The organism is Streptomyces sp. NBC_00178 (genome assembly GCF_036206005.1).
Classification (GTDB): domain Bacteria; phylum Actinomycetota; class Actinomycetes; order Streptomycetales; family Streptomycetaceae; genus Streptomyces.
Window position 1 is genome coordinate 3,905,189 of the sequence record NZ_CP108143.1, and the last position, 57,671, is coordinate 3,962,859.

45 protein-coding genes, 9 tRNA genes and 1 other RNA gene (2 of these 55 running past the window's edge) are annotated in these 57,671 nt (G+C 71.5%); 34 read left to right on the forward strand and 21 right to left on the reverse strand.

Going from position 1 to position 57,671, the window contains the following annotated elements:
• Positions 1-2,956: the 3' portion of a cobaltochelatase subunit CobN gene (gene cobN, locus OHT61_RS16920; protein ID WP_329043291.1), read on the forward strand. 644 nt of this gene lie to the left of the window's left edge; only the last 2,956 of its 3,600 coding nucleotides appear in the window; its start codon lies beyond the left edge, outside the window; it ends in the stop codon at positions 2,954-2,956.
• 85 nt (positions 2,957-3,041) lie between these two features.
• Entirely contained in the window at positions 3,042-3,791 is a 750-nt protein-coding gene (locus tag OHT61_RS16925) for an IclR family transcriptional regulator (protein WP_329039341.1), read from the forward strand.
• Between the two features lie 143 nt (positions 3,792-3,934).
• Here OHT61_RS16925 and OHT61_RS16930 read toward each other — a convergent pair whose 3' ends face one another.
• Positions 3,935-4,507, reverse strand: a complete 573-nt coding sequence (locus OHT61_RS16930; protein ID WP_329039343.1) for a TetR family transcriptional regulator — start codon at positions 4,505-4,507, stop codon at positions 3,935-3,937.
• 86 nt (positions 4,508-4,593) lie between these two features.
• Between OHT61_RS16930 and OHT61_RS16935 the strand changes: the two genes are divergently transcribed.
• On the forward strand, positions 4,594-5,511 hold the full coding sequence (locus tag OHT61_RS16935) for an SDR family oxidoreductase (RefSeq protein WP_329039344.1): 918 nt from the start codon (positions 4,594-4,596) through the stop codon (positions 5,509-5,511).
• Positions 5,512-5,675: 164 nt separating this feature from the next.
• Here the strand turns inward: OHT61_RS16935 and OHT61_RS16940 are convergent, their stop codons facing one another.
• On the reverse strand, positions 5,676-6,410 hold the full coding sequence (locus OHT61_RS16940) for an SDR family oxidoreductase (RefSeq protein ID WP_329039346.1): 735 nt from the start codon (positions 6,408-6,410) through the stop codon (positions 5,676-5,678).
• Positions 6,411-6,561: 151 nt separating this feature from the next.
• Between OHT61_RS16940 and OHT61_RS16945 the strand changes: the two genes are divergently transcribed.
• Entirely contained in the window at positions 6,562-7,038 is a 477-nt protein-coding gene (locus OHT61_RS16945) for an RrF2 family transcriptional regulator (protein ID WP_329043292.1), read from the forward strand.
• A gap of 203 nt (positions 7,039-7,241) precedes the next feature.
• On the opposite strand, the gene OHT61_RS16950 is transcribed toward OHT61_RS16945, so the two are convergent.
• Positions 7,242-8,042 carry an SGNH/GDSL hydrolase family protein gene (locus OHT61_RS16950; protein ID WP_329039348.1) on the reverse strand — a complete coding sequence of 267 codons (801 nt, stop codon included), beginning with the start codon at positions 8,040-8,042 and terminating at the stop codon, positions 7,242-7,244.
• Positions 8,029-8,598, reverse strand: a complete 570-nt coding sequence (locus tag OHT61_RS16955) for a PadR family transcriptional regulator (protein WP_329043294.1) — start codon at positions 8,596-8,598, stop codon at positions 8,029-8,031. Before OHT61_RS16955 ends, OHT61_RS16950 begins: the two co-directional genes overlap by 14 nt.
• 172 nt (positions 8,599-8,770) lie before the next feature.
• Here OHT61_RS16955 and OHT61_RS16960 point away from each other — a divergent pair, with 172 nt between their 5' ends.
• Together OHT61_RS16960 and OHT61_RS16965 are read left to right on the forward strand one after the other, a co-directional pair.
• Positions 8,771-9,403 carry a glyoxalase gene (locus OHT61_RS16960; protein WP_329039350.1) on the forward strand — a complete coding sequence of 211 codons (633 nt, stop codon included), beginning with the start codon at positions 8,771-8,773 and terminating at the stop codon, positions 9,401-9,403.
• 188 nt (positions 9,404-9,591) lie between these two features.
• Entirely contained in the window at positions 9,592-12,807 is a 3,216-nt protein-coding gene (locus OHT61_RS16965) for an FG-GAP-like repeat-containing protein (RefSeq protein WP_329039351.1), read from the forward strand.
• 390 nt (positions 12,808-13,197) lie between these two features.
• Here OHT61_RS16965 and OHT61_RS16970 read toward each other — a convergent pair whose 3' ends face one another.
• The 3 genes from OHT61_RS16970 to OHT61_RS16980 all read right to left on the reverse strand — a co-directional run bounded on the left by OHT61_RS16970 (position 13,198) and on the right by OHT61_RS16980 (position 14,445).
• The gene (locus OHT61_RS16970) at positions 13,198-13,620 is read right to left on the reverse strand and encodes a PIN domain nuclease (RefSeq protein WP_329039353.1); all 423 of its coding nucleotides are present in this window, start codon (positions 13,618-13,620) and stop codon (positions 13,198-13,200) included.
• Positions 13,617-13,832: a type II toxin-antitoxin system VapB family antitoxin gene (locus OHT61_RS16975; protein WP_329039355.1), complete on the reverse strand. Its 216-nt coding sequence runs from the start codon at positions 13,830-13,832 to the stop codon at positions 13,617-13,619. The genes OHT61_RS16970 and OHT61_RS16975 overlap by 4 nt, the downstream gene beginning before the upstream one ends.
• A gap of 525 nt (positions 13,833-14,357) precedes the next feature.
• Positions 14,358-14,445 (reverse strand) — tRNA-Ser (locus tag OHT61_RS16980).
• A gap of 133 nt (positions 14,446-14,578) precedes the next feature.
• Here OHT61_RS16980 and ffs point away from each other — a divergent pair.
• From ffs to OHT61_RS17010, 6 genes are all read left to right on the forward strand, one after another.
• An RNA gene (ffs, locus tag OHT61_RS16985) (signal recognition particle sRNA small type) lies at positions 14,579-14,673 on the forward strand.
• 81 nt (positions 14,674-14,754) lie between these two features.
• Entirely contained in the window at positions 14,755-17,055 is a 2,301-nt protein-coding gene (locus tag OHT61_RS16990; RefSeq protein WP_329039356.1) for a DNA polymerase III subunit gamma and tau, read from the forward strand.
• Between the two features lie 160 nt (positions 17,056-17,215).
• Complete coding sequence (gene purD / locus OHT61_RS16995; RefSeq protein ID WP_329039358.1) at positions 17,216-18,469, forward strand: phosphoribosylamine--glycine ligase; 1,254 nt, start codon at positions 17,216-17,218, stop codon at positions 18,467-18,469.
• Positions 18,470-18,783: 314 nt separating this feature from the next.
• On the forward strand, positions 18,784-20,517 hold the full coding sequence (locus OHT61_RS17000; RefSeq protein ID WP_329039360.1) for a hypothetical protein: 1,734 nt from the start codon (positions 18,784-18,786) through the stop codon (positions 20,515-20,517).
• A 184-nt stretch (positions 20,518-20,701) separates the two neighbouring features.
• A complete protein-coding gene (locus OHT61_RS17005) occupies positions 20,702-22,165 on the forward strand; it encodes a N,N-dimethylformamidase beta subunit family domain-containing protein (RefSeq protein WP_329039361.1) in 1,464 nt (487 codons plus the stop codon).
• A gap of 232 nt (positions 22,166-22,397) precedes the next feature.
• Positions 22,398-23,324 carry a phosphoribosylaminoimidazolesuccinocarboxamide synthase gene (locus OHT61_RS17010; RefSeq protein WP_329039362.1) on the forward strand — a complete coding sequence of 309 codons (927 nt, stop codon included), beginning with the start codon at positions 22,398-22,400 and terminating at the stop codon, positions 23,322-23,324.
• Between the two features lie 46 nt (positions 23,325-23,370).
• Here the strand turns inward: OHT61_RS17010 and OHT61_RS17015 are convergent.
• The 4 genes from OHT61_RS17015 to OHT61_RS17030 form a co-directional block, all read right to left on the reverse strand.
• Positions 23,371-23,446: transfer RNA gene (locus tag OHT61_RS17015), tRNA-Gly, on the reverse strand.
• A 742-nt stretch (positions 23,447-24,188) separates the two neighbouring features.
• A tRNA-Gly gene (locus tag OHT61_RS17020) sits at positions 24,189-24,261 on the reverse strand.
• Positions 24,262-24,340: 79 nt separating this feature from the next.
• Positions 24,341-24,412: transfer RNA gene (locus OHT61_RS17025), tRNA-Gly, on the reverse strand.
• Between the two features lie 152 nt (positions 24,413-24,564).
• Positions 24,565-24,900, reverse strand: coding sequence for a histone-like nucleoid-structuring protein Lsr2 (locus OHT61_RS17030; protein WP_329039364.1), 336 nt, complete (start codon positions 24,898-24,900; stop codon positions 24,565-24,567).
• A gap of 386 nt (positions 24,901-25,286) precedes the next feature.
• Between OHT61_RS17030 and purS the strand changes: the two genes are divergently transcribed.
• The 10 genes from purS to purM all read left to right on the forward strand — a co-directional run bounded on the left by purS (position 25,287) and on the right by purM (position 36,309).
• Entirely contained in the window at positions 25,287-25,538 is a 252-nt protein-coding gene (gene purS / locus OHT61_RS17035) for a phosphoribosylformylglycinamidine synthase subunit PurS (protein ID WP_327116445.1), read from the forward strand.
• Positions 25,535-26,215 (forward strand): phosphoribosylformylglycinamidine synthase subunit PurQ, encoded by a 681-nt coding sequence (gene purQ / locus OHT61_RS17040; RefSeq protein WP_327116443.1) that lies wholly within the window; start codon positions 25,535-25,537, stop codon positions 26,213-26,215. The genes purS and purQ overlap by 4 nt, the downstream gene beginning before the upstream one ends.
• Entirely contained in the window at positions 26,212-28,461 is a 2,250-nt protein-coding gene (gene purL, locus OHT61_RS17045; RefSeq protein WP_329039369.1) for a phosphoribosylformylglycinamidine synthase subunit PurL, read from the forward strand. The genes purQ and purL overlap by 4 nt, the downstream gene beginning before the upstream one ends.
• Before the next feature lie 108 nt (positions 28,462-28,569).
• Complete coding sequence (locus OHT61_RS17050; RefSeq protein WP_329039371.1) at positions 28,570-29,094, forward strand: ArsR/SmtB family transcription factor; 525 nt, start codon at positions 28,570-28,572, stop codon at positions 29,092-29,094.
• Positions 29,095-29,164: 70 nt separating this feature from the next.
• The gene (locus OHT61_RS17055) at positions 29,165-29,989 is read left to right on the forward strand and encodes a M23 family metallopeptidase (RefSeq protein WP_329039374.1); all 825 of its coding nucleotides are present in this window, start codon (positions 29,165-29,167) and stop codon (positions 29,987-29,989) included.
• 43 nt (positions 29,990-30,032) lie between these two features.
• Positions 30,033-31,295 (forward strand): hypothetical protein, encoded by a 1,263-nt coding sequence (locus OHT61_RS17060; protein ID WP_329039377.1) that lies wholly within the window; start codon positions 30,033-30,035, stop codon positions 31,293-31,295.
• A 109-nt stretch (positions 31,296-31,404) separates the two neighbouring features.
• Positions 31,405-32,205, forward strand: coding sequence for a maleylpyruvate isomerase family mycothiol-dependent enzyme (locus OHT61_RS17065; protein ID WP_329039379.1), 801 nt, complete (start codon positions 31,405-31,407; stop codon positions 32,203-32,205).
• A 31-nt stretch (positions 32,206-32,236) separates the two neighbouring features.
• On the forward strand, positions 32,237-33,088 hold the full coding sequence (locus tag OHT61_RS17070) for an META domain-containing protein (protein WP_329039381.1): 852 nt from the start codon (positions 32,237-32,239) through the stop codon (positions 33,086-33,088).
• 560 nt (positions 33,089-33,648) lie between these two features.
• Positions 33,649-35,175 carry an amidophosphoribosyltransferase gene (gene purF, locus OHT61_RS17075; protein WP_329039382.1) on the forward strand — a complete coding sequence of 509 codons (1,527 nt, stop codon included), beginning with the start codon at positions 33,649-33,651 and terminating at the stop codon, positions 35,173-35,175.
• A 60-nt stretch (positions 35,176-35,235) separates the two neighbouring features.
• Positions 35,236-36,309: a phosphoribosylformylglycinamidine cyclo-ligase gene (gene purM, locus OHT61_RS17080; protein ID WP_329039384.1), complete on the forward strand. Its 1,074-nt coding sequence runs from the start codon at positions 35,236-35,238 to the stop codon at positions 36,307-36,309.
• 152 nt (positions 36,310-36,461) lie between these two features.
• Here the strand turns inward: purM and OHT61_RS17085 are convergent, their stop codons facing one another.
• Positions 36,462-36,719 carry a DUF3073 domain-containing protein gene (locus OHT61_RS17085; protein ID WP_073750911.1) on the reverse strand — a complete coding sequence of 86 codons (258 nt, stop codon included), beginning with the start codon at positions 36,717-36,719 and terminating at the stop codon, positions 36,462-36,464.
• 346 nt (positions 36,720-37,065) lie between these two features.
• Entirely contained in the window at positions 37,066-38,157 is a 1,092-nt protein-coding gene (locus OHT61_RS17090; protein WP_329039387.1) for a Leu/Phe/Val dehydrogenase, read from the reverse strand.
• Between the two features lie 177 nt (positions 38,158-38,334).
• Here OHT61_RS17090 and OHT61_RS17095 point away from each other — a divergent pair, with 177 nt between their 5' ends.
• Together OHT61_RS17095 and bldC are read left to right on the forward strand one after the other, a co-directional pair.
• Positions 38,335-39,180, forward strand: a complete 846-nt coding sequence (locus OHT61_RS17095) for a hypothetical protein (protein WP_329039389.1) — start codon at positions 38,335-38,337, stop codon at positions 39,178-39,180.
• 661 nt (positions 39,181-39,841) lie between these two features.
• A complete protein-coding gene (bldC, locus tag OHT61_RS17100) occupies positions 39,842-40,048 on the forward strand; it encodes a developmental transcriptional regulator BldC (protein WP_003949541.1) in 207 nt (68 codons plus the stop codon).
• Between the two features lie 550 nt (positions 40,049-40,598).
• Here the strand turns inward: bldC and OHT61_RS17105 are convergent.
• From OHT61_RS17105 to hrpA, 3 genes are all read right to left on the reverse strand, one after another.
• Positions 40,599-40,946, reverse strand: a complete 348-nt coding sequence (locus OHT61_RS17105; RefSeq protein ID WP_329039391.1) for a DUF6274 family protein — start codon at positions 40,944-40,946, stop codon at positions 40,599-40,601.
• A 142-nt stretch (positions 40,947-41,088) separates the two neighbouring features.
• Positions 41,089-41,163, reverse strand: a tRNA-Asp gene (locus tag OHT61_RS17110).
• 116 nt (positions 41,164-41,279) lie between these two features.
• A complete protein-coding gene (gene hrpA / locus OHT61_RS17115) occupies positions 41,280-45,212 on the reverse strand; it encodes an ATP-dependent RNA helicase HrpA (protein WP_329039393.1) in 3,933 nt (1,310 codons plus the stop codon).
• A gap of 369 nt (positions 45,213-45,581) precedes the next feature.
• On the opposite strand from hrpA, the gene OHT61_RS17120 reads away from it, so the two are divergent.
• Complete coding sequence (locus tag OHT61_RS17120; RefSeq protein WP_329039395.1) at positions 45,582-46,355, forward strand: DsbA family protein; 774 nt, start codon at positions 45,582-45,584, stop codon at positions 46,353-46,355.
• On the forward strand, positions 46,352-47,179 hold the full coding sequence (locus OHT61_RS17125; protein WP_329039397.1) for a cytochrome c biogenesis CcdA family protein: 828 nt from the start codon (positions 46,352-46,354) through the stop codon (positions 47,177-47,179). The genes OHT61_RS17120 and OHT61_RS17125 overlap by 4 nt, the downstream gene beginning before the upstream one ends.
• Positions 47,180-47,227: 48 nt before the next feature.
• Here OHT61_RS17125 and OHT61_RS17130 read toward each other — a convergent pair.
• The 4 genes from OHT61_RS17130 to OHT61_RS17145 all read right to left on the reverse strand — a co-directional run bounded on the left by OHT61_RS17130 (position 47,228) and on the right by OHT61_RS17145 (position 49,126).
• Positions 47,228-47,304: transfer RNA gene (locus OHT61_RS17130), tRNA-Phe, on the reverse strand.
• A 22-nt stretch (positions 47,305-47,326) separates the two neighbouring features.
• Positions 47,327-47,401, reverse strand: a tRNA-Asp gene (locus OHT61_RS17135).
• 39 nt (positions 47,402-47,440) lie between these two features.
• Positions 47,441-47,513: transfer RNA gene (locus tag OHT61_RS17140), tRNA-Glu, on the reverse strand.
• Positions 47,514-47,593: 80 nt separating this feature from the next.
• Complete coding sequence (locus OHT61_RS17145; RefSeq protein ID WP_329039398.1) at positions 47,594-49,126, reverse strand: metallophosphoesterase family protein; 1,533 nt, start codon at positions 49,124-49,126, stop codon at positions 47,594-47,596.
• 124 nt (positions 49,127-49,250) lie between these two features.
• Between OHT61_RS17145 and OHT61_RS17150 the strand changes: the two genes are divergently transcribed.
• From OHT61_RS17150 to OHT61_RS17180, 7 genes are all read left to right on the forward strand, one after another.
• Entirely contained in the window at positions 49,251-49,604 is a 354-nt protein-coding gene (locus tag OHT61_RS17150) for a metallopeptidase family protein (RefSeq protein ID WP_327116409.1), read from the forward strand.
• 77 nt (positions 49,605-49,681) lie between these two features.
• A complete protein-coding gene (locus tag OHT61_RS17155) occupies positions 49,682-50,098 on the forward strand; it encodes a FluC/FEX family fluoride channel (protein ID WP_329043295.1) in 417 nt (138 codons plus the stop codon).
• On the forward strand, positions 50,095-50,478 hold the full coding sequence (locus OHT61_RS17160; RefSeq protein ID WP_329039399.1) for a fluoride efflux transporter FluC: 384 nt from the start codon (positions 50,095-50,097) through the stop codon (positions 50,476-50,478). The genes OHT61_RS17155 and OHT61_RS17160 overlap by 4 nt, the downstream gene beginning before the upstream one ends.
• Positions 50,479-50,586: 108 nt before the next feature.
• Complete coding sequence (locus OHT61_RS17165; protein ID WP_329039400.1) at positions 50,587-51,150, forward strand: hypothetical protein; 564 nt, start codon at positions 50,587-50,589, stop codon at positions 51,148-51,150.
• Positions 51,151-51,390: 240 nt separating this feature from the next.
• Positions 51,391-53,565: a DEAD/DEAH box helicase gene (locus tag OHT61_RS17170; RefSeq protein WP_329039402.1), complete on the forward strand. Its 2,175-nt coding sequence runs from the start codon at positions 51,391-51,393 to the stop codon at positions 53,563-53,565.
• A gap of 158 nt (positions 53,566-53,723) precedes the next feature.
• Positions 53,724-55,289, forward strand: a complete 1,566-nt coding sequence (locus tag OHT61_RS17175) for an amino acid permease (RefSeq protein WP_329039404.1) — start codon at positions 53,724-53,726, stop codon at positions 55,287-55,289.
• Between the two features lie 91 nt (positions 55,290-55,380).
• Positions 55,381-55,454, forward strand: a tRNA-Lys gene (locus tag OHT61_RS17180).
• Positions 55,455-55,596: 142 nt separating this feature from the next.
• Here the strand turns inward: OHT61_RS17180 and OHT61_RS17185 are convergent.
• Complete coding sequence (locus OHT61_RS17185; RefSeq protein WP_329039406.1) at positions 55,597-56,052, reverse strand: MarR family winged helix-turn-helix transcriptional regulator; 456 nt, start codon at positions 56,050-56,052, stop codon at positions 55,597-55,599.
• 165 nt (positions 56,053-56,217) lie between these two features.
• Between OHT61_RS17185 and OHT61_RS17190 the strand changes: the two genes are divergently transcribed.
• Positions 56,218-57,671, forward strand: the 5' portion of a protein-coding gene (locus OHT61_RS17190; RefSeq protein WP_329039408.1) for an MFS transporter. It continues 1 nt past the right edge of the window; only the first 1,454 of its 1,455 coding nucleotides appear in the window; it begins with the start codon at positions 56,218-56,220; only part of the stop codon is in view: it crosses the right edge, with 2 bases visible at positions 57,670-57,671.

Sequence of the window (57,671 nt, forward strand, 5' to 3'; positions counted from 1 at the left end):
GGCGGGCGGCACCAAGCCGGCCACCGCGTCGGCGGGCGGTGACGACGAGTCCTGGGACGCGGGCGCCCTCACCGGCCTCGACGTCCCCGTCCTCCAGGCGCTCTGCCTCACCAGCTCCCGCGCGGCCTGGGAGGAGAACGACGAGGGCGTCTCCCCGCTGGACGCGGCCACGCAGATCGCGGTGCCGGAGTTCGACGGGCGGCTGATCACGGTCCCGTTCTCCTTCAAGGAGATCGACGAGGACGGTCTGCCCGCGTACGTCGCCGACACCGAGCGCGCCGCCCGGGTCGCCGGGATCGCCGTACGGCACGCCAGGCTCCGTCACATCCCGGCCGCCGAGAAGCGGATCGCGCTCGTCCTGTCCGCCTACCCGACCAAGCACTCCCGCATCGGCAACGCCGTCGGCCTGGACACCCCCGCCAGCGCCGTGGCGCTGCTGCGCAGGCTCCGGGCGGAGGGCTACGACTTCGGTCCCGAGGAGGAGATCCCGGGGCTGGTGTCCGGCGACGGCGACGAGCTGATCTACGCGCTCATCGAGGCCGGCGGCCACGACCAGGAGTGGCTCACCGAGGAGCAGCTGGCCGCCAACCCGGTCCGCATCCCCGCCGCCGACTACCGCCGCTGGTTCGCCACGCTGCCCGCCGAACTCCGCGAGTCCGTCGAGGAGCACTGGGGCCCGGCCCCCGGCGAGATGTTCGTCGACCGCTCCCGCAACCCCGAGGGCGACATCGTGCTCGCCGCCCTGCGGCGCGGGAACCTGCTGATCCTCATCCAGCCGCCGCGCGGCTTCGGCGAGAACCCGATCGCGATCTACCACGACCCGGACCTGCCGCCCTCGCACCACTACCTCGCCGCGTACCGCTGGATCGCCGCCTCCGCCGAGGACAACGGCTTCGGCGCCGACGCGATGATCCACCTCGGCAAGCACGGCAACCTGGAGTGGCTGCCCGGCAAGAACGCCGGCCTGTCCGCCGCCTGCGGTCCCGACGCGGCGCTGGGCGACCTGCCGTTGGTCTACCCGTTCCTGGTCAACGACCCGGGCGAGGGCACCCAGGCCAAGCGCCGCGTGCACGCCACCCTCGTCGACCACCTGGTGCCGCCGATGGCCCGCGCCGACAGCTACGGCGACATCGCCCGGCTGGAACAACTCCTGGACGAGCACGCCCAGATCGCCGCGATGGACCCGGCCAAGCTGCCGGCGGTCCGCGCCCAGATCTGGACCCTCATCCAGGCCGCGAAGCTCGACCACGACCTGGGCCTGGAGGGCCGGCCCGAGGACGAGGGCTTCGACGAGTTCATCATGCATCTCGACGGCTGGCTCTGTGAGATCAAGGACGTCCAGATCCGCGACGGCCTCCACGTCCTCGGGAGCGCCCCGGCCGGCAAGGACCGCGTCAACCTGGTCCTCGCCGTGCTGCGCGCCCGGCAGATCTGGGGCGGCACCGCGTCCCTGCCCGGCCTGCGGGAGGCGCTGGGCCTCGACGAGTCGGCCGCCACCCGTACCGCCGCCGACGAGACCGAGGAGCTGGCCCGCGCGCTCGTCCAGGCGATGGACGACGCGGACTGGGACGCTGCCGCCGTCGCCGGTGTGGCCGCCGGGCACCCGCAGGCCGTCGCCGACATCCTCGGCTTCGCCGCCCGCGAGGTCGTGCCCCGCCTGGCCGCGACGACCGACGAGCTCGACCACGCGGTCCACGCGCTGAACGGCGGCTTCGTGCCCGCCGGACCGTCCGGCTCCCCGCTCCGCGGCCTGGTCAACGTCCTGCCGACCGGCCGCAACTTCTACTCCGTCGACCCGAAGGCCGTCCCCTCCCGGCTCGCCTGGGAGACCGGCCAGGCCCTCGCCGACTCGCTGCTGGAGCGCTACCGCGCCGACAACGGCGAATGGCCCACCTCGGTCGGCCTGTCCCTGTGGGGCACCAGCGCGATGCGCACCGCCGGCGACGACATCGCCGAGGCGTTCGCCCTGCTCGGCGTCCGCCCCGTCTGGGACGACGCCTCGCGCCGGGTCACGGGCCTGGAGGCGATCCCGTACGAGGAACTGGGCCGCCCGCGCATCGACGTCACCCTGCGCATCTCCGGCTTCTTCCGCGACGCGTTCCCGCACACCATCGGCCTGCTCGACGACGCCGTGCGCCTCGCGGCCTCGCTCGACGAGCCGGCCGAGCAGAACTTCGTGCGCGCCCACACCCAGGCCGACCTGGCCGAACACGGCGACGAGCGGCGCGCCACCACCCGCATCTTCGGCTCCCGGCCGGGGACGTACGGCGCCGGACTCCTCCAGCTCATCGACTCCCGCGACTGGCGCACGGACGCCGACCTCGCCGAGGTGTACACGGTGTGGGGCGGTTACGCCTACGGCCGTGAGCTGGACGGCCGTCCGGCCAGGGACGAGATGGAGACCGCGTACAAGCGGATCGCCGTGGCGGCGAAGAACACCGACACCCGCGAGCACGACATCGCGGACTCGGACGACTACTTCCAGTACCACGGCGGCATGGTCGCGACCGTACGCGCGCTGAAGGGCACCGCCCCCGAGGCGTACATCGGCGACTCGACCCGCCCGGAGACCGTCCGTACCCGCACGCTGGTCGAGGAGACGTCCCGGGTCTTCCGCGCCCGGGTGGTCAACCCCAAGTGGATCGAGGCGATGCGCCGCCACGGCTACAAGGGAGCCTTCGAGCTGGCCGCCACGGTCGACTACCTCTTCGGGTACGACGCGACGACCGGCGTGGTCGCGGACTGGATGTACGACAAGCTGACCGAGACGTACGTCCTCGACCCCACGAACCGCGCGTTCCTCCAGCAGGCCAACCCGTGGGCGCTCCACGGCATCGCCGAACGCCTTCTGGAGGCGGAGTCCCGGGGGATGTGGGAGAAGCCGGACCCTGCGGTCCTCGACGCCCTGCGGAAGGTCTTCCTGGAGACGGAAGGCGACCTGGAGGGCGAGGACTGAGGCAGGCACCCGGCCGGGCAGGGCTCCGGCCGGGTCCCCGCGGTCCTGCCTTGCCGCCCCGGCGCCCAGGGTTCACCCTGGTGGCATGGGTGATCCGGCGGACCACACGCCGATGACGGGTGTCCAGCACGCGTTCCGCCTGCTGGAGGCCGTGGCGGCGCACGAGGGCGGCGCGCCCGCGAAGCAGCTCGCGCGCGAGGCCGGGCTGCCCTTGGACGAGGCCCTGGAAGCGCTGCGGGGACTCGTCGACGACGGTTACCTCCGCAGGCTCGACGACGGCGGCCTGATCCTCAGCGACAGACTGCACGGCAACGGCTCGGGGCCCTCGGTCGACCCGGTGCGCCCGGCCCTCGCCTCGCTGCGCGACGAGGTGTCGGCCGCCTCCTACCTCACCTTCTACGAGGAGGGCGAGATCCGGATCGCCGAGATCGTCGACGGGCCGCAGACCCCGAAGGTCGACCTCTGGGTCGGGTTCGAGGACGCCGGACACGCGACGGCCCTCGGCAAGTGCGTCCTGCGTGAGCTGGACGACGAGGCGCGGGGTGACTACCTCGCGCGGCACGAACTCCCCGACCTCACCCCGCGCACGATCACCCACCGGGAGGATCTGCTGCGGCAGCTCGAATCGTCGATGTCGACGCCGGTGATGATGGACCGCGAGGAGTACGACCTGGGGACCGTGTGCATCGCGGTGCCCGTCTACCACGGCACGAAGCTAGGGTCGCTGGGCGTCTCGTTCCGGGCGGACCGCATGTACCGCACGAGGCAGGTCAGGGAGAGCCTGCTGGCCTCGGCGGAGCGCGTGAGCAGGAGCCTGTCCTTCGGCGGCGGCTGAGAGCGCCGGCGGGGCACCGCGCACCGGCTGGACGGCGTACCAGCTCTGTGGGTCGGCCCGCCGCACGGGTGCGGACCCGGGCGGCGTACCGGCTCTGTGGGTCGGCCCGCCGCACGGGTGCGGACCCGTGCGGCGGCTGCGCCCTACGTGCCGCTTCCGCCCGCCGTCAGCGCCCCGAGGTCGTCCAGCAGGCCGCGCATCAGGCGGGACATGTCGCGTTCCTCGGAGTCACCGACCCAGCGTTCGAAACCGACCTTGAACACGGCGATGCCCGCTTCGGCCGTCAGGCTCGCTGCCGCTTCCGCCACGCCGCGGTGGCGCAGGGTCTCGGCGAGGGCGGCGGACAGTGAGGCCAGCTTCATCAGCTCGCGCTCCTGGAGCTCCGCGTTCGCCATGATCACGGCCTGACGGGTGCGTGCGTACGCCCACCGGCCGGTGAACATCCCGGAGACCGCGTCGAGGCCCACCGCCAGCGCTTCGACGGGCGCCGCCGTCCGCGGGGCGTCGGCGACGGCGCCGACGAGCAGGTCCCGCAGGCCGGTGCCGTCGAACAGCACCTCCCGCTTGTCCGCGTAGTGCCGGAAGAAGGTCCGCTCGGTGAGGCCGGCCCGCTTGGCGATCTCCGCGACGGTGGTCTGCTCGAACCCGCGCTCGCTGTAGAGCTCCAGCGCCGCCCGCGCCAGGCGGCCGCGCGCGTCCGGCTCCCATCTACCCATGGGCCGATCCTACGTGATGGCAGTGCCTGACATCAGGTGTTAGCGTTGATGACAGGCACTGACATCGAGAGTTTCGAGGTTCTCCCATGCGCATCTTCGTGACCGGAGCATCCGGCTGGATCGGCTCCGCCGTCGTACCCGAACTCATCGGCGCGGGACACCGGGTGACGGGGCTCGCCCGGTCCGACGCCTCCGCCGCCGCGCTCACCGAGGCCGGGGCCGGGGTCGTCCGGGGCACCGTCGACGACCTCGACGTCCTGCGAGACGCGGCCGAGGCGTCCGACGGGGTCGTCCACCTCGCCTTCAAGCACGACATCGCCTTCAGCGGCGACTTCCAGGGTGCCGCCGAGGCGGACCGCCGTGCCGTCGACACCTTCGGTGACGCGCTCGCCGGCTCCGGAAAGCCGTTCGTCCTGGCCTCCGGGCTGGCCGGTCTCGCACCGGGACGGACGGCGACGGAGCGGGACATGCCGACGATCGACGGCTCACCGGCCGCGGTCCGCGCGGCCACCTCCCTGGCGGCGCTCGGCCTCGCCGCGCGGGGTGTCCGCTCCTCGGTGGTGAGGCTCGCCCCCACCTGCCACGGCGAAGGGGACAACGGCTTCATGGCCACCCTGGTCGGCATCGCCCGCGCCAAGGGCGTCTCCGGTCACGTCGGGGACGGTGCCAACCGCTGGCCCGCGGTCCACCGCCTCGACGCGGCACGGCTGTTCAGGCTGGCGGTGGACGAGGCGCCCGCCGGGTCGGTCCTGCACGGCGCCGCCGAGGAGGGCGTCGCGATCCGGGACATCGCCGAGGTGATCGGCCGCCACCTGGGCGTACCGGTGGTGTCCGTGGCTCCGGAGGACGCCGCGGCGCACTTCGGCTGGCTGGCCGGTTTCCTCGGTGCCGACGCGCCCGCGTCGCACGCGCTGACCGGTGAGCTGCTGGACTGGCGCCCCACCCGGCCCGGTCTCCTCGAAGACCTCGACGCGGGGCACTACTTCAAGGCCGCCGACGCCTGAGGGCTGCTGCTTCCTGCCGCGCGCCGAGCGTCCGGGTCCCGGGGGCCGGCCGCGACGGGGGTCCCGGGGGCCGGACGCGACCGGGGTCCCGGGGCGGGAAGCGGGGGCGCAACCCCCGGTGGTGGCGTGCCGGCCACCGGTCCGGGAGGCCGCGTCCTGGTGGGTCAGCGCGCCAGCCACTCGCGGTAGCGGGTCGGGGCGATGCGCGCGTCGGGTCCCGCGGTGATCGCGTCCCCCTGGACGGCGCCGAACATCCCCGCCGAGCCGTCCGTGACGACGGTGCGCTTGTCGCCCCGTGCGGCCAGCGTGATGCCGCCGAGCTCGTCGAGCGTGTACGTGTCGGCGCCCGCGATGTCGAGGGTCCCCTGAAGGGGGCGGCCCGCCGCGACCTCGGCGACGATCGCAGCCACGTCCGCGGCCGCGATGGGCTGGATCGGGGTGGCGGGCAGCCGGACGGTCTCCTCGTCCGCGCTCCAGGACATGACGGAGTCCATGAACTCGAAGAACTGCGTGGCGCGCACGATCGAGTACGGGACCCGGCCGGCCTTGAGCAGGTCCTCCTGGAGCACCTTGGCGCGGTAGTAGTCGAGCTCGGGCACCTTGTCGACGCCCACGATGGACAGCACCACCGCGTGTCCGACGCCCTGCTCCCGGGCGGCGGCGAGCAGGTTCTCCATCGTCGTCCGGAAGAAGTCGAACGAGGCCTCGTCGAAGGTGGGTGAGTTGGTCACGTTGACGACGGCGTCCACCCCCTCCAGGGCGGCCTGCAGGCCCTCCCCGCTGATGAGGTCGACGCCGGTGGACTGCGAGTGCGGCACCGCCTCGTGTCCGGCCGCCTGGAGATCCCGGACCACCTGTGAACCGATGAGTCCGGTTCCGCCGAGCACTGCGATCTTCATGTCGTACCTTCCCTGGCATGGATGAATGGGCGATATGCCGGTAATGCCCGGCTCCGCAACACTCTACGCCTCAAACTCGGATAACTCTTGTCCGAGACAATACTCGGACAAGGCTTATCCGGGTATCGGAAGGTACTGTGAAGTGGTGAAGATGTCGGGTGGAGTCGAATGGGCGTTGCACTGCTGCACCGTGCTCACGACGAGCAGCGAGCCGGTCCCCGCCGCGCGCCTGGCCGAGCTGCACGACGTGTCGGGCAGCTACCTCGCGAAGCAGCTCCAGGCCCTCGCGCGCGCGGGGCTGATCCACTCCACCCAGGGGAAGTCCGGCGGCTACGCCCTGACCCGGCCCCCGGAGACGATCACCGTCCTCGACGTCGTCCAGGCCGTGGACGGACCTGCACCCGCCTTCGTCTGCACGGAGATCAGGCAGCGAGGTCCCCTGGCGACGCCTGCGGCCGCCTGCACCACCCCCTGCGCGATCGCCCGCACGATGGGGGCGGCGGAGTCCGCGTGGCGCGCGTCGCTCGCGGCGGTCACGATCGCCGACCTCGCCCGTGACGTCGAGGCGGACTACGGTCCGCAGGCCATGGCGGGCATCGGCAACTGGCTGGCGGACAGGGACTCCTGACCCGACGGCGGGGGCGCTCCGTCCCGGAAGCGTGCACGGTGTCGTCGCAGCGCCTCACCGCCGCGGGGCCACTACGGCGGTACGTGCGCTTGGCCGGGAGCCGGCCGGCCGCATCTCCGTGAGGCGGCCGCGGGCATCACGGCGAGGCGGGCCGCGGGTATCGGCCCGGGGCGGCCTCGGAGAACTCCGAACCCGGCAGGGCCTCAGGAGGATGCGGAAGCCCGCGACCCGCCCTCCAGAGGCAGCAGTTCGGGGCGCTTCGCGCTGCGACCGTCGCCCGAGGACCGTCCGCGCAGCCGCCGCCCGATCCACGGGCCGAGGAAGCCGGCCGCCCAGCGGAGTTCCGCCCCCGCCGCGTGCAGTCGGGAGGGAAGCTCCTGGGGCGGCAGGGGCTGGGCCCAGCTCTTGTCGTCGCCGAGGAGCCCCAGGGCGTGGGCGGCCGCCGCGGCGATCCGCGCGTGGCCGAGCGGACTCGCGTGCAGGCGGTCCTCGCTCCACAGCCGGGGGTCGGTGGCCACGGGCAGCAGGGCCACGTCGGCGAGCACGACACCGTGCCGGGCCGCCGCCTCGCGGATGCGGTCGTTCATGTCGAACACCCGGGCCCGCACCGGGCGGGCGACGGGGGCGATCTTCGCCACGTCGGGGAAGGTCAGGGTCAGCACGCGCGCCCCGGATGCCGTGAGCGCGGCGAACATCTCCTCGAGCTGCCCGGCGACTCCCGCGGCGTCGAACTTCGGCCGGAGCAGGTCGTTGACACCCGCGACGACGGTGGCCAGGTCGGGGCGGAGGGCCAGCGCGGGCGCCAGCTGCTCGGCGCGCACCTGCCCGGCGACCCGTCCGCGTACGGCCAGGTTGGCGTACCGCAGGCGGGGCTCCGAAGCGCCGATGTGCTCCGCGAGCCGGTCCGCCCAGCCACGCAGCCCGGTCGCGTCGTCGCCGTCCCCGACGCCCTCGGTCTGACTGTCGCCCAGTGCGACGTACCGCAGGAACTCACCGTTCGGCACGGCTGGTCCGCCTTTCCTCGAGTGCGCCCACGGTGTGCAGGCACCAGTCCCGGTGACTCCGTTCGAAGGACAGCCCGCGCAGGCACGTCAGATACGGCCCGATGCGGTCCCCTGTACGCAGGTACTCCTCCTCGGAGGCGTCGCCGCGCAGCCGGAGGAGGACCTTTCCGAGCAGCTCGATCCTGGCCTCGGCCGCGGCGGCCCGCTCGCGCAGCTGCAGGACGACCGGTGCGGTGTCGATGTGATCGGCGGCCTGCACCTTGACGAGCAGGTCGTCCCGGATGAAGGAGGGTCTGGACGCGTCGGCGGCGAAGCGTTCCAGCTCCGCGAGACCGGCCTCGGTGACATGGAAGAGCCGCTTGTTGGGCCGGCTCTCCTGGATCACCTGGCGGCCGGCGACCAGCCCTCTCCGCTCCAGCTCGGCCAGCTCGGCATAGAGCTGCTGGGGCACGGCGTGCCAGAAGTTCGCGACGCCGACGTCGAAGGTCTTGGCCAGCTGGTACCCGCTGGACTCGCCGTCCAGGAGCGCAGCCAGCACCGCGTGCCGCAGTGCCACCGGACCTCCCACCCGCAGGGTCGTTCCCGTCATGTAGTCATCGACAAGAATAGTCAGTTTTCTGACTAGGGCAAGGGCGGGTCCGACGGCCGCGGCGTGCGAGGAGCGGCCGCCACCGCATCGGTCAGGAATCGAGAAGCGCGCGGCCGGAACCGGACTTAGCGTCGGTTCCATGACTTCCACGGCTTCCACGGCTTCCATCGCTTCCGTCTTCCTCGACGCGGCCGACCCGACCGCCGCCGCGTGCTTCTACTCCGACGCCTTCGGGCTCGAGTCCCTGGTCGGTGTCCGGGCCTCGGACACACCCGCGGAGGGCTTCCGCGGCTTCACGCTGTCGCTCACCGTGTCCCAGCCCTCGGGCGTCGACCGCCTCGTCGAAGCGGCCCTGACCGCAGGTGCGACCACGACGAAGCCCGCCACGAAATCGCTCTGGGGCTACGGCGGTGTCGTCCGGGCCCCCGACGGCGCGCTCTGGAAGATCGCGACCTCGGCGAAGAAGGACAAGGGCCCCGCCACCTCGGAGATCGACCAGGTGGTGCTCCTCCTCGGAGTCGACGACGTCGTCGCGAGCAAGAAGTTCTACGTCGGTCAGGGCTTCACGGTGGGGAAGAGCTTCGGACGCAAGTACGTGGACTTCGACACCCCCGCGAGCCCGCTCAAGCTCGGGCTCTACGGCCGCAAGGCCCTGGCCAAGGACGCCGGGGTCGCCCCCGAGGGCACGGGGCCGCACGGGATCACGATCGGTGGGGCCGGCGGGCCGTTCACCGACCCGGACGGATTCGCCTGGGAGGCGGTGCGGGCCTGAGCGGACGCGGGCCGGGGGAGGGCTGCTGGCCCCGGGGGGTCTGCGTCGAGGGCGACTCTTGAACAGGTTCGAAATCAGAGGGCGTTCGCTGTGGCCCTCCTGGTACTGTCGCCCTCTCGCGCGGGGATCGAGCGGCGGTTCCGTAAGCGCCCCCCCTGCAGCGATCATCTTGGGGAGGGGCTCCTTTCATGATTCGTCCGCTGGAAAGACGGGCCGGGCGCCGGCAGCGCGTGCTCGGCCGTATCGCTCTCACCGTCACGCTCACCGTGACCGCCGGCATCGGCACTGCTGCGGGGTCGGCTGTCGCCGACACCCCCGGCGCATCCGCCGGTCCCGTCGTCATCAGCCCGGGTGCACGCTTCGTGCCCCGCGCCACCATCATCCTGAACGCCGGTGAGACGGGATTCCTCACCGCGCAGGAGGGCGACGACCGCCTTCGATGGATCGACTACGCCACCGGTGCGACGACCGTCGCCGACCACCGGCTGTCCGAGCCGCTCACCTACGACGTGGACGATTTCCGATTCACCCGGTACCCGCCGGACTTCGGCCACGGCTCCGACACCGTCGCGGTCTACGCGGACTCCCCCGCACCGCACGTGACGCTCCAACAGCGGGCCGGCGACGGACCGGAGACCACCGTGGTGATTCCGGAGGGACAGGCGTACGTCGCGACCTACGGCGACACCGTCCTCACCCGGACCGGAGCCGAGCAGGCCGTGACCAGCCTGCACCTCCTGCACCTGGAGGACGGCGAGGTGAGGGACCGGAGACTGGAAGGCCTGCCGGAGGGGTGGGACCTCTCCGTCAGCGAGGGCGACGCCCGGTCCATCGCGGTCCGCGGCATCAAGTGGGAGGACTCCCACATGTCCCAGGGGTGGTGGGTCGTCGACCTCGCCACCGGCAGCGTGAAAACCCTGTCCACGAGGGGCGAAAGCGTTTCCTTCGACCGCGACACGATCTTCCACGTCGGCGCTCCGTCAGGAGACACCGCCCAGGTGTACCGCCGCGACGATCCGGAAGCGGAGCCGACCACCGTCGACCTGCGGGACGTGGCCTCGTACAACGACGTCGTGCGGCCCCTCGGCGACCGCTTCGTCACCGTGGCCCCTCCCAACGACGGCAACGGCGAATACCGGGGTAACCAACTCGTCCTGCGGGATGCCACGGGGAGCTGGAAGTCCCTGCTGGCCGTGGCCTCGCCCTCGGTGCACCGGACGCCCGACGGCTCGCTCCTGCTGGCAGGCGCGGAAGAGCGCACCACCTACGGCGCGCTCGACTGGGGCTACTACCTCTTCAGCCTCGCCGCGGACGGCACGGTCACCCGCAAGCGCCTGGCGGACATCGAGGACCGGGAGGCCGAACCGGCCGGCATCTCGCTGGGCAGTGGCATCCTCACCACGGCCGACGACTCGAAGCACTACGGCCCCGCCACCACCATCGGCGGTTACCGGAGCACCTGGCTGAAGACCGCCGGCCGTCCTGAGGAACTCGACTCGACGGTCGACGGCGTCGTGTCCGGCCGGGACGACGACTGCGGCAGCAGCGAGGACGCCTACTGCGTGACGATGTTCGCGAGCGGCGACGGTCACCATGGACGCAAAGCCTCGACCGAACAGGACGCCACCGTGCTCTACCGGAACGGTGCAGCTCCATGGGGCCCGCAAGTGACCTCCGGGCTCGGCAGCCCGCAACTCGTGGACCTTTCCGGCCGCTTCGGCGTCGTGAACCAGGGCTGGGGCGGGCAGCAGGCTGTCCTCCACTTCAAGGACTCCACCACCGGGAACGTAGTTCTGAAGCGGGACCCGGTGGCAACCTCGGTCTGGGGCGACACACTGTGGAGCGCCGTCGGCCGGTGGGACAACACCAGTTCCGGCGTGTCGACCCGGGTGGAGGCGAAGAACCTGTCGACGGGCGCTGCCGGTGCGTCGTTCGACGCGGGCTGCGTCCCCAGCGACCTGCAAGCCGTGGGCCGCTGGGTGTACTGGCGGTGCAGCGACTACTGGCACGCCTTCAAGGGCGCAGGCGTCTACGACCTGCAGTCCAGGACGTCCCTCGGACTCGGGCCCGACGAGACACTGCTCGGCGACGGCTACCTGGTCCACCGCTCGGACGCCGCGGGCCTCACCCTCCTCGACCTGCACAACGGTCTCCCGGCCGGCGGCAAGGAGGCGGATCTGCCCCAGCGCCTGGTGGCCACCGCCGCCGAGCTCGGCAACCGGACCGTTCGCCGTTCCGGGTGGACCGTCGACCGATTCGGCGGGCACGTCGCCTACACGGGCGCGGACCGTCGGGTGCGGGTCGTCCCGTCCGGCGTACCTGCCTCCCAGATCGCCGTCATCGACTCCGACACGCCCGCACTGGACATCAAGGCGGGTCCCTGGAAACCGCGTTGGTGGCTCTCGAAGCCGGCGGGGTCGTGGGTGCTGACTCTGGTGGACAAGGCGACCGGGCAGACCGTACGGACACTGTCCGGCGGAGAGGCCCGAGGGCAGGTGGCACCGTCGTGGGACGGCAAGGACGCGACCGGGAGGTATGTCCCGAACGGGGCCTACTCCTGGACCCTGACCGCGAAGCCCGCGGACGGCGTCAAGTCGGACGCCTCCACCCTTGGGACGGTGGCGGTGACCGGCGGTGCCGCTGTGCGGCGTGACTACGTGGGCGAGGACGGGTACCCGGACCTGTACGCCCGCGGTACCGACGGATCCCTGCTCGTCTACCAGGGCAATGCCTCAGGGACGGTGTCGGCGAAGACTGCCGGCGGTACCTGGCCCACCACCTCGGCCCTCGTCCCCTTCGGCGATGCCGTCGGCGACGGCGCCAACGACACCCTGGTCGCGGACAAGGACGGCTTCCTGTACCGCTATTCCCCTGAGCGCGGCATGGCCGTCACTCCGGAAGCCCCGTACACGAAGATCGGCAGCGGCTGGGCGGCCTTCGACGGTTTGACCTACTCGGGCGACCTCACCAACGACCGGATCCCGGATCTGGTGGCCCGGCAGACCGCGACCGGTGACCTGTACCTGTTCGCGGGGACCGGCGCCGGGGGCTTCACGCGCACCGGCCGGATCGGCACCAGTTGGAAGAGCCTCACCATCGTCGGCGCGGGTGACCTCAACGGTGACGGACACGCGGACCTCGTCGCCCGCACCACGAACGGCGACCTCTACCGCTACTACGGGACCGGCACGGGGACCATCTCGTCCGGCACGAAGATCGGCTCTGGCTGGGGCGGCATGGCCGACTTCGTCGGCATCGGCGACCTCACCGGCGACGGCAAGGACGACATTCTCGGCCGCACCACGACCGGTGACCTGTACCGGTATGCCGGCAACGGCACCGGTGGCATCGGCTCCGGTGCCAAGATCGGCACCGGTTGGAAGAGTTTCGCCAGCGTCCGCTAGGCGTTCTGCCAACGGAGGGCGGGTGCGGTGACAGTGATCACCGCCCTGGGATCCGAATCCTGAGTGAGGGCCTGCCGGTCCGGTGCGGAGTGCGACGTCCACACCGGCCCGGGAGGCCCTCGTGCCCCGCACTGCGCAGGATCCACCAACGTCGAAGGGCCCCGCAGCAAGCTGCGGGGCCTTCGACGTATTGCCCGGTGAGAGCAATGGCGGAGGATACGAGATTCGAACTCGTGAGGGGTTGCCCCCAACACGCTTTCCACACGCTCGTCCGGCGGTACGGGGACGATCAGGGGGCATGCCGACCTGCGGGCAGAACCAGCGGTTACAGGCTTGCCGAACTGTGGTGTGCGCGTGTGGATGAGACCAGAACTGAGACCGGGCACGTGTTCATTTACCGGCCTCCGGGCCGTACCACTGCATGGCCTGGCCGGTGATCGCAGCGATGCATGCGAAGTCGTGGTCGCGATGCAGGAGGGTCAGCCCCTGGAGTTCTGCGGTGGCGGCGACGACGAGGTCAACAGCTCCCGCGCTGCGGTGCTGACCACGCTGGGTCAGTAGCTCTTGAACCTGCCAGGCGCGGTCGTATGCGCGGTCATCGACGGGCACCCAACCGAACAGCAGCCGCATGTCCTCGACGCCGCGCGCACGGTCTGCGGCGGAGCGGGCGCTGTAGAAGAACTCCAGCTCGGTAATAGGGCACGTCGCGATGAGCCCTGCCGTGGCAGCCTGGTCCCAGCCGTACTGTTCGGCGTCGTCGCGGAAGAATCGAGCGAGCGCGCTGGTGTCGATCAGGAACTGTGCCGCGCTCACCGCCGGTATTCCCTCTTGTCCGCGAAGACATCCAGATCAAAGCCTCCCCCGCCCGCTGCGGCCCGCAGCCGAGTGAGAGCGAGAGCCCGTCGGCGGTTCTCGAGTACCTCGCGCAGCGCACTGTTGACCGTCTCCCTCTTGGTGCCGGTACCCAGGGCCTGAGCTACGGCGGCCAGTAGTTCGTCGTCAAGGTCGATCACTGTGCGGCTCATCGAGCACCTCCGGTGATATCATCTCGTACGCCGAGTATATCTCAATAGGTATCTACCACGGGCAAGCTTCTGGTGAGCGCCACGACAGGGGTCACTCAGGGTGCTGAGCTGGACCACCACGCAGGGGCGCCTCCCGGCCGACCCGTGTTGCACGGTAGCGCCGACGACGAGCGCGACTTCCTGCATGGCCAGGTCCAGGCTTGCCGTCCCGAAGGCCCTTGTCTGCACCAGAAATGAGGCTTCTTGTGATCTTCGCCTACAAGGTGAAGGCACCATCAGCCACTGTTCAGGCCTGATCGCTGCTCGCCGGCCTCCGGGGACGGACGGGACGCGCGAAGCGCGCGCGCTCCTGGCATTGCCGACGAACGTCGTGCGGCAGCCCGAGTGGGAGTGGCTGCAGGATGCCGAGGGCATCGGGACCGGAGGGTCCCGCGGAGTCCCGTTGAGGCGCTGATTAGACCACCAACGTCGAAGGGCCCCGCAGCAAGCTGCGGGGCCCTTCGACGTATTGCCCGGTGAGAGCAATGGCGGAGGATACGAGATTCGAACTCGTGAGGGGTTGCCCCCAACACGCTTTCCAAGCGTGCGCCCTAGGCCACTAGGCGAATCCTCCGCGGCAAACAATACAAGACGCCAGGGGGTGCTCGCGAACACGTTCCCCGTAGATCGTTCCGGAGGGCTCTCCGGCCGGATCGTCGTGGGGGAGCGGGTGGACGGCAGGGGGCGGGGATCGGCTAAGGTGGGCGTCAGCCCCTCACGTGGCGCTATCTGACTGAACTCCCCCAGGGCCGGAAGGCAGCAAGGGTAGGTCGGCTCTGGCGGGTGCGTGGGGGGCCCTTGCGTGCCCGGGGTGTGGTGTCCCGCCGGGGGCGCCGGTCCGGGGCGGGCCCGGTTGTCGGTGCGCCCCGATAACCTCGTATGTGTGTCGTCCCTTGCGCTGTACCGCCGCTATCGCCCCGAGTCCTTCGCCGAGGTCATCGGTCAGGAGCATGTCACTGACCCGTTGCAGCAGGCCCTGCGGAACAACCGGGTCAACCACGCGTACCTGTTCAGCGGGCCGCGCGGCTGTGGAAAGACGACCAGCGCGCGCATCCTCGCCCGCTGTCTGAACTGCGAGAAGGGCCCCACGCCCACACCCTGCGGAGAGTGCCAGAGCTGCCGGGACCTGGCGCGCAACGGGCCGGGGTCGATCGACGTCATCGAGATCGACGCCGCGTCCCACGGTGGCGTGGACGACGCCCGTGACCTGCGGGAGAAGGCCTTCTTCGGTCCGGCGTCGAGCCGGTACAAGATCTACATCATCGACGAGGCCCACATGGTCACCCCGGCGGGGTTCAACGCCCTGCTGAAGGTCGTCGAGGAACCGCCGGAGCACCTCAAGTTCATCTTCGCGACCACGGAGCCCGAGAAGGTCATCGGCACGATCCGTTCGCGTACGCACCACTACCCCTTCCGGCTCGTGCCGCCCGGGACGCTGCGCGGCTACCTCGCGGAGGTCTGCGACAAGGAGGGCAGCAACGTCGAGGACGGTGTGCTGCCCCTCGTGGTGCGGGCGGGCGCCGGATCCGTGCGTGACTCGATGTCCGTCATGGACCAACTCCTCGCCGGCGCACGCGACGACGGTGTGACATACGCCATGGCGACCTCTCTTCTCGGCTATACGGACGGGTCCCTGCTGGACTCCGTCGTGGACGCCTTCGCGGCGGGCGACGGGGCCGCCGCCTTCGAGGTCGTGGACCGCGTGATCGAGGGCGGGAACGACCCCCGGCGCTTCGTCGCCGATCTGCTGGAGCGGCTGCGCGACCTGGTGATCCTCGCCGCCGTGCCCGACGCCGGCGAGAAGGGGCTCATCGACGCCCCCGCCGACGTGGTGGAGCGGATGCAGGCCCAGGCTTCCGTCTTCGGCGCCGCTGAGCTGAGCCGTGCCGCCGACCTGGTCAACGAGGGCCTCACGGAGATGCGCGGGGCGACCTCGCCCCGCCTCCAGGTGGAGCTGATCTGCGCCCGGGTCCTGCTGCCCGCCGCCTTCGACGACGAGCGTTCGCTGCAGGCCAGGCTGGACCGGCTCGAGCGCGGTGCGGCGTCCTTCGTCCCCGCGGGACCCGGCCCCGCCATGGGGTACGCCCCGGGGCCGGACGCCCATGGAGCCGGTGCGGGGATGCCGGGTGGCCCGGCCGCCGCCCGTGCCGCCGTCCGCGGCGACGCCCAGGGCGGGGCTCCCGCCGGCATGCCGCCGGCCGCGCCCGTCGCCGCCGAGGCCGTGGCGCCCCCGGCCGTCCAGCGGCCCCCCGCGCCGTACGAGCCCCCGGAGCAGCAGCCCTCGGCCGCCCAGCAGCCCCCGGAGCAGCAGCCCCCGGCCGCTCACCAGCCCCCGGCCGCCCAGCAGTCCCCGGCCGCCGAGCAGCCCCAGGCCGGGCAGCGTCCCGGAGCATGGCCCGCCGCGGCCGGAGCCGGCAGCGGGGGCGAAGCGGCTCGTCGCCCCGGCGGCTGGCCGACGGCTTCCGCGCCCGGCGGTGGCGTCCCGCAGGCGCAGCCGCCCGCTCCGTCGCCCGACCGGGCGGCATCGGCTCCCGCTCCCGCCCCGGCGGCCCCGGCACCTGCGCCGGCGGCCCCCGGCACGGCTCAGGGCGCCGCCCAGGTCCGCACCATGTGGCCGGACATCCTGGAGGCCGTGAAGAACCGCCGCCGCTTCACCTGGATCCTGCTCAGCCAGAACGCCCAGGTCACGGGCTTCGACGGCAGCACCCTGCAGATCGGCTTCCTGAACGCCGGGGCGCGCGACACCTTCACGAGCAGCGGGAGCGAGGAGGTGCTGAGGCAGGCGCTGGCCCAGCAGTTCAACGCCAACTGGCGTGTGGACGCGGTCGTCGACCCGTCCGGCGGCGGCATGCCGCCGCAGTCCGGTGGCGGCGGAGGTGGGGGCCGGCCGCCGGCCGCCCCGTACCAGCCCCCCTCGGCGCCGCAGGCTCCCGCCTACGAACCCCGGCCCGCCCCCGCCGAGCAGGGCCCGCCGCCCGTGCAGCAGGCCCCGCAGCAGGAGCAGGGCCGCCCCGAGCCGTCTTCCTACGACCGGGCGGCCCCCGAGCCTCCACGGCCGGTCGCGCCGGAGGACGACACCGCGGAGGCGGACGATCCCGACCTGGTCGACTCCGCGCTGTCCGGGCACGACCTGATCGTCCGCGAGCTGGGGGCCACGGTTGTCGAGGAGTTCACCAACGACTGAGGCCGGACGGCACCCGCGTGCCCGTCGTCCCGCCTGCGAACCGTGCACCGTCCGCGGACACCCGCCCGTGCCGGGTCGGCACTCCGCGTCCCGTCCCCGGCCACGTCCACGGAGCGGAGCCCGTCGAGGCCCTTCGCCCCCGGCGGCTAGGCTGCATCCCGTGAAGGTCCTCGTCATCGGCGGCGGCGCCCGCGAACACGCCCTGTGCCGCTCTCTCTCCCTCGACCCCGATGTCACCGCTCTGTACTGCGCTCCCGGCAACGCCGGAATCGCAGAGGTGGCCGAACTGCACCCGGTCGACGCGCTCGACGGCGACGCCGTCGCGCGCCTCGCCACCGAACTGGGCGCCGGGCTGGTGGTCGTCGGTCCGGAGGCGCCGCTCGTCGCCGGTGTCGCCGACGCCGTCCGCGCGGCCGGCATCCCCTGCTTCGGCCCGTCCCGTGAGGCCGCGCTCCTGGAGGGCTCCAAGGCGTTCGCCAAGGACGTCATGGCCGGTGCCAACGTCCCGACGGCCCGCAGCTACGTCTGCACGACGCCCGCCGAGATCGACGAGGCGCTCGACGCCTTCGGAGCGCCGTACGTCGTCAAGGACGACGGTCTGGCGGCCGGCAAGGGCGTCGTCGTCACGGAGGACGTCGAAGCCGCCCGTGCCCACGCCCTGGCCTGCGAACGGGTCGTCATCGAGGAGTTCCTCGACGGTCCCGAGGTCAGCCTCTTCGCGATCACCGACGGCACCACGGTGCTGCCCCTCCAGCCCGCCCAGGACTTCAAGCGCGCCCTGGACGGCGACGAGGGCCCGAACACCGGCGGCATGGGCGCGTACTCGCCGCTCCCCTGGGCCGACCCGAAGCTGGTCGACGAGGTCATGCGGACCGTTCTGCAGCCGACCGTCGACGAGCTGCGCCGACGCGGTACACCGTTCTCCGGACTGCTGTACGCGGGTCTCGCGATCACCTCGCGCGGAGTGCGGGTCATCGAGTTCAACGCCCGCTTCGGGGACCCGGAGACCCAGGTGGTCCTGGCCCGGCTGAAGACCCCGCTCGCCGGTGTCCTGCTCGGTGCCGCCAACGGCACCCTGGACGCCGTACCCGCTCTGACGTGGCACGACGACGCCGCGGTCACCGTGGTCATCGCCTCGCGCAACTATCCGGAGACGCCCCGGACCGGGGATCCGATCGAAGGGCTCGCGGACGTCGCGGAGAAGGATGCGCCCCACGCGTTCGTCCTGCACGCCGGCACGCGGCAGGACGGCGACGCGGTGGTCAGCGCCGGAGGGCGCGTGCTCTCCGTGACGGCCACCGGCAAGGACCTCACGCAGGCCCGTGAGCGCGCCTACACGGCGCTCGGCCGCATCCGGCTCATCGGCTCCCAGCACCGTACGGACATCGCGCGGAAGGCCGCCGAGGAGGCCTGAGCCGTACCCGTCCGTCCCTGTGCCCGGCCCTCCCGCGAGGCGCCGGGCACAGGCGCGTCCGGTGCCCGGCGGATTGCACCGGCGCGTTCGCGGGTATCACCGGACCCCTGCTCGCCCGCGCGTCAGCAGCTTTGCCCAAAGCCATTCCATCGGGTGACGGCTCGGCCATCCGGATGACGGCTGCCGAGCCCCCAACTAGGGTGCGGCGCAAGCGTTCCGGCACTTGGCCCACCGGCATTGCGATGTCAGTGACGGGTGCCACAGTGGGGGAGTGACCAACACCGTCGCGGGGGCAGAGGGGGTGACGTACAGCCGTGTCCGGTACCGGTTCGGTTGAGGAGCTGGGCGCGCACGCAGCGCGCGCCAGGGCCCTGGCTCTGCTGCGCATCCGCAGCCGTGCCACCGCCCTGGCGGTCCTCCCGGCAGGCGCGGCTGTCGTGCTGCTCGTCGCGAGCGGTCAGGGGCGCGTCGACGGAAGCGCGTGGACCGCGGCCGCCTGGGCGGTGACGGCCTGCGCGGTCCTCGTGCTCCTGGTCGCCGCCGGCGTGGGCGTAGCCCTGGCGCGCGCGAGGCCTGCCGTCAGCCCGACGGTGCCCCTCAGCGAGACGGCCGCACCCGATCTGTACCGGCTGGTCCGGGACCTCGCCGACCGGCTCGACGTCCCGGCGCCGTCCGCCATAGCGCTGACCCCCGACTGCGACAGCTGGCTGGAGGACCGTACGCACCCCTCCGCCGGCCCCGGAGTGCCGGACGCGACCCCCGGTCCGGTGGGCGCCGGGCGGGGCCGCCGCGCCCCCGTCGCCCCGGTGCTCGTCATCGGCTCCCCCTTCCTGTGGTGGATGCGGGTCGCCGAGCTGCGCGCGGTACTCGCCCCCGTGGTCGCGGGCACCGGGCCGTCCGCGCACCCCGACATAGCCGCGGCCCGTCGTTTCGTCCGCGGCCTGGACGCCGCCGTGGCCGACGCGGCCCTTCCCGGGCGGGGCATCCGGCGCCTTCCCACGGCCTTCGTGGGCTGGATCGCCAGGCTGATGCTGCGCGGCTGCCGTGGGCACGCCGCCGAGATGGAGCGCTGTGTGGCCGCCGCCGCGTCGGGCCGCGCCCAGGACGTCGACTACGGCCTGAGGATCCGCGCCCAGGAACAGGTCGGCCTCGCCTACGCGGGCTGGGACCGGCTGCTGACCAGGGTGGCGCTGCCGGCCTGGCGGATGGGCCGCTGGCCCTCCCGGCTCGACGCCGGAGTCGTCTCCGCACTGACGGAGCTCTCGCGGCGCGACCGGCTCGCCGAGGGCTTCACCGACCGGCTGGGCGAGCGACCCGCCTGCGACCTCATCGAGGAGCCGGGCGCCGCCGACGAGGCGGCCTCACTGCTCGCGGCCCGGCTCTTCCACGGCGGTCCGGCCGAGCCCGGCCCCGGCTGGGCCCCCGTCGACTGGCAGCAGTACCCCGAAGAGGTCGTGGACCGGAAGTGGCGTTCCGAGGCCGCCCGGCTCCACCGGGTGCTCGACGCGCTGGGCGTCGCCGCGAGCGTGCCGGTGGGGGGACCGGGGGCGTCGGGGCCGGTGGTGCCCACGCTGGCGCGCGTCATCGATCACCTCGCCACGCCGGGCGCCGACAGCGAAGCGCTCGCGGCGGGGATCGGCGCGGCCGTCGCCCGCGACGGGACGGGGGCGGGGCCGCGTGCGGGAGAGGCCGTCGGCGGCGGGGGCAGCAGCGCGGTGGACGGTTCGGCGGCCGGGACGGCCACCGGCGCGCAGGATCTCTGGGGGCCCGTGCCGCTTCCGCTCTTCCCCCTCCAGCCGCCGCGCACGGACACGGAACTGCTCGCCGACCATGTGGTCGCGATGGTCTGCTGCGCCGCCGTGGACACCGCGGGGGCGGCGCCCGGCCTCGACTGGCTCGACGGTCCCGCCCTGCTGGTGGACGGCGGCCGGAGGTCGGACCTGGGAGCGCCGGTGCTCAGCCTCGTGGAGGACGGCGACGCGGAGCCGCTGCGCTCCTGGCTCAGCTCGGTGGGCGTCCGCGCGGACAAACCCGTACGCCTGGGCTGAACGACCGTCCGTCCACTTAGCGGGCGAAATGTTCCGAATGTGCGCTCAATACCTGGATGAGCGTCTTCCGTTCACGTCAATTCGCGACGAACGGTGACGGACCGCACGCGATATGTGATGTGCTGGGGGCCCGCGCCGGCGTCAGGCGCATCGGGTCTCACGGGGGATGAGGGAGGGGTGCGCGATGGGGACGGAGCATATTCGGCGGTGGGAATCGGGTGCCCTCGCGCACGCCGTGAGCGACCCGTTCGGCATGGGTCCGCTGCCCTGGCTGCGCGGCAGCGAGAACTACTTCGACGACACGGGCCAGGTCGTCCCCTGGTACGCCGACACCGCCCTCGGCCGCAGCGGATCGGGCGGTGGCACGCGCACGGCCGACGACGTGCACCGCCAGATCAAGGGGTTCGTGTCCCCGGGCGCAGCGGCCCCTGGCGAGGCCATCGACTTCCACATCACCGTGGACCCGCCGCAGCAGTTCTCCGTCGACGTCTACCGCATCGGGCACTACGCCGGAGACGGCGCCGCCAAGATCACCACGAGCCCGCGCCTGTCCGGCATCGTGCAGCCGCCGCCGATGACGGCCGAGCGTACGGTCTCCTGCCACCACTGGTGGCTGTCCTGGCGGCTGCAGATCCCGACGTACTGGTCCGTCGGCGCGTACGTGGCCGTGCTGACCACCGCCGACGGGTACCGCTCGCACATCCCCTTCACGGTCCGCGACGACCACCCGGCGGACCTGCTGCTCCTGCTTCCCGACATCACGTGGCAGGCCTACAACCTCTACCCGGAGGACGGCAGGACCGGCGCCAGCCTCTATCACGCCTGGGACGAGGAGGGCCGGCTGCTCGGGGAGGAGGACGCCGCCGCCACGATCTCCTTCGACCGCCCCTACGCGGGTGCGGGCCTGCCCCTCCACGTGGGCCACGCCTACGACTTCATCCGCTGGGCCGAGCGCTACGGCTACGACCTCGCGTACGCCGACGCCCGTGATCTGCACGCCGGACGGGTCGATCCCAGTCGCTACCGCGGCCTGGTCTTCCCCGGCCACGACGAGTACTGGTCGGTCCCGATGCGCCGCACGGCCGAGCGGGCCCGGGACATCGGCACCTCGCTGGTGTTCCTCTCGGCCAACACCATGTACTGGCAGGTCGGCCTCGGCCCGTCGCCCTCGGGCGTCCCCGACCGGCTGCTCACCTGCCGCAAGCGCCGCGGCCCCGGGAAGCCGGCGCTGTGGCGCGAGGTCGACCGCGCGGAACAGCAGTTGCTGGGCATCCAGTACGCGGGCCGGGTCCCCGAACCCCATCCCCTGGTCGTCCGTAACGGCGGTCACTGGCTCTGGGAGGCCACCGGGGCTGTGGAGGGCGACGAGATCGCCGGGCTGGTCGCCGGCGAGGCGGACCGCTACTTCCCGCGTACGTCCCTGCCGGAGCACGAGAACCGCATGCTGCTCGCGCACTCCCCGTACAGCGACAGCGAGGGGGCGACCCGGCACCAGGAGACCTCGCTCTACCGCGCCCCCTCGGGCGCCCTCGTCTTCGCTTCCGGCACCTTCGCATGGTCCCCCGCGCTCGACCGTCCCGGCCACGTGGACGCCCGCGTCCAGCGGGCCACGGCGAACCTCCTCGACCGGATCTGCAAGCGCGACTGACGGGCACGGCGCAGGCGCGGATCGGCCGCCGCGGTCACACGCCGGCCGAGGGGCACGGTGCCGGTTCGCGTGCCCCTCCCTCGGGTCCCCGGCGGAGCCTCCCCCGGGTTCGGGCTTCCGCCGCAGGCCCGGGCGCCGCCGCTCCCCGTTCACGAGGTGACCCCTGTCGGCGCGGCCGCTTCGCATGCGGGACAATCGGAACCACTCCTGGATCAACCTACGCGGAGGCAGCGTGTCCGGTTTCGTAGAAAAGCCCGAGCCCGTGCAGGTGCCGGGGCTCACCCACCTGCACACCGGCAAGGTGCGCGACCTGTACCGGAACGAGGCGGGTGACCTCGTCATGGTCGCCAGCGACCGTATCTCCGCGTACGACTGGGTCCTGCCCACCGAGATCCCCGACAAGGGCCGTGTCCTGACGCAGCTGTCGCTGTGGTGGTTCGACCAGCTCGCCGATCTCGTCCCCAACCACGTCCTGTCGACGGACCTCCCGGCCGGGGCGCCCGCCGACTGGGCGGGCCGCACCCTGATCTGCCGTTCGCTGCGCATGGTCCAGGTCGAGTGTGTTGCGCGCGGTTACCTGACCGGTTCCGGCCTGACCGAGTACGACGCGACCCGCACGGTCTGCGGTCTCGCGCTCCCCGAGGGGCTGGTCGACGGTTCCGAGCTCCCGGCGCCGATCTTCACCCCGGCCACGAAGGCCGCGGTCGGCGACCACGACGAGAACGTGTCGTACGAGGAGGTCGCCCGCGAGGTCGGCGCTGAGACGGCGGCGGCGCTGCGCCGGACGACCCTGGACGTCTACGGACGGGCCCGGGACATCGCGCGGGAGCGCGGGATCATCCTCGCCGACACGAAGTTCGAGTTCGGCTTCGCGCCCGCCGCCGACGGTGGCGAGGAACTGATTCTCGCGGACGAGGTGCTGACCCCCGACTCGTCGCGCTTCTGGCCCGCCGAGAGCTGGGAGCCGGGCAGGGCGCAGCCGTCGTACGACAAGCAGTTCGTGCGCGACTGGCTGACGTCCCCGGCTTCCGGGTGGGACCGCCACGGTGAGGAGCCGCCGCCGGCCCTTCCGCAGGAGATCGTCGACGCGACCCGCGCCAAGTACGTGGACGCGTACGAGCTCCTCACCGGTCTCAGCTGGCCGGTCGAGGGTCACTGACGGAACGCAAGAAGGCCCCGGTCGCGATGACCGGGGCCTTCTTCCATGGAGCGGACGACCAGGTTCGAACTGGCGACCTCAACCTTGGCAAGGTTGCGCTCTACCAACTGAGCTACGTCCGCGTGCGCCGAAGCGCGCTGCTTACTATACCCAACCTCTCGCCCCGCTGAGACGCACCGTCGTGCGGCAGTGCGCCGGCCGAGCCCCGGGCGGGCCGCCGACACGTGGTCGGGCTCGCCCGTCCTGCGGCGGGAACGTGTGCTCCGCGAACTCGGTGACGGGAGCCGCGTCGGCCCTGGACTTCGGTACGGCCGCCCCAGGGGTCTCGGTGGGCTACCCCTGGGCCCGATCGACCCGGCGGCCAACTCCGGCCGGACAGAACGGTTTCCGGCGGGCGCGGCAGGAGGGCCCCGGCCGCCCGGTGAAAACCGCTGCCCGCCGGGGGAGGGCCCCGCGCTCGCGCCGGGAGGGCACCCCGAAGTCCTGGGCCGCCGGTGACCCGCCTGAACGAGGTGTGCTGGTCCGGCAGTCCGGCCCACCGGGATGTGGCGACCCTCACACCGTGCAGCCGTGCAGCCGTGCAGCCGTCCAGCCGGGAACGGTGGCGGCGGTGTACCCAGGTCATGCCCGTCCGCCCCGGACAGTTCCCGATTTCCTCGATGCCGATGCCGATGCCGATGCCGACGCCGATGGCGATGCGGATGCGGATACGAAGAGGAACCGGATGCCGGCGCCGGGGCGGAATCCGGTGCCCCTGCTCGGGCGGCCCGTCGCCGTCGTCGCCGCATCACGACGCATGACGTGGGTCGATAACCGGAAACGTCAAAGGCCCCGGTCGAAATCGACCGGGGCCTTTGAATCAAGAGCGGACGACCAGGTTCGAACTGGCGACCTCAACCTTGGCAAGGTTGCGCTCTACCAACTGAGCTACGTCCGCATTGCTGCCACTCGGCTTTCACCGGTGGAGCGGTCACTACTCTACCTGATCCACTGAGTGGTCCGGTAAGGCAGTGCAGAGCGGGTGACAGGAATTGCACACTGCGCCTTCCCCCTGGAAGGGGGATGTTCTACTACTGAACTACACCCGCACGCTGCGTCGGACCCGGCTTTTCGGCCTTGCCCTTCGGCGTGCTCCAGACTCTAGCCGACCTGCAGGGGTGTTGTGCAAGTCGGCTCCCCGAGGTGTCGTCCCGGGGAGCGGTGGGCGTCGGACCGGAACGGAACATTCCGGGCGCCGCCCTCAACTCGCCGCGTGGAACGCCTCGTAGACCTTCTTCGGGATCCGGCCGCGGGCCGGCACCTCCATCCGGTGCGAGCGGGCCCAGGCGCGCACCGCGGCGGGGTCGGGTGCCAGTGAGGTGTGGTGATAGGCCACGGGGGCCTTGCCGCGCTTGCCGGTATTTGTCTGCTTTCGGCCGGCCGACACGTACGGGGCCAGTGCCGTGCGCAGTTTCTCTGCATTGGCGGGATTGAGGTCGATCTCGTAGGACTTACCGTCCAGGGAGAAGGTGACCGTTTCCTCCGCTTCTCCCCCGTCGATGTCGTCGGAGAGTGTGACCACGACGCGCTGAGCCACGGATATCGGTCCTTTCCTTCGGCACCGCCGCGTCTGGCATGCGTCGATGCCGGCCTTCCGGCGGCTGGGCGGATACGGATCGACGGTTGTCGACTGTTCCGGGGCGATCGTGCTTTCCCTGTATTCATTTGTACAGCGGTGGGAGGTGCATTGTGAAGCCCGTCCAATTACTTCCGCGTGTTGCTTCCGTACGGCGCCCCCGGGCAATCGGGGTGAAGATTTTTTCCTCAGGTTTTTCCGTGTGCTGCTCCGCTCCGATATCGCGGCGTGATCCGGGCCACTCCATATCTACCCGCGTAGAATTTCCGGCCAGGTACGCTGAGTGGACCCGCGGGGATCTGGGGAACCCCTCGGAACACAGCCGCACCACACCACCGGGAGTGCCAGTGGCACGCGTCGTAGTCGACGTCATGCTCAAGCCGGAGATCCTCGACCCGCAGGGACAGGCTGTGCAGCGCGCACTGCCTCGTCTCGGCTTCGACGGAATCGCGGACGTTCGTCAGGGAAAGCGTTTCGAGCTCGAGGTCGAGGGGCCGGTCGACGATGCCGCCCTCGCCCGTATTCACGAGATCGCCGAGACCTTCCTCGCCAACACCGTCATCGAGGACTTCACCGTCAAGGTGGAGGAGGAGAAGTGACCACCCGTATCGGAGTCGTCACTTTTCCCGGCACGCTCGACGACCAGGACAGCCTGCGGGCCGTACGGATCGCGGGGGCCGAGCCCGTATCGCTCTGGCACCGTGACAAGGACCTGCACCAGGTCGACGCCGTCATCCTGGCCGGCGGATTCAGTTACGGCGACTACCTGCGCGCCGGCGCCATCTCCCGGTTCTCGCCGGTGATGGAGACGGTCATCGCGCAGGCGAAGGCCGGTATGCCGGTCCTCGGTATCTGCAACGGCTTCCAGATCCTGACCGAGGCGCACCTGCTGCCCGGCGCGATGCTGCGGAACAATCACCTCCACTTCATCTGCCGCGACCAGAAGCTGCGGGTGGAGAACGCGGAGACCGCCTGGACCTCGGACTACACGGCGGGCCAGGAGATCTCCGTACCGCTGAAGAACATGGACGGCCGGTACACCGCCGACGAGCGCACGCTCGACGAGCTGGAGGCCGAGGGCCGCGTCGCCTTCCGCTACGCCGACGTGAACCCGAACGGCTCGCTGCGCGACATCGCCGGCATCACCAACGCCGCGGGCAACATCGTCGGTCTGATGCCGCACCCGGAGCACGCCGTCGAGCCGCTCATCGGCACCGGTCGCACCGACGGCCTGGGTTTCTTCACCTCGATCATCAAGAAGCTGGTCAACGCATGAGCCTCGACACGGTCAAGCACGCGGCCGAGACGCCGGACGCCGGACAGCCCTGGAAGGAACTCGGCCTCAAGGAGGACGAGTACGCCCGCATCCGGGAGATCCTGGGCCGCCGTCCCACCGGCGCCGAGCTCGCCATGTACTCCGTGATGTGGTCCGAGCACTGCTCCTACAAGAGCAGCAAGGTCCACCTCAAGCAGTTCGGCGAGAAGGTCCCCGCGAACGACGCGATGCTCGTCGGCATCGGCGAGAACGCCGGTGTGGTCGACGTCGGCCAGGGTTACGCGGTCACCTTCAAGGTCGAGTCGCACAACCACCCCTCGTACATCGAGCCCTACCAGGGCGCGGCCACCGGCGTCGGCGGCATCGTGCGCGACATCCTCGCCATGGGTGCCCGTCCGGTCGCGGTCGTCGACCCGCTGCGCTTCGGTGCCGCCGACCACCCCGACACCCGGCGCGTCCTGCCCGGCATCGTGGCGGGCATCGGCGGTTACGGAAACTGCCTCGGTCTGCCGAACATCGGCGGCGAGGTCGTCTTCGACGCCTGTTACCAGGGCAACCCGCTCGTCAACGCCGGCTGCATCGGCGTGATGAAGCACGAGGACATCCACCTCGCCCAGGCCTCCGGCCCCGGCAACAAGGTCATCCTCTACGGCGCCCGCACCGGCGGCGACGGCATCGGCGGTGTCTCCGTGCTGGCTTCGGAGACCTTCGACGACACCAAGCCCACCAAGCGCCCCGCCGTCCAGGTCGGCGACCCGTTCCAGGAGAAGCTCCTCATCGAGTGCACCCTGGAGATCTTCAAGGAGAAGCTCGTCGCGGGCATCCAGGACCTCGGCGGCGCCGGGCTCTCCTGCGCCACGAGTGAGCTGGCCTCCGCGGGATCCGGCGGCATGCGCGTCGAGCTGGACACCGTGCCGCTGCGCGACTCCTCCCTCTCGCCCGAGGAAATCCTCATGAGCGAGTCGCAGGAGCGCATGTGCGCGATCGTCGAGCCGCAGCACGTGGACCGCTTCCTGGAGATCTGCGAGAAGTGGGACGTCATCGCCACCGTCATCGGTGAGGTGACCGAGGGCTCGCAGCTGGAGATCTTCTGGCACGGCGAGCAGATCGTGGACGTACCGCCGCGGTCCGTCGCGCACGAGGGCCCGACCTACCACCGGCCGTTCGCCCGGCCGTCCTGGCAGGACGCGCTCCAGGCCGACGACGCCGGCAGGCTCGCCCGCCCGGCGAACGCCGCCGAACTGCGCGAGCAGGTCCTGAGGCTGGTCGCGTCGCCGAACCAGGCCTCCAAGTCCTGGATCACCGACCAGTACGACCACTTCGTGCAGGGCAACACGGTGCTCGCGATGCCCGAGGACGCCGGCATGGTCCGGATCGACGAGGAGTCGAACCTGGGCGTGGCCATGGCGACCGACGGCAACGGCCGTTACGCGAAGCTGGACCCCTACACGGGCGCGCAGCTCGCGCTGGCCGAGTCGTACCGCAACGTCGCCGCGTCCGGTGCCAAGCCGCTCGCCATCTCGGACTGCCTGAACTTCGGTTCGCCCGAGGACCCGGACGTCATGTGGCAGTTCGCGGAGGCCACCCGTGGTCTCGCGGACGGCTGCCTGGAGCTGGGCACCCCGGTCACCGGCGGCAACGTGTCGCTGTACAACCAGACCGGTGACACGGCGATCCACCCGACGCCGGTCGTGGCCGTGCTCGGTGTGATCGACGACGTCACCCGGCGCACGCCGGTCGCGTTCGCCGAGGAGGGGCAGCTGCTCTACCTCCTGGGCGACACCCACGAGGAGTTCGGCGGCTCGGCCTGGTCCGAGGTCGTCCACCAGCACCTCGGCGGCATGCCGCCCAAGGTCGATCTGGGCCGCGAGAAGCTGCTCGGCGAGATCCTGATCTCCGCCTCCCGCGACGGCATGATCGACGCGGCGCACGACCTCTCCGACGGCGGCCTGATCCAGGCGGTCACCGAGTCCTGCCTCCGGGGCGGGAAGGGTGCCCGGCTGGTCGTCCCGGACGGTCTGGACGCGTTCACCTTCCTGTTCTCGGAGTCGGCGGGCCGCGCGGTCGTCTCGATCCCGCGCAGCGAGGAGCTCCGCTTCAACGACATGTGCGGTGCGCGGGGTCTGCCCGTCGCCCGGATCGGTGTCGTGGACGGTGACGAGATCGAGATCCAGGGCGAGTTCAGCATCCCGCTGGACGAGCTGCGCACGGCGCACGAGGGGACTCTGAAGGGTCTGTTCGCCTAGGTTCTGCCTACGCCGAAAGCCCCCGTCCGGGTCGACCGGACGGGGGCTTTCGGCGTTCTCACGGAAACTCGTTGATGGATGTTACGTAATTACGTAAGGTTGTGTTCTGTGGAGCTTGAGGAACGCGTCGCCGAACTGGAGCGCCGGCTCGCGGTGCTGGAGGCGGCGGCGGGTGGCGGCAGGCCGGAGCTGGGCGACGGCGACTTCTGGGCGCTGGACGGTCTGAAGGACCAGCTCGGCCTGGTCGGGGACGCCGCGGCCGACGGCGGGGTGCTGTTCACCGGCGTCGTCCGGCTGCCCGCAGGTGAGCGCTACGAATGGCAGTACGGCGCGCTCACCGAAGGACTCCTGGGCACCGACGAGGACCGCCCCGACTGGACGGAGGCCGCCGAACCGCTCGCGGCCCTCGGCCATCCCGTACGCCTGCGGCTGCTCCGCGAGATCCTCGCGGGCCGTCGCACCGCCGCCGAACTGGCCGCGCTCGACCAGACGGGCACGACCGGGCAGGTCTACCACCACCTGCGGATGCTCACCGCCGCAGGCTGGCTGCACACGACGGGGCGGGGGCGTTACGAGGTGCCGGGCGCCCGGGTCGTGCCGCTGCTGGTGGTCCTGACGGCCGCCCGGCCGTGACGGGCGGGCCGCACGGGACCGCGTGACATCCGCAGGACGAGACCGGCAGGACGAGACCGAGGGGGGCCACATGCCCGTACGCAAAGCCGCGATGATCGTCTACCGGTGCTGCTGGATCGTCTTCGTCGCCCTGGTGCTGGTGGGCTTCCTCGCCGAACCGGTGGTCCCCTACGGGCTGACCTTCGTACCCGCCGCGGTGGCGGTCGTCATCGGACTGCTGGTGGGCCGCCGGGGCCGTGAGGAAGCGGCCGAGGAGCGGTCACCGGTGGAGATCGCGCCGCCGGTGACGGGGCGCTGGACGGCGCTCAACAGCCCGGCGGACAAGGTCCCCAGCCACGGCACCCACGGTTACGGCCAGTCCCACGCGATCGACATCGTCGCGGAACCCGGCACGGGCGGACGGCCGCCCTTCAGGTGGCTGTGGCCGGTGGTCCGGCCGAACACCGACTTCCCGGCCTTCGACGCCCCGGTCCTCGCGGTCGCGGACGGCACCGTCGTGCACGCGAGCGGGGGCCGGCGTGACCACCTCAGCCGGAACTCCGGTCCCGCCCTGGCGTATCTGATGCTGGTGGAGGCGTCGCTGCGCGACATGTCGGGCGCGCGCGGGATCTTCGGGAACCACGTCGTGCTCGACCTGGGCGAGGGCGTGTACGCCGTGTACGCCCATCTCCGCCGCGGTTCGCTCCAGGTGGCGGCGGGCGACACCGTGCGCGAGGGGCAGCCCATCGCCCGGTGCGGGAACTCGGGCAACTCCACCGAACCGCATGTGCACTTCCAGCTGACGGACCACCCCGACCTCGACGTGGCACGAGGAGTGCCGTTCACCTGGCGGGGCGTCGGTGTCCCTGCCGGAGGTGAGGCCTTCGTGGTCCAGGAGACCGTGCGCGGCGACTGATAACTTGCGGGGCGCCACGCGAGGTCGAACTGACGGGGGGCCGATGATGGACGACGACGGCACGCGCGCCGAAGCGGACGGTTCCGCAGGGCGGGGGCGTCTGCGAAGAGTCCTGAACACGGGAGTCGTACTGGTCGCCGTGGCGGGGATCGGCCTCAGCGTCTGGGCGATCGTCAGCGACGTGCTCGACCTCCGCACCCGGGACGAGAGCCGTGAACGCATAGAGGCGGGGTGCGGCGGACTCGTCGACCCCGACCAGGTGCTCGCACTCGGAGGCGGCGTCGACCGGGTGAAGCTCTCCGACCGCTACCGCCTCAGCACCGCGCGGAGTGACAGCCGTTGCGTCGTCTACCGGGTGGGTGATCCGGGGACGACGTACGGACACGTCTCGCTCGACCTCACCCTGTACCCGGCCAACCCGAACGCCGACGAGCACACGGTGGGCGCCGACCACGACCCGTTCGACTACTTCACCACCGAGAACAAGGACGACGTCACCGCCGCTGCGCAGTACACGCTGCCGCATCCGCTGGGTGACGGCGCCCTGGGGGAGTACGACGCCCGCTCGGTGACGGTCAGGGCCCTCTGCGCGGACGGGGGCCGGGTCTCCTCCGTCAGGGTCCGGGCCAAGGCCATGTACGAGGGCCCCGTCCCGTCCGGCGACCGCCGCGGCCTGACCGTCCTGGCGCGCCAGGCGGTGCGGCGGGCCGCGGCGGAGACGGACTGCCGGGCCGAACTCCCCGCCGTGCCGTCCGCGTTCCCCGAGCCCGCCACCGCGCTCGTCCCGGCCGCGGAAGCGGGCGGCACCTGCGCCTGGTACACACGGCACACCGCCGCCCACGGGCAGGGCGCGCTCCCGGACCGGGCACTTGCCGCACCGGCCGGGAAGGCCGGCGCCCATGACTCCTGCCTGCTCGCCATGAGCCCGGAGGGGACCGAGAGGATCTGGCCGGCCTACGAGAAGAGGTACCCGGACGGCACGGACCTGGACAAGGCGCTGACCGTGCGCCCGCCGTGGATGCAGACGGACACCCTGGTCGGCGACGGCACCAGGGGATTGCGGACCCGCTACAGCCGGACCTCGATGCTTCCCTCCTCGGCGGGAGCGGCCGACGGCGTCCTGTGGGCCTCCTCCGTCTGCGGCGGCAGGCCCGCCCTGCACCTCATGCAGGTGTCCTTCCCGTACGACGACATCCTCCGGGACCGCCTGGAGCCCCTGTTCCGGGCGTACGTCGAGGACGCCACCGCGCGCCGGGGCTGCACCCGTGTGGTCCTCCCCACGGCCGCGGACATCGCAGGGTCCTGAAACGCTGGGCGGAGGGGCGCCGGGCCCTGAACGCCGGGTGGAGGGCCGCCCGGGCGTGGCCTCCGTGGGGGAGGGCCCGGTGTCACAGGCGCCGGTTAGTCTCGCCCGTATGCCCCCGGCCAAGAAGCGCCCGCGCGCCTACGACCTCAGCCGGACCCGCACGGCGGTCCTGGCGCAGTTCGCACACGTCCAGGCCGCCGTCCGCGCCTTCACGCCCGGGCAGTTGTCCGGTCCGTCCGGGCTGGGGGAGTGGACCGTGCGGGACCTCGCGGCGCACGTGACCACGGTGCTGGAGCGGGTCAGCCGCGAGCTGGAACTGCCGGCGCCACCCGGCGTCACACCGCAGCTCACCCTGCTGGAGTGGCCCCTGTCCACGGCGCCGCGGGCCGAGGACATCGCGGACGACGCCAGAGCCCTCGCCGCGGGGCGGCCCGGACTCGGCTCGCTCTACGAGGAGACGGCCGAGCGGTTCGCCCGGCTCACCGCCGGCGCCCCGGGGGAGCGGCTCGTGACGACCCGGGCGGGCACGATGCGGCTGGGCGACTTCCTCGTCACCCGTACCGTCGAACTCGCCGTCCACGCCGACGATCTCCACCGGGCGACGGGTCTCGCCATCCCCCACGACCGTCAGGCACTGGCCGCCTGCACCCGGCTGCTCGCCGACGCGCTCGCGGACAGGGCTCCCGGCGGCTCGGTCGAGGTGCGGGTCCCGCCCTTCGCCGTCGTCCAGTGCATCGGCGGCCCCAAGCACACCCGGGGCACCCCGCCCAACGTCGTCGAGACGGACCCGCTCACGTGGCTCCGGCTGGCGACCGGTCGCACGGGGTGGGCGGAGGCGCTCGACGGGGCCCGGGTCAGTGCCAGCGGCGAGCGGGCGGATCTTGCCGCGCTGCTCCCGCTGATGAGCTGAACGGAACCGGATCGACCGGTCGTCCCGTCCCATGGCCATGCGCACACAACGTATGCCTGTCAGTGTCCTTGCCCTCGTGACCACCTTCACCCTTGCCGCCTGCGGTTCGGAGTCGGGCTCCGGAGCGGCATCCGGGGACTCCGGGGACGGCAGCGGCACCGTACGCACCGAGCCGGCCCTGACCGGTGTCCACTGGAACGTGTCCTCCCTGACCGTCGGCGGAAAGAAGAGGACCGCGCCCGCCGGGGCCCACGTGGAGATCGGCCCCGGGGGGAAGGCCACCGGAAGTCTCGGGTGCAACCGCTTCACCGCCGACGTCCGTGTCGACGGTTCCGCCGTCACCGTCGGACAGGGCACCACCACCGAGATGGCCTGCGCGGACGACGTCCAGGAATTCGAGGACGCGATGGGACGGGCCTTCCGCGGCACGCTGGAGGCGGCGGTCACCGGGCGGGGCGACGCGAGGACCCTGACCCTGACGACCGCGCAGGGCGACTCGATCGCCCTGCGCTCCGAACCCCCGGCCGCGCTCACCGGAACCGCGTGGAAGGTGAGCGGCCTGCACACCGGCGGTGTCGCGTCCTCCCTGCCCGAGGGCACGAAGGACGAAGCGCGGCTCACCTTCGGCGAGGACGGCACGGTGGAGGGGAACCTCGGGTGCAACTCCTTCCACGGCAAGGCAGCCGTCTCCGGCTCCACGATCACCTTCGGGCCCCTGGCCTCGACCCGGAAGATGTGCCCGGGCGGCGCCATGGAACTGGAGCGGGCCCTGCTCGGCGCCATGAAGGGGGAGACGACGTACACGATCGCGCACCGCACCCTGTCGCTCACCGCGAAGGGCGGCGAGGGACTCGACGCGACCGCGCCCCCGGCCGGGCACTGACCCGGGACCGTCTCGGAACCTCGGATGTCCGTCCGGCACGGGAGCGGACCGAGCGGACGCGGGCGTCCGGCGCCGGGCCGCAGCCACCGCCGGGGGCCAGGGGCCGCCGCGAGGCGGAAGCGGGCGGCCGGGGGCCTTCGCGGCAGTCACCGACCGCGCACGGACCGGCGGCCGGAAGCCTCCGACGAGGCGTTCACCCGGGGCCACGGGGCTCCGGCGGAGACCGTCCGGTGTGAGGCTCGCCACGATGCGGGCGGCCGGCGCGGTCCGGTCCGGCCCGGCGGCCGGGCTCGCCGAACGCCACGGGGGAGCCGTCGGCGGGGCCGGACGGCCGACAGGACCGACCCGTCGGTAACCGGCGCCCATCCCGGGCCACGGGCGCCCGGCACCGTTCTCGGGCCCGGGTGGGCAACCGACCATGATCACGCGTAGTGATCATCCGTACGCGCCCCGGGCCGCCTGCCGGGGGCCCGCACCCGTTCGCCCGAGGCAGTCCAGGAGCCCCCGTCGGAGGTTCGCCCAATTCGGACCGGTGGTCGATCTCGCCTACACTCGGTGGCGTGCCTCGTGGTGATGGACGACTCAACCACGACCTGCTCCCCGGAGAGAAAGGCCCCCAGGACGCTTGCGGCGTCTTCGGTGTCTGGGCTCCCGGCGAAGAGGTCGCCAAGCTCACCTATTTCGGACTGTATGCCCTGCAGCACCGTGGACAGGAGTCCGCGGGCATCGCAGTGAGCAACGGGTCCCAGATCCTGGTCTTCAAGGACATGGGACTGGTCTCGCAGGTCTTCGACGAAACGTCTCTGGGATCGCTCCAGGGCCACATCGCGGTCGGTCATGCCCGTTACTCCACCACCGGTGCCTCGGTGTGGGAGAACGCGCAGCCGACGTTCCGTGCCACCGCGCACGGCTCGATCGCCCTGGGTCACAACGGCAATCTGGTCAACACGGCCCAGCTCGCCGAGATGGTCGCCGACCTTCCCCGTAAGGACGGCCGTGCCACCCAGGTCGCGGCGACCAACGACACCGATCTGGTGACCGCGCTGCTCGCCGGGCAGAGAGACGCCGACGACAAGCCGCTCACCATCGAGGAAGCCGCCACTACGGTGCTTCCCCAGGTGAAGGGCGCCTTCTCGCTCGTCTTCATGGACGAGCACACCCTCTACGCGGCCCGTGACCCGCAGGGCATCCGCCCGCTGGTCCTCGGCCGGCTCGAGCGCGGCTGGGTGGTGGCCTCCGAGTCCGCCGCCCTGGACATCTGCGGTGCGAGCTACGTCCGCGAGATCGAGCCGGGTGAGCTCGTCGCCATCGACGAGAACGGCCTGCGCACCTCCCGCTTCGCAGAAGCGAAGCCGAAGGGCTGCGTCTTCGAGTACGTCTATCTCGCCCGCCCCGACACCGACATCGCCGGGCGCAACGTCTATCTCTCGCGTGTGGAGATGGGCCGGAAGCTGGCCGCGGAAGCCCCCGTCGACGCCGACCTGGTCATAGCGACGCCGGAATCGGGAACCCCCGCCGCCATCGGTTACGCCGAGGCGAGCGGAATTCCGTTCGGAGCCGGACTCGTCAAGAACGCCTACGTCGGCCGGACCTTCATCCAGCCCTCGCAGACGATCCGCCAGCTGGGCATCCGCCTCAAGCTGAATCCGCTCAAGGAAGTCATCAAGGGCAAGCGCCTGGTGGTCGTCGACGACTCGATCGTCCGCGGCAACACCCAGCGTGCCCTGGTGCGGATGCTCCGCGAGGCCGGTGCCGCCGAGATCCACATCCGGATCTCGTCCCCGCCGGTCAAGTGGCCGTGCTTCTTCGGCATCGACTTCGCCACGCGGGCGGAGCTGATCGCGAACGGCATGACCGTCGATGAGATCGCCACCTCCATGGGTGCGGACTCGCTCTCGTACATCTCGCTCGACGCGATGGTCGAGGCGACGACGATCGCCAAGCCGAACCTGTGCCGCGCCTGCTTCGACGGCGAGTACCCGATGGAGCTCCCGGACCCGGAGCTGCTCGGCAAGCAGCTGCTGGAGACCGAGCTGGCCGCCGGCCCCGCCGCGACCGCGGCTGCCGACGCGCTGCGTCGTCCGTGATCCGGACCGACCGGCCGCTTCCCCACCAGCCCCGCACTCCCACACGAAAGATCCCGGGCCATGTCTGAGACAACAGGTGCTTCCTACGCCGCGGCGGGCGTCGACATCGAAGCCGGTGACCGCGCCGTCGAGCTGATGAAGGAGTGGGTGAAGAAGACGAAGCGCCCCGAGGTCGAGGGCCTCGGCGGCCTCGGCGGGTTCGCCGGTCTCTTCGACGCCTCGGCGCTCAAGCGCTACGAGCGCCCGCTGCTGGCCTCGGCGACCGACGGCGTCGGCACGAAGGTAGACCTGGCCCGGCAGATGGGCGTGTACGACACCATCGGCCACGACCTCGTCGGCATGGTCGTCGACGACCTGGTCGTGTGCGGGGCCGAGCCGCTCTTCATGACCGACTACATCTGTGTCGGCAAGGTGCATCCCGAGCGTGTCGCGGCGATCGTCAAGGGCATCGCCGAGGGCTGCGTCCTCGCGGGCTGCGCCCTGGTGGGCGGCGAGACCGCCGAGCACCCCGGGCTCCTCGGCCCCGACGACTTCGACGTCGCCGGAGCGGGCACGGGCGTGGTCGAGGCGGACCGCCTCCTGGGCCCGGAGCGCATCCGCGAGGGCGACGCCGTGATCGCGATGGCGTCCTCCGGTCTTCACTCCAACGGGTACTCGCTCGTGCGCCACGTGGTCTTCGACCGTGCCGGATGGACCCTGGACCGTCAGGTCGAGGAGTTCGGCAGGACGCTCGGTGAGGAGCTCCTGGAGCCCACGAGGATCTACTCCCTGGACTGCCTCGCACTGACCCGTACGACCGAGGTGCACGGCTTCAGCCACGTCACCGGCGGCGGTCTGGCCAACAACCTGGCCCGGGTGATCCCGGACGCGCTCCACGCCACGGTCGACCGCGGCACGTGGACCCCGGGCGCCGTGTTCGATCTGGTCGGCAAGGCCGGCAAGGTCGAGCAGCTGGAGCTCGAGAAGACCCTCAACATGGGTGTCGGCATGATCGCGGTCGTGCCCGCCGACTCGGTCGACGCGGCACTGACGACGCTGGCCGACCGGGGTGTGGACTCCTGGGTCGCGGGCGAGATCACCGCGCGCGGTGACCACGCCACGGGTGCCGAGCTGACCGGTAGCTACGCACGGTAGGACGTCGTGTCCGCCGGTCCCGGCCCCGGGCCGGACCGGCGGCGGGCCGCGTACGAGCGGTGCACCCGACGGGAGCCCCGTCGTTGCCGGGCCCGGACAGCACAGAACCCGGTCCGGGCGGACCCGGACCGGGTTGATGTGTCAGAGCGAGGTCAAGCGCCGCGGCGCTGTGACGACGGACCGGACTGTTCGTCCTCGTCCGCGTCCTCGTCGTCGTTGTACAGATCCGCGTACTGTGCGTACGGGTCATCTTCCTCGTCGTCGTCCTCGAACGGCTCCGCGTTCGGTGGCTGACTCGAAGGCGATGCGCCCAGCTCATTGGCCAGACGCGACAGGTCCGTCCCGCCGCTGCTGTACTTCAGCTGGCGGGCGACCTTGGTCTGCTTGGCCTTTGCCCGGCCGCGCCCCATGGCTCGACCCCCTCGGTGACGGGGCTCGACGGCCCCAGAGTCTTGACACGCGTTCATGTTTCAGGACGGACTCTCGGCTGAGAGACCGCGCCCGTGGCTTTAACGGTACCTGCTTCCTCGGCCATACGGTACGCCGCCCGCATCACGTGCCTTCGCGCAGGACCGTCGAGGAGCCCTTCCTCGCTGGTCAAGACCGATTTTAACCTCTTGTGGACGGCCGACCCGCCGACCTGGGTGAGTCTTGTCTCCCCAGGGCGGGCCGGCCGCTCCGGGAACCCGTGCGCGGCCGCGCCGGCGCCCCCCGCGGGCCGTCCGGCGGCGGGGGACGGAGCTCGCGCGGGACGGGTCAGCGGCGGCGGGCCTCCGCCATCCGCTGCTCGGCGATCCGGTCGGCCGCGGCGGCCGGCGGAATCCCGTCCGCCTTCGCACGTGCGAATATGGCCAGCGTCGTGTCGAAGATCTTCGAGGCCTTCGCCTTGCACCGGTCGAAGTCGAAACCGTGCAGTTCGTCGGCGACCTGGATGACGCCACCGGCGTTCACGACGTAGTCCGGTGCGTACAGAACCGAACGGTCGGCCAGGTCCTTCTCGATACCCGGGTGCGCCAGCTGGTTGTTGGCGGCTCCGCAGACGATCTTCGCGGTGAGGACGGGGACGGTCTCGTCGTTCAGGGCGCCCCCGAGGGCGCACGGCGCGTAGATGTCGAGGCCCTCGGTGCGGATCAGCGCGTCCGTGTCCGCGGCCACGGCGACCTGCGGGTGCAGGTCCGTGATCCGGCGGACGGACTCCTCGCGCACGTCGGTCACGACGACCTCGGCGCCGTCGCTGAGCAGGTGCTCGACCAGGTGGCGGCCCACCTTGCCGACGCCGGCGACGCCTACCTTGCGTCCGCGCAGCGTGGGATCGCCCCAGAGGTGCTGTGCGGAGGCCCGCATGCCCTGGAAGACGCCGAACGCGGTGAGGACGGAGGAGTCGCCCGCGCCGCCGTTCTCGGGGGAGCGGCCGGTGGTCCAGCGGCACTCCCGGGCGACGACGTCCATGTCGGCGACGTAGGTGCCGACGTCGCACGCGGTCACGTACCGGCCGCCGAGCGAGGCCACGAACCGGCCGTAGGCCAGGAGCAGTTCCTCGGACTTGATCTGCTCCGGGTCACCGATGATCACGGCCTTGCCGCCGCCGTGGTCGAGCCCGGCCATGGCGTTCTTGTACGACATGCCGCGCGACAGGTTCAGCGCGTCCGCGACGGCCTCCGCTTCGGAGGCGTACGGGTAGAAGCGGGTGCCGCCGAGGGCGGGACCCAGGGCGGTGGAGTGGAGGGCGATGACGGCCTTGAGGCCTGTGGCGCGGTCCTGGCAGATGACGACTTGCTCGTGGCCGCCCTGGTCCGAGTGGAACAGGGTGCGCAGCACGTCGACAGGTACGCCGGTCACATCGGTCACTGTGGTGACTCCCAAGTACGAAGCGGCGGAAGACCCTCCTGAAGGTGGGGAGGGTCCCGGCCGGACCGGCAGCGGCCGGTCCGACTGGGCAAGAGCGTAAGTCCTCGGGACACGCGGATCCGCGCGGGTGCGCGGGATCACCCCCTGGTGGAGTACCGGCATGACACGATTCACCGCATGTCGGTGGTGTCTTCGGTGCTCGTCCCCTACACGTCCTATCTGCGGGTGTACGAGCCGCTCGCCGCTTTCCGGGAGCCCGAGAGAGGCCACTGGGCCCGTTACGCGCAGCGGTCGGTCCTGCCCACCGCGCAGGACGAACTGCGACGCTCGCTGGCGGACTTGGTGCCCACCCCGCCGGTGCCGGTTCCGGTGCACGAGAGCGGGGACGCGTTCGTGGCGGAAGTGGACGGCGTGGTGTGCGTGTGCCCGTGGCGCACCCGGATGCGGAGCTGGATGGCGCTCGGCGAGCTGGGGGGTCTGTTTCCGGCCACCGTGCTCGACGCGGTGCTGCCCCCGGTGGTGCGGGGCCAGGCGGCGGCGGACTACGAGCGGTGGTCGGAGCGGAACCCGGACGCCCGTCCCTGGATCCGGACGACGGTGTGGCACGTGCCCGTGCGCTGGTTCGTCCTGTTCGACGACGAGGAGCGCGAGTACGTCGCGGCCGGCGCCGACGGCGGGCGGCCCTCCCTGCGCTACCGCACCCCGATGGTGCAGGCGCGGCGGCGGCTGGCGAGGGCGTTGCGGACGCTGCGGGAGACGGTCGACGAAGGGCCGCTGACCGAGGGGCTCGTGGACGTCGGGCGCTGGCTGGAGGAGTTCCATCCGCGCGGTCTGGTCGAGCTCGACTACGGCGGCCTCGTGCACGCCCTCTCCGGCGAGCAGCTCGCGGGTGACCGGTCGGCCGCGGACGTGGCCGAGGGCATCGCGGCCCTGCGCGCCGGGGACGGCGACGCCGCGGGTGTCGCGTACGGGCGTCTCGCCGACCGCTGGCGGGCGGTGCGCGACCTCCAGTCCTCCAACTAGCGCGAAGTAGTGTGAATTGGAACGCAACGTCGCATAGAGGTGTTCGGGGCAGGGAAGAGACATCCCGTGAGGTGTCCGACATCCGTGGGCACCGGGGAGGCCGGCGGAGGTGGGCGGGATGCCGTGACAGGAGCCGAGAGGCGCGTGACCGTGTGCCAGGTGTGACGCGTGCGACAGGTGAGGCGAGGATGCGCTGGTCCAGGCCTTGGGACCTACGTCCTGAACCGGGCCTTTGTCTCAAGCGTGACGGACAGCACTAACGGGGCCCTTGCGCCCTTCCCTACTCCTCATGCCAAAATAGGACAAGGAGTCCGGGGAGGGCTCCGTTCGCCTAACTATGGGCGTCATGCTTCGCATTGCACGCTATGGGGGGTCTGACGACTTCTGACGACTCCTGGTTGACCTGTGACTGATCGTTACTGGGGCGTGACTGTCCGCTATGGCATGGTCCATCGGCTTCCGTCGCTGATGAACACCTGGGAGGGCAATTCCATCGGTTTGGCCGACGTGGCTGGACGGATGGTGTAGTTGTAGTGCCGAGGACAAGCCGTTCGTCCTATAACCGACTCGGCCCGCGTCCGCCATTTCGGGCAACGTGGGTCAAGGTGCAGAATTTAGAGGAAAGAACCGAGATGGTTCGGTTCTCCCGAGGAGGCCGCTCATGACCGCTCGCACCCCTGATGCCGAGCCGCTGCTGACCCCGGCTGAGGTCGCCACGATGTTCCGCGTGGACCCGAAGACGGTCACCCGTTGGGCAAAGGCTGGCAAGCTCACGTCCATCCGCACGCTCGGTGGACATCGCCGGTACCGCGAGGCAGAGGTCCGCGCACTGCTTGCGGGTATCCCGCAGCAGCGCAGCGAGGCCTGACACACCCCTGTCGCCGCAGCCATAACAGGGCTCCGGAGGTCCCCCAACCCCCGGTGATCCCACAGATAGCTCCACACGACGGGCGCCCGCCCCAACGGGCGCCATACCTGTGACATGCGGGTTCGTCGTTCGATCGCGCTGGACTCCGCCGGGTCCAGCGCGATCTGCGTTTTCCGGGAGCGCGGGGGCGCGGTCGTCCCGGCGTGCGCGCCGGCCCTCGAACGGGGCGTTCCGGACGGGCTGTTCCGAGCACCGGCGCCGGTCCTCCGAACCGGCCGACGGGTCGGTTTGCGTGGCCCGGCGTGTGAGTGTGGGCGGGACTGTTCGGGACTGTTCGCCCGGGTCCCGGACGTCGTGGGGCAGCTCGTGCGGAACGGTCCGGGATGTACTCCACGGGGAGTGCAATTGCACATATTAAATTCCCCAGTTGTAGGAAGTGCGTAAGGTGCCCCTTCCGAAAAACTGGTTCAGTGACTCGCGTCACACCGGAGCGCGCCCCGCCGGGCGCGGGCCTGTCGCTCCGGGAGTGGTGTCCGCGGCGGTCGGCGGGTCACGCCCCGGCGGCGCTTGTGTCATCGGGAGGCGCTTCGCGGCGGCCCTGAGAGCGCTCCCCGGAGGGGGTGTCGCCCTCCGGGGGCGGATCGTGCGGGCCGGCCTCGCCCCAGGCGTCGCTCCCGCGGCCGTCGGCGGCGCTCTCCGGGCCCGCGGGCGGCTGCGCCTTCATGCCCGATTCGGCGGGCTCCGAAGGCTCCTGTGGGGCCGTCAGGGGCTCCATGGCCAGTCGCAGCAGCCGATGGCACACAGGGCAGTGACGGGTGAGGTGGCGATAGCCGGACGCCGCCGCCAGATGGGCGCGCAGCAGCGCGCGGGTCTCGTGCCTTGCCGTGGACGCGGACATGCGCGCGACCTCCCGGTGGACCCCGCCGCCCCCTGCCGGGTGAACCGGGGCGGACTTCCGTCCTACGGGGGTACCCGCGTCCGGAGCCGTAGTCAAGACGCGAGAAAGCCCGGATCCAGGGGATCCGGGCTTTCATCTACTGCGGTCCTGACGGGATTTGAACCCGCGGCCTCCACCTTGACAGGGTGGCGAGCACTCCAAACTGCTCCACAGGACCTCGTTTTCGCTGCTTGCCTTGCGGCCTGCTGCGAAACGAGACTCTACAGGAGGTCGGCGGGCCAGGTCGAACTCACCCACCGTGCGGGGACCGTCACGGCCCGGCGCCCGGTCCGCTCAGGGCGCCGCCGCGTCGATCGCCTTCACGATCCGCTTGTCCGAGACGGGCTGCGCGGTGCCGAGGGCGTGCGCGAAGTAGCTCACCCGCAGCTCCTCGATCATCCAGCGGATGTCCAGGACCTCCTGCGGCACGGGCCGTCCCTGCGGGAGCTGTTCGAGGAGCCAGGCGTACTCGTCCTGCATCTCGTGGACCTTCTCCATGCGCGTCGTGTCCCGCTGGGCGTTGGACGGCATCTGCTGCAGCCGGCGGTCCTCGGCGACCAGGTAGCGCATCAGGTCGGGCAGCCTGCGCAGGCCCGTCGCGGTGACGAACCCGGCCGGCATCAGACGGGCCAGGTGGTCCCGTACGTCGGTGAGGTTGTCGATCAGGACCAGGCTGTTCACCGTCTTGAGCCGGCGCTCGCAGGCCTGCCAGGCCGCCAGGATCTGCTGCACCTGGCCGACCGTGCGGACGGTGAGGTCCACGAGGTCGGCGCGCACCTTGTCGTACAGCGTGCGGAACGACGCCTCGTCCCAGGCCGGTCCGCCGTGAGCGGCGATCAGCCGGTCGGCCGCCGCCGTCGCGCAGTCGTCGAACAGCGCCTGGATGGAGCCGTGCGGATTCCGGGACAGCGCCAGCTTCTGCTGGTTGGTGAGCTTGTCCGAGGCGAACTTGGCCGGACTCACCGGGATGTTCAGCAGGATCAGCCTGCGGGTGCCGCGCCACATCGCCTGCTGCTGCTCGGCCTCCGTGTCGAAGAGCCGTACGGCCACGGTCGCGCCCTGGTCGACGAGCGCCGGGTACGCCTTCACCGGCTGGCCGGCGCGGCGGGTCTCGAAGACGCGGTTCAGGGTGCCGATGGTCCAGCCGGTGAGGCCCGAGCGCTCGACGGACTCCCCCGAGGGGCCCGCGGTGGCCGCCGCCGCCTTGGAGAGGGCCTGGCGGGCCTTGGGTCGCAGCTGGATCCTCAGCGCCTCCAGGTCCTTGTCCTCGGCGACCTTCCGGCGGCGTTCGTCGGTGATCCGGAAGGTGATCTTCAGGTGGTCGGGGACCCGGGACAGGTCGAAGTCGTCGGCCGTGACCGGCACGCCGACCATCCGCTGGAGCTCGCGGGCGAGCGTGAGCGGCAGGGGTTCCTGCAGCGGGACCGCCCGGTCGAGGAACGTGGCCGCGTAGTTCGGCGCGGGGACGTAGTGCCGGCGGATCGGCTTGGGCAGCGAGCGGATGAGCTCGGTGACCACCTCTTCGCGCAGGCCCGGGATCTGCCAGTCGAAGCCCTCGGACGTGACCTGGTTGAGCACCTGGAGCGGGATGTGGACGGTCACGCCGTCGGCGTCCGCGCCCGGCTCGAACTGGTAGGTCACCCGGAACTTGAGCTTCCCCTGCCGCCACGAGTCCGGGTAGTCGTCCTTGGTGACGGCCCCGGCCTTCTCGTTGATGAGCATCGAGCGCTCGAAGTCGAGCGCTTCGGGCTCGTCGCGGCGCTTGTGCTTCCACCAGGAGTCGAAGTGGGCCCCGGAGACGATGTGCTCGGGAATCCGCTGATCGTAGAAGTCGAAGAGCGTCTCGTCGTCGACGAGGATGTCGCGGCGCCGGGCCCGGTGCTCCAACTCCTCGACCTCGCCGAGCAGTTTGCGATTGTCATGGAAGAACTGGTGGTGCGTGCGCCAGTCACCCTCGACCAGGGCGTTCCGGATGAACAGGTCGCGCGACGCCTCCTGGTCGATACGGCCGAAATTGATCTTGCGCTGGGCGACGATCGGTACCCCGTAGAGCGTGACCCGCTCGTACGCCATGACCGCCGCCTGGTCCTTCTCCCAGTGCGGCTCGCTGTAGGTGCGCTTCAGCAGGTGCTCGGCGAGGGGTTCGATCCACTCCGGCTCGACCTTCGCGTTGACGCGCGCCCACAGCCGGGACGTCTCGACCAGCTCGGCCGACATCACGAAGCGGGGCTGCTTCTTGAACAGCGCGGAGCCCGGGAAGATCGCGAACTTGGCGTTGCGGGCCCCCACGTACTCGTTCTTCTCGGTGTCCTTCAGCCCGATGTGCGAGAGGAGACCGGAGAGCAGGGAGGTGTGCACCGCCTGCTCGGGGATCCCCTCGTCGGCCTTGGGCTCCTCGACGCTGATGCCCATCTGCTTGGCCACCGTGCGCAGCTGCGCGTAGATGTCCTGCCACTCCCGGATGCGCAGGAAGTTCAGGTACTCCTGCTTGCACATCCTCCGGAACGAGGACGAGCCGCGCTCCTTCTGCTGCTCGCGGACGTAGCGCCAGAGGTTCAGGTACGCCAGGAAGTCCGACGTCTCGTCCTTGAAGCGGGCGTGGTTCTGGTCGGCCTGGGTCTGCTTCTCCGCGGGCCGCTCGCGCGGGTCCTGGATGGACAGCGCGGCGGCGATGACCATGACCTCGCGGGCGCAGCCGTTCCTGTCCGCCTCGATGACCATGCGGGCCAGCCGCGGGTCGACGGGCAGCTGGGAGAGCTTGCGGCCGAGGGGGGTGAGCCGCTTTTTCGGATCCTTCTCGCCCGGATCGAGTGCCCCCAGCTCCTGGAGCAGCTGGACGCCGTCGCGGATGTTGCGGTGGTCCGGCGGGTCGATGAAGGGGAACTTCTCGATGTCGCCGAGGCCGGCCGCGGTCATCTGGAGGATCACGGAGGCCAGGTTGGTCCGCAGGATCTCCGGGTCGGTGAACTCCGGCCGGGTGACGAAGTCGTCCTCGGAGTACAGCCGGATGCAGATGCCGTCCGAGGTACGTCCGCACCGGCCCTTGCGCTGGTTGGCGCTGGCCTGGGAGATCCGCTCGATGGGCAGCCGCTGGACCTTGGTGCGGTGGCTGTAGCGGGAGATGCGGGCGTTGCCCGGGTCGATGACGTACTTGATGCCGGGGACGGTCAGCGAGGTCTCGGCGACGTTGGTCGCCAGAACGATCCTGCGCCCCGTGTGGCGCTGGAACACGCGGTGCTGCTCGGCGTGCGACAGGCGCGCGTAGAGGGGCAGCACCTCGGTGTGTCTGAGGTTGCGTTTGTTCAGGGCGTCCGCGGTGTCCCGGATCTCGCGCTCGCCGGAGAGGAAGACCAGCACGTCGCCGGGGGCCTCGTGGCCGAGCTCGTCCACCGCGTCGCAGATCGCGGTGATCTGGTCGCGGTCGGAGTCCTCGCCCTCCTCTTCGAGCAGCGGGCGGTACCGCACCTCGACCGGGTACGTACGCCCGCTGACCTCGACGATCGGAGCCTCGCCGAAGTGGCGTGCGAACCGTTCGGGGTCGATGGTCGCCGAGGTGATGACGACCTTCAGGTCCGGGCGCTTCGGCAGCAGCCGGGCCAGGTAGCCGAGCAGGAAGTCGATGTTCAGGGACCGCTCGTGGGCCTCGTCGATGATGATCGTGTCGTAGGCCAGCAGCTCGCGGTCCGTCTGGATCTCGGCGAGCAGGATGCCGTCCGTCATCAGCTTCAGGTACGTCGACTCCGGGTTCACCTGATCGGTGAAGCGGACCTTCCAGCCGACGGTCTCGCCGAGCGGTGTCTTCAGCTCGTCGGCGACCCGCTCCGCGACCGTGCGGGCGGCGATCCGCCGGGGCTGGGTGTGCCCGATCATGCCCCGGACGCCGCGCCCCAGCTCCATGCAGATCTTGGGGATCTGCGTGGTCTTGCCGGACCCGGTCTCACCGGCGACGATCACGACCTGGTGGTCGCGTATCGCCTCCAGGATCTCGTCCTTCTTCTGGCTGACCGGGAGCTCGTCGGGGTACGACAGCGCGGGCAGCCGGGCCGCGCGCGCGGCGAGGCGCCCGGCCGCCTTGCCCGCTTCGGCCGCGATCTCGTCCAGCACGGACTGTCGGGCCTCGGGCTTGCGGATGCGGCGCGCTCCTTCGAGGCGCCGGCCGAGCCGGTTCGCGTCGCGGAGCGAGAGCTGTCCGAGCTGGGACTGGAGATCGGCGAAGGAAGTAGACATACGGATCCCAGGATCTCACCCGGGCGTGAGGAGTGGCGAACCCATTTCGCACCGGGCCTGTCATGCGGGCGGGGATGCGTCACACCGGTGACCGAGCGGTCATGGGTGGTCACAGGCCGTACCATTTCGGGCAGCTGGTCACCCCTTCCCCGTCCGAGGCGGTTCCGTGTCCCCATCGCAGTGGCGCAGCGCGGCGGCCGTGCGTGACACCGGGCCGCGGGTGGTCCGGACGCCGGCCGCTGCCGCCGGGGCCCTGCGGCGCCGGGGGATAGCCGGCCCCGCCGCACGCTCCGAGCCGAGTGTGCAGGCGGGTCCCCCGATCCGTTCCCCCTGCCCAGCAGACACCCCCGCACCAGCCCGGAGTGCCGCATGCCCACGCCCCAGCGCACCTCGTCGCCCCTCCTGAAGCCGCTGCTCATCGGCCTCGCCGTCGCGCTCGCCGCGGGACTGCTCGGCTTCGTCTCCTATGTGGCCACCGCTCCCGACGGCGCCGCGTCCGACGCACCGGCCGTCCGCACGACCGAGGACACGGACCCCGACGTCCAGCGCGAACTGGCGCGCCTCGCCCGCCGCGACGCGGGCGACAAACTGGCCCAGGGCCGCACCGACGCCCCCGTCGTCCTCATCGAGTACGCCGACTTCCAGTGCGGCTACTGCGGCAAGTTCGCCCGGGACACCGAACCCGAACTGATCCGGAGGTACGTCGACGACGGCACCCTGCGGATCGAGTGGCGCAACTTCCCGATCTTCGGCGAGACGTCCGAGGCGGCGGCCCGCGCGGCCTGGGCCGCGGGGCAGCAGGACCGCTTCTGGGCCTTCCACCGGGCCGCCTACGCCGAGGACGCCAAGGAGAAGGGCTTCGGCAAGGCCCGGCTCAGGGCCCTCGCCGCACAGGCGGGCGTCAAGGACCTCGACCGGTTCGCGCGCGACGCCGACAGCCCGCGGGCCGCGGAGGCGGTCCGGGCGGACAAGGAGCAGGCCTACGGGATCGGCGCCACCTCCACGCCGTCCTTCCTCGTCAACGGCCGCCCGCTCGCCGGCGCCCAGCCGACGGCCGTCTTCACTCAGGCCGTCGAGGAGGCGGCGGCGGAGGCCGCGAACGTCGGGAACGCGGGCAATGACGCCGGGAACCGGGCGAAGTGACCCCCGGCATCGGCTACTTCGCGGCCCTGCTCGGCGGACTGCTCACCCTGGTCAGCCCGTGCAGCGCCCTGCTGCTCCCCGCCTTCTTCGCCTACACCGTCGACTCCCCGACGCGGCTGCTGGCGCGCACCGGGATCTTCTACACCGGTCTCGCCACCACCCTTGTCCCGCTCGGCGCGGCGGGCTCGTACGCCGGGCGGCTGTTCTACGGCCACCGCGACGCGCTCGTCCTCGGTGCGGGCTGGCTGATCATCGGACTCGGCCTCGCGCAGATCGCGGGGCTGGGCTTCGCCTCCCGCCGGATCGCCGCGCTCAGCGGCCGCATCCGGCCCACGACGGCACTGTCCGTCTACGCCCTGGGCGCGGTCTACGGACTGGCCGGCTTCTGCGCGGGCCCGGTCCTCGGCGGCGTCCTCACGGTGGCGGCCGTCAGCGGCAGCCCCGCCTACGGCGGGCTGCTCCTCGCCGTCTACGCCCTGGGCATGGCCGTACCGCTGTTCGTGCTCGCGCTCCTCTGGGAGCGCTTCGGTCTGGGCCGCAGGGCCTGGCTGCGCGGGCGGACGCTGCGCGTCGGCCGCCTCGGGGTGCACAGCAACTCGCTGCTCTCGGGTCTCCTCTTCGTCGGACTGGGCGTCCTGTTCCTCGTCCGTGACGGGATGGCCGCACTGCCTGGACTCCTGGATGTGGACGCCTCGTTCGCCGTCGAGCAGTGGGTGCGGCGGGTGGGTGCGGGCGTACCGGACGCGGCGGCCCTGGGCGTGGTGGTGGGTGTGGCACTGCTGGTGCCGGTCGTGCACGTGGTCCGGCGGCGCCGCGACGGGTGACGGGGTGCGGGTACGACGAAGGCCCCGTCCGTGGACGGGGCCTTCGGGTGGTGGCTGGGGCCGGGATCGAACCGGCGACCTATCGCTTTTCAGGCGATCGCTCGTACCAACTGAGCTACCCAGCCACGCAGCTCATACGGGCTGCAGCGGTCCTGACGGGATTTGAACCCGCGGCCTCCACCTTGACAGGGTGGCGAGCACTCCAAACTGCTCCACAGGACCAAGCTAATGTGCGAGACAAGTCTCGCACACGGTAAAGCGTGCCCCCAACGGGATTCGAACCCGTGCTACCGCCTTGAAAGGGCGGCGTCCTGGGCCACTAGACGATGAGGGCTAAGGGCCCACCTGCGCGCTTTCCAGCGCGTCGGGGACGTGAGAAGCATATGGGATGCGGGGAGGTATCGCCAAAACGGTTTACGGGGAGGTCGTCGGGACGCTCGGCGAGGGCGACGGGGAGGTGAGGTTCTCCTCCGGGAGGTGGCGGCCGACCTCGGCCGTCGTGAGGCCGAGCCCGCCCAGCGTGATCTCGTCCCAGGCCTGCAGATGCCGGGTGGAGCGGTCCAGGTAGAGCACGGAGGCGCGCACCTTCTCGGGCTTCTCGTTCTGCACGGCGCGCAGGCCGCCGCCGCCCGTGGAGCCCTCGACCTTCAGTCGGGTGCCCAGGGGGAGCAGTTCGTTCACCCGGTGGTGGAGATGGCCGGCCAGGACCAGAGGAACCGTTCCGTCGGTCTCCCGGGCCGCGTTCGGGTCGTGGGCGACCGCGATGTCCACCGGGGTGCCCGCACGCTTCTGGTCGCGCAGCGCGGAGGCGAGCCGCATGCCTGCGAACTGCTCGGCGGCCTTGCCGCCCCTGGGACGTGCGCGGTCGGGGGTGAACTGGGGGTCCCCGGTGCCCGCGATGCGCAGTCCGGCCACGTCCACCGCGTCGCCCTCGTCCAGGACGTGCGCGTTCCTCGTCTTCTCCAGATACGCCTGGGTCACTTTGGAGTCGTGGTTGCCCCGCACCCAGACGTAGGGGGCGCCGAGGTCGCGGACCGGGTCGAGGAAGCCGTTCTCGGCGGCCGTGCCGTGGTCCATCGTGTCGCCGGAGTCGATGATCACGTCGATCTCGTACTGCTCGACCAGCGAGGCGATGATGTGCCAGGCGGCCGGGTTCAGGTGGATGTCGGAGACGTGCAGGACCCGGATGGTCCCGGGGTCCGGCTGGTAGACGGGCAGCGTGGACGTGGCGTCGTACAGCTTGGTGACGTTGGTGACCAGGCGTGCCAGCTCCTGCTGGTAGACGTCGAACTCGGTGACGATCGACCGGGCGTCGCCGACGACCGAGGGGGCGCTGGAGAGCAGCCCGGAGAACTTCGGCTCCAGGACCGACTTCGGGTTCCAGGTGGCGTACGCGCTCACGCCCGACGCCGCCAGCAGCGCCAGCGCGAGTCCGCCGGCGGCCAGCGCGCGGCGCGGGCGCCGGTAGACGACGAGGCCGAGGGCCGTGGCCCCCGACACGACGGCCACGCACGAGCGGAAGGCCAGCTCACGGGTGCCGGAAGCGACGTCGTCGGTGACCTCCTGCTGCAGTCCCGACAGGCGCTCGGGGTGCTTCACCAGGGCCTGGGAGCGCTCCGGGTCCAGCTGGTCGACGTCCACGTCCAGGCGGACCGGGGCGTGGTGGGAGTCCAGCTCCAGGGCGCCCAGCGGGGACACGTTGATCTTGGTCCCGCCGCTCACCGACGGCCGCAGGGTCATGGTCGTGTCCATGGGGCCCACCGGCGTCCGCACACTGCCGACCACCAGCAGCCCGAGCCAGGCGCCCAGCACCACCACCGCCAGCATCACGAAAGCGCGCCGCCAGGGGTGCGCGGCCGGTGCGAGACCGACGGCCGCGGGGGTACGGGAGCGGGACGGGCGGAGTCGGCGGACACGGGCGGCTGCGGCGTGGAACGGGCGTGCCATTGGGCGCGTATGCCCCGAACGGACGGCGGACATGCGGACCGGCGGGCGGCCGTGGGCCGGGCGGGTGGCCTTCGGACGCCGTGCGGCCCGCCCGCGGGTGGCCGCCGTACGTGACAATGGCCGGGTGCTGGAGATGACGCGCGAGGAGTTCGAAGAGCTGGTGAGCCTGGCTCTTGACCGTGTCCCGCCGGAGCTGATGCGGCTGATGGACAACGTCGCGGTGTTCGTGGAGGAGGAGCCGGAGGACCCCGGGGACCGGGAGCTGCTCGGCCTCTACGAGGGCACCCCGCTCACCGAGCGGGGCGAGTGGTACGCGGGTGTGCTGCCGGACCGGATCACCATCTACCGGGGCCCGACGCTGCGCATGTGCGAGACGCGCGAGGACGTCGTCGCCGAGACCGAGATCACCGTCGTCCACGAGATCGCGCACCACTTCGGCATCGACGACGAGCGGCTGCACGAGCTGGGGTACGGGTGAGCAGCCAGAGCCCCCCGCCCGAGCACCCGTCCGTCGACCCGGACGTCGACCTGTCGGTGCCCGCGCAGCGCGCGGAGATGAGCGGCGCGGGCAGGTGGCGGGTCCTGGCCGTGGTCGCGGCCGGCGGCGCGGCCGGGTCGGCGGCGCGCTACGCGGTGACCCTCGCCGTGCCCGCCGCGGAGGGCGGTTTTCCCTGGGCGGTGTTCGCCGTCAACGTGGCGGGCTGCGCGCTGATCGGTGCGCTGATGGTGCTGACCGTCGAACTCGGCAGGATCACGCACCCGCTGGTGCGGCCCTTCCTGGGGGTCGGGGTGCTCGGCGGGTTCACCACGTTCTCGACGTACGCCGCCGGGGTGTCGGACCTGCTGGTCCGTCAGGAGGTGGCGACCGCGACCGCGTACGCCGCCGTGACGGCCGTCGCGGCGCTCGCCGCGGTGTGGGGGGCGGCCGTGCTCACCCGGGCGCTGGCCGGCGCGACGGGGCGGGCGTCGTGAACTGGCTGCTGGTCGTCCTCGGAGGGGCCGCCGGGGCACCGCTGCGCTACCTGACGGACCGTGCGGTACAGGCGCGGCACGGCGCCGGGCTGCCGTACGTGTTCCCGTGGGGGACCTTCACGGTCAATGCGGCGGGCAGCCTGCTGCTCGGGGTGCTCACGGGCGCCGCGGTGTCCTCGCCGGTCTTCGCGCTGCTGGGGACCGGCCTGTGCGGGGCGCTGACGACGTACTCGACCTTCTCGTACGAGACGCTGCGGCTGGCCGAGCAGGGGCGCGGCTTCCTGGCGGGTGCCAACGTGCTGGCGTCGCTGCTGGCCGGGCTCGGGGCGGTCTTCCTCGGGGCGGAGGTGGCGGGCGGTTTCGGCGGCGCCGGGGGCTGAGCGGGAGGACCGCCGCGTGTACGGGAGTGGTGCCGGGGCGTGTCCCCGGCGGGGGCGGGGGAGTTGAACACGTCGCCCCCGTCCCTCTCCGCCCCGGAGGTCCATCCCGTGCGCCAGTTGTCCGCCCGCGTCCGCTGGGCAGCCGTCACCGCGCTGACGATCGCCGCTTCCACCGGCTGCATGAGCGTCGGCGACGACGCAGGAGACCCGTCACCCTCGCGCCAGGCCGACCGGAAGGGGTCCTCGGCCCGGCCGGACGGGGGAACCGCGTCCGGCTCCGGGTGGTCCGGTTCCGGCGGCGGGCGTGCCGAGGCGCAGTCCGACCGGCACGATCCGCGCCGCAAGCCGGACGCGAAGTCGCCGGGCCGCGGCCCGTCGGCCGGTCCCGAGGACACGCCCGGAGTGCCCGGTGTCCCCGGCACTCCGGAACCGACGCACGGCGGACCGCTGCCCACGCCCGAGCCGAGTGCCCCCGGCCCCGGCGAGCCGCCGCCCCCGCCGGTGTCCCCGGAGCCGCCCCCGCCCTCGCCCGATCCGGAGCCGTCGCAGCAGCCCGAGCCGCCCACGGCGTCGCCGGCCGCGGCGCAGTTCCGCACCGACGCGATGGGGGCGCCGGACCGGGTGGACGTGTGGCCCACTCCGAGGGCATCGCCGCAGGTCGCGCCGGTGTGAGCGTCGATCGGGAGGACCCGGTTTGCGCGAAGTGGGGGAGGGTGCGTATGGTAGTAGATCGTTTGATCCCATTGCCCGGCGCCGACACAGAAGAGCGCCGTGTGGCGCGTACTCTCCCTTGCCGTGGCTGGACCGCATTGAGGCGGTCGAAATTGCGAAAACACGGAGTTACGGGCGCGTGCCGAGACTCCGGAAGGTTTCGCATTTCGCATGTCAATTTCCAGTTCTGACCACACCGTCATGCCCGAGAGCATCGAGAACGACGTCGAGATCATCGACGTCGTCGAGGCCGCCGAGTCCCTCGTGGCCCAGGCTCCCGACGCCGTCGAGGAGACCCCCGCCGAGGAGACCTCCACGGAGGACGCCGAGCCCGGCATCACGTTCGCCTCGCTGGGCCTGCCCGAGGGCATCGTCCGCAAGCTCGCGCAGAACGGTGTGACGGCCCCCTTCCCGATCCAGGCCGCGACCATCCCGGACGCCCTGGCCGGCAAGGACATCCTGGGCCGTGGCCGTACCGGCTCCGGCAAGACCCTCTCCTTCGGTCTGCCCACCCTGGCCTCGCTGGCCGGCGGTCACACCGAGAAGAAGAAGCCCCGCGCGATCATCCTCACCCCGACCCGTGAGCTCGCGATGCAGGTCGCGGACGCGCTCCAGCCCTACGGCGACGTGCTCGGCCTGAAGATGAAGGTCGTCTGCGGCGGTACGTCGATGGGCAACCAGATCTACGCGCTGGAGCGCGGTGTCGACGTCCTCGTCGCCACCCCGGGCCGCCTGCGCGACATCATCAACCGTGGCGCCTGCTCCCTGGCCAACGTCCAGGTCGCGGTCCTCGACGAGGCCGACCAGATGTCGGACCTGGGCTTCCTGCCCGAGGTCACCGAGCTGCTCGACCAGATCCCCGGCGGCGGCCAGCGCATGCTCTTCTCCGCCACCATGGAGAACGAGATCGGCACGCTCGTCAAGCGCTACCTGAGCAACCCGGTCACCCACGAGGTCGACAGCGCGCAGGGCAACGTCTCGACCATGTCGCACCACGTCCTCGTCGTGAAGCCGAAGGACAAGGCGCCCGTCACGGCCGCGATCGCCGCCCGCAAGGGCCGCACGATCATCTTCGTCCGCACCCAGCTGGGCGCGGACCGCATCGCCGAGCAGCTCATCGAGTCCGGCGTGAAGGCGGACGCGCTGCACGGCGGCATGACGCAGGGTGCCCGTACCCGCGTGCTCGAGGACTTCAAGAAGGGCCTCGTCAACGCCCTGGTCGCCACCGACGTCGCCGCCCGCGGTATCCACGTCGACGGCATCGACCTGGTCCTGAACGTGGACCCGGCCGGTGACCACAAGGACTACCTGCACCGCTCGGGCCGCACCGCCCGTGCCGGCAAGTCCGGTGTCGTCGTCTCGCTGGCGCTGCCGCACCAGCGCCGCCAGATCTTCCGCCTCATGGAGGACGCGGGCGTCGACGCATCGCGTCACATCGTCCAGGGCGCGGGCGTCTTCGAGCCCGAGGTCGCCGAGATCACGGGCGCCCGGTCGCTGACCGAGGTCCAGGCCGACTCCGCGAACAACGCGGCCAAGCAGGCCGAGCGCGAGGCCGCCGACCTCACCAAGCAGCTGGAGCGCGTCCAGCGCCGTGCCGTCGAGCTGCGCGAGGAGGCCGACCGCCTGGTCGCCCGCGCCGCCCGCGAGCGTGGGGACGACCCGGAGGCAGCGGTGGCCGAGGTGGCCGCCGAGGCCGAGGCCGCCCTCGTGGCCGCCGCGTCCGTGCCGGAGCAGCCGGCTGCCCGCGACGACCGTCGTGATGACCGGGGCAACTACGCCCGTCGTGACGACCGTGGCGGCGACCGTGGTGGATACCGCGGCGGCAACGACCGTGTCGGCGAGCGCAGTGGCCGTCCGGCCGGTTCGAACGGCTACCGCGGCAGCAGCGACCGTCCGTCCTTCCGCGGAAGCAACGACCGTCGTGAGGACCGTCCGGTAGGCGGCGGTTTCCGCTCCGGTGGCGGCGACCGTCGTGACGACCGCGGTGGCCGTTCGTTCGAGCGTCGTGACAACGACCGCCCGGCGTTCAACCGCGACCGCCGTGACGAGCGTCCCTCCGGTGGCTTCCGCTCCGGTGGCGGCGACCGTCGTGACGACCGCGGTGGCCGTTCGTTCGAGCGTCGTGACAACGACCGCCCGGCGTTCAACCGCGACCGCCGTGACGAGCGTCCCTCCGGTGGCTTCCGCTCCGGCGGCGGCGACCGTCCGTTCAACCGTGACCGCCGCGACGACCGTCCCTCGGGCGGCTTCCGCTCCGGTGGCGGCGACCGCCCGACCGGCCGTCGTGACGACCACCGCGGTGGTACCGGCACGGGTACCGGCACCGGCACCTTCGGCCGCCGCGACGACAAGCCGCGCTGGAAGCGCAACGGCTGACCGTCGCTGAACGACTGAGGCGAAGGGCCCGTACGACACCGACCCGGTGGCGTACGGGCCCTTCCCGTCTCTTGGAGTCCCCGCGCGGCACCGGCCTCGTCCGGTGTCGCGCGGCCGGCGGCGCATGCGGGGCCCCTGGTGCGGGCATCGCTGGGGGCATGACAAACGACGAAGCGGTGGCCGCCGAGCCGCCACCCGATGCCCTCCGTCCCCCCGCCGCAGCGGCCACCGACGAGGAACGGCTGGCCGAACTCGGCTACACGCAGGTGCTCGCCCGGCGGATGTCCGCCTTCTCCAACTACGCCGTCTCCTTCACGATCATCTCGGTGCTCTCCGGCTGCCTGACGCTGTACCTGTTCGGCATGAACACCGGCGGGCCCGCCGTCATCACCTGGGGCTGGGTCGGCGTCGGGCTCATGACGCTGTTCGTCGGGCTGGCGATGGCCGAGATCTGTTCGGCGTACCCGACGTCCGCGGGGCTGTACTTCTGGGCCCACCGCCTCGCCCCGCCGCGCTCCGCGGCCGCCTGGGCGTGGTTCGCCGGCTGGTTCAACGTGCTCGGCCAGGTCGCCGTCACCGCGGGCATCGACTTCGGGGCGGCGTCCTTCCTCGGGGCGTACCTGAACCTCCAGTTCGGCTTCGAGGTCACCCCCGGCCGCACGATCCTGCTCTTCGCCGCGATCCTGGTCCTGCACGGGCTGCTCAACACCTTCGGCGTCGGCATCGTCGCGATCCTCAACAACGTGAGCGTGTGGTGGCACGTCGTCGGGGTCGCCGTCATCGTCGGAGCGCTGACGTTCGTGCCGGACTCGCACCAGTCCACCTCGTACGTCTTCACGGAGTTCGTCAACAACACCGGCTGGGGCAGCGGCTTCTACGTCGTGATGATCGGCCTGCTGATGGCGCAGTACACCTTCACGGGCTACGACGCCTCCGCCCACATGACGGAGGAGACCCACGACGCGGCCGTGGCGGGCCCCAGGGGCATCGTGCAGTCCATCTGGACCTCCTGGATCGCCGGCTTCGTGCTGCTGCTGGGCTTCACCTTCGCCATCCAGTCGTACGACGGCGCCCTGAACTCCCCGACCGGCGCACCGCCCGCGCAGATCCTCCTGGACGCGCTCGGAGCCACCACGGGAAAGCTCCTGCTGCTCGTCGTCATCGGGGCCCAGCTGTTCTGCGGTATGGCCTCGGTCACCGCCAACAGCCGCATGATCTACGCCTTCTCGCGCGACGGGGCCCTGCCCTTCTCCCGCGTCTGGCACACGGTCAGCCCCCGCACGCGCACCCCCGTCGCGGCGGTCTGGCTGGCCGCGCTCGGCGCGCTGGCCCTCGGCCTGCCGTACCTGATCAACGTCACCGCGTACGCCGCCGTGACCTCCATCGCGGTCATCGGTCTCTACATCGCCTACGTCATCCCCACCCTGCTCCGTCTGCTGCGGGGCGACGACTTCGTCCGGGGTCCCTGGCACCTGGGCCGCTGGTCCCGGCCCGTCGGCGTCGTCGCGGTGGGCTGGGTCGCGGTGATCACGGTGCTGTTCATGCTGCCCCAGGTGTCCCCGGTCACCTGGGAGAGCTTCAACTACGCGCCCCTGGCCGTCCTGGTGGTGCTCGGCTTCGCGGCCGTCTGGTGGCTGGTGTCCGCCCGCCACTGGTTCCTCAAACCGGTCGTACCGGAACACACGCGCACGATCGAGGGTGAACCCATCGAATCCGCGGACTGACCGGCCCCGCTCCGGCCACGACAGGGCCCGGCACCCGATACCCGATCGGCTGCCGGGCCCGGGGCGGCTATGCTCGGGGGTGATCCATCACGGGCCGTTAGCTCAATTGGTCAGAGCAGCGGACTTTTAATCCGTTGGTTGTGGGTTCGAGTCCCACACGGCCTACGTGATGCAGGGCGAGGAGATGTCCTCCGACCTGCTACTTAGCGCTCCGATCGGCTTCGGCCGGCCGGAGCGCTCCGTCGTTTCCGGATACCTGCCGTACGGGCGCTCGGCGGTCGCCTGGGATCGGCCGCCCGTGCCCGGCTCAGGGGCGGGGCCAGGGGCGGCCGCCGATGCGCTCCAGGTCGGTGTTGAAGCGCCGCAGGTAGCCGGCGAAGGCGGAGATCTCCTCCTCGGGCCAGTCGGCCATCACGGTGTGCAGGGACTCGACCATGCCCTCGCGCTCGGCGTCGAGGGTGCGGGCGCCCTCCTCGGTGATGCGGAACTTGCGGGCCATGCCCCCGTCCGGATCGGGGATGCGTTCCACGAAGCCGGCGCGCATGACCGCGGCCGTCTGCCGGTTGAGGGTCGAGACGTCGAGGTCGAAGGCCTCGCTCAACTCGCCCACCGACATGGGGCCCTGGACGCGGATGCGGCTGAGCAGGACGTACGCGCTGCGTTCCAGGAGGCCGTCCTTGCGGCGGCCTTTCCTCTTGTTCAGGAGTCCGTGGCGGCTGAGCAGCATCTGCTCGTACTCGACCTCCTGCGTGGCCTTGTCCATGCGCGGGCGCCTCCTGCTTCCTGCCGGGCGAGGCCGGTGTCTCGTCGTGCGGGCTCGGCTTCATCGTATGGTCACGCCGACGTGCATGGGCCATAGAATGTGCATGATGCAATAGAAGTGTACGATGCCATTCCTTTCGCCGAGAGATAGCCGAGGACCCGCGACATGGATGCCCCCCAGCCCACGGCCCGCGCAGGCGGTGTGATCCCGACGCTGGCCCTCGCCGGCACCGTCGCCGCGATCATGCAGACGCTGGTGACCCCCCTCATCGCCGAACTGCCGCGGATCCTGGACACCTCGTCCTCGAACGCGGCCTGGGTGATCACCGTCACGCTCCTGGTCGCCGGTGTCTGCGTGCCGGTGACCGGACGCCTCGGCGACCTCCTCGGTAAGCGCAGGATGCTGCTGGCCTGCGCGGTCCCGCTGGTCGCCGGGTCGGTGGTCTGCGCGATGGCCTCGTCCGTCGTGCCGATGATCGTCGGGCGTGGCCTCCAGGGCATGGGCATGGGCATGGTGCCGCTGGGCATCGCCCTTCTGCGGGACGTCGTGCCCGCCGAGAAGCTCAGCGGCTCGATCGCCCTCGTCAGCGCATCCATGGGCATCGGCGGCGCGCTCGGCCTGCCGATCTCGGCCGCCGTCGCCGAATACACAAGCTGGCGTGTGCTGTTCTGGGGTTCGGCCGTGCTCGCCGTGGCCGTCGCCGTACTCATCTGGATCTTCGTCCCGGACGTCCCGGCCGGGGCCAAGGGGCAGCGCTTCGACGCGCCCGGCGCGGTCGGGCTGGCCATCGGGCTCGTCTCGCTGCTGCTGGCGATCTCCAAGGGCGCCGACTGGGGCTGGGGTTCGGGCACCACGCTCGGCCTGTTCGCCGTCGCGGTCGTGTCCCTGGGCGCCTGGGGCTTCTACGAGCTGCGCACCCGTGACCCGCTGGTCGACCTGCGCACCACGGCCCGCCCGCGCGTGCTGCTGACCAACGTCTCGTCCATCCTGGTCGGCGTCGGCATGTACTCCTTCATGCTGATCGCCCCACAGCTGCTGCAGTTCCCGGAGGCCACGGGATACGGCCTCGGCCAGTCGATGCTCGCCGCCGGTCTGTGGATCGCCCCCGGCGGCGTGATGATGATGATCGTCTCGCCGCTGGGCGGCAAGCTCATCAACGCCCGCGGACCCAAGATCGCCCTGGTCCTCGGCGCCCTCGTGATCTCCGCCGGCTACGGCCTCTCGCTGTTCCTGATGGGCTCGGCGTGGGGTCTGATGATCGTCGGCATCGTCATCAACAGCGGTGTCGGACTCGCCTACGGAGCGATGCCCGCCCTGATCATGAGCTCCGTCCCGCTCTCGGAGACGGCGGCGGCCAACGGCTTCAACACCCTGATGCGTTCGCTGGGCACCACCATCGGCTCCGCCGTCATCGGTGTGGTGCTGGCTCAGATGACCATCAGCCTCGGCGGTTTCTCGCTCGCCTCGGAGGACGGGTTCCGCGTCGGTCTGACGATCGGCTGCGTGGTCGCCCTCGTGGCCGCCGCCGTCGCGGCCTTCATCCCGGGCCCCGCCGGCCCCGGTGCGAGCCGCGACCGGACCGGTCCGGCCGCGGCCGGCAAGGTGGCCGTCGAAGCCTG

Excerpts from the sequence above, each read along its gene's own strand:
- OHT61_RS16925 (WP_329039341.1), top strand. The coding sequence starts at position 3,042 with ATGGGTGATCCGGCGGACCACACGCCGATGACGGGTGTCCAGCACGCG.
- OHT61_RS16930 (WP_329039343.1), bottom strand. The coding sequence starts at position 4,507 with ATGGGTAGATGGGAGCCGGACGCGCGCGGCCGCCTGGCGCGGGCGGCG.
- OHT61_RS16935 (WP_329039344.1), top strand. The coding sequence starts at position 4,594 with ATGCGCATCTTCGTGACCGGAGCATCCGGCTGGATCGGCTCCGCCGTC.
- OHT61_RS16940 (WP_329039346.1), bottom strand. The coding sequence starts at position 6,410 with ATGAAGATCGCAGTGCTCGGCGGAACCGGACTCATCGGTTCACAGGTG.
- OHT61_RS16945 (WP_329043292.1), top strand. The coding sequence starts at position 6,562 with ATGTCGGGTGGAGTCGAATGGGCGTTGCACTGCTGCACCGTGCTCACG.
- OHT61_RS16960 (WP_329039350.1), top strand. The coding sequence starts at position 8,771 with ATGACTTCCACGGCTTCCACGGCTTCCATCGCTTCCGTCTTCCTCGAC.
- OHT61_RS16965 (WP_329039351.1), top strand. The coding sequence starts at position 9,592 with ATGATTCGTCCGCTGGAAAGACGGGCCGGGCGCCGGCAGCGCGTGCTC.
- OHT61_RS16975 (WP_329039355.1), bottom strand. The coding sequence starts at position 13,832 with ATGAGCCGCACAGTGATCGACCTTGACGACGAACTACTGGCCGCCGTA.
- OHT61_RS17005 (WP_329039361.1), top strand. The coding sequence starts at position 20,702 with ATGGGGACGGAGCATATTCGGCGGTGGGAATCGGGTGCCCTCGCGCAC.
- purL (WP_329039369.1), top strand. The coding sequence starts at position 26,212 with ATGAGCCTCGACACGGTCAAGCACGCGGCCGAGACGCCGGACGCCGGA.
- OHT61_RS17055 (WP_329039374.1), top strand. The coding sequence starts at position 29,165 with ATGCCCGTACGCAAAGCCGCGATGATCGTCTACCGGTGCTGCTGGATC.
- OHT61_RS17060 (WP_329039377.1), top strand. The coding sequence starts at position 30,033 with ATGATGGACGACGACGGCACGCGCGCCGAAGCGGACGGTTCCGCAGGG.
- OHT61_RS17065 (WP_329039379.1), top strand. The coding sequence starts at position 31,405 with ATGCCCCCGGCCAAGAAGCGCCCGCGCGCCTACGACCTCAGCCGGACC.
- OHT61_RS17070 (WP_329039381.1), top strand. The coding sequence starts at position 32,237 with ATGGCCATGCGCACACAACGTATGCCTGTCAGTGTCCTTGCCCTCGTG.
- purM (WP_329039384.1), top strand. The coding sequence starts at position 35,236 with ATGTCTGAGACAACAGGTGCTTCCTACGCCGCGGCGGGCGTCGACATC.
- OHT61_RS17085 (WP_073750911.1), bottom strand. The coding sequence starts at position 36,719 with ATGGGGCGCGGCCGGGCAAAGGCCAAGCAGACCAAGGTCGCCCGCCAG.
- OHT61_RS17095 (WP_329039389.1), top strand. The coding sequence starts at position 38,335 with ATGTCGGTGGTGTCTTCGGTGCTCGTCCCCTACACGTCCTATCTGCGG.
- bldC (WP_003949541.1), top strand. The coding sequence starts at position 39,842 with ATGACCGCTCGCACCCCTGATGCCGAGCCGCTGCTGACCCCGGCTGAG.
- OHT61_RS17105 (WP_329039391.1), bottom strand. The coding sequence starts at position 40,946 with ATGTCCGCGTCCACGGCAAGGCACGAGACCCGCGCGCTGCTGCGCGCC.
- hrpA (WP_329039393.1), bottom strand. The coding sequence starts at position 45,212 with ATGTCTACTTCCTTCGCCGATCTCCAGTCCCAGCTCGGACAGCTCTCG.
- OHT61_RS17120 (WP_329039395.1), top strand. The coding sequence starts at position 45,582 with ATGCCCACGCCCCAGCGCACCTCGTCGCCCCTCCTGAAGCCGCTGCTC.
- OHT61_RS17145 (WP_329039398.1), bottom strand. The coding sequence starts at position 49,126 with ATGGCACGCCCGTTCCACGCCGCAGCCGCCCGTGTCCGCCGACTCCGC.
- OHT61_RS17155 (WP_329043295.1), top strand. The coding sequence starts at position 49,682 with ATGAGCGGCGCGGGCAGGTGGCGGGTCCTGGCCGTGGTCGCGGCCGGC.
- OHT61_RS17170 (WP_329039402.1), top strand. The coding sequence starts at position 51,391 with ATGCCCGAGAGCATCGAGAACGACGTCGAGATCATCGACGTCGTCGAG.
- OHT61_RS17175 (WP_329039404.1), top strand. The coding sequence starts at position 53,724 with ATGACAAACGACGAAGCGGTGGCCGCCGAGCCGCCACCCGATGCCCTC.
- OHT61_RS17185 (WP_329039406.1), bottom strand. The coding sequence starts at position 56,052 with ATGGACAAGGCCACGCAGGAGGTCGAGTACGAGCAGATGCTGCTCAGC.